Genomic DNA, 57,671 nt, shown 5'->3' on the forward strand with positions numbered 1-57,671 from the left:
TGATCGACCTGAAGAAAAAGTCGATCACCATGGGTAAAGGATGTTAAAAAGTGTTCACCATGTCCCCGAACACCTGTCTACCATGTCCCCGGACTGTACAGGGAGAGGGCCGGGGTGAGGGCACCAGCGCGCAGAATCCGAATCAACTCTGCGGCAAATACACACTACCTTGCTTACCATACGCACTCATCACCGATTTCTGCATCGATGACTGGCCCACCAGCTGCGTCAATTCGTCCATGCGCAACTGCAGCAGACGTTTCACTTCGCTCTCATTATCGAGAATATGGCGTAACACCGGACGCAGCTGCTCTTGCAGCTGGCGCGACGGTGCTGCGGCTTCGGTTGTTTGCGCCAGTCTTTGCACCGCACTGACATAGTCCACTTCCTTGGTAATCAAATCATCCCATTCGCCTTCTGCTGCCAAGCGCAGCATTCCATGGCTGAGATCGAGTAACTGTTGGTAAACGGTGACGAGTTGCGGTGCAATATTCATTAAACGGCGTCCTGAAGGTGTTGGGATTGTACGACTTCTTTCCAGGCATCAGAGATATTGCGCAGAAGACCTTCAACTTCCTCCACTGCGCCCACATCATTGTGCAGATTGGCACTTACCAAGCGACGGATCATATAGTCATACAGAGAAAGCAGGTTATCGGATAACTCGTCACCCGCATTTTCCACTAACCCTTGTTTCAAACCGCCATCGATAATATTGATCGCTTTGGATAGGGATATCCCGCGGCCTTCAATGTTACCTTCTTGCATAAACAAGCGCGCGCGAACAATAGCGCTCAGCGCACCGTCGAAAAGCATCACCACGAGTTGGTTTTGGCTGGCGCTCATTACAGCGCTTTCGACGCCCAACCGCGCGTAGGTGCTGGCACCTGACTGGCTGTACATTACGTTGCTCCTTAACTACTGCTGCTACTGCTGCTTGTCGAGGAAAACTGCTGCGTCAGATAAGATGATGTGGCATTCAGCTGCGACATCAACGTATCGAGTTGAGTAAATTGTGTTTTATAACGTGCCATTGTGGCTTCAATGGTCGCTTGCATCTTGGTGTAGCGATCGGCCAACTCATCTATTTGAGTGTTGAAACCGTCGGTGGCGGTTTTAATAATGCCTTCTTTGCCAACGCTAGTGCTCAGCATGGTGCTCAAAGTACTGCTCAGTTGTGTACCAAGGCCGGTCTTTTCACCATCACCCACAAAGAATTGAGAAACAGATTGGGCGTTGCTGGTCAATGCATCTGTCAATTTAGTGTCATCAATCACCAAATTACCGGTGACACCTGATGCGGATACAGAGGGATCGATGGTAATGCCCATCTGCGCCAGAATGGCAAAGCTGCCGCCGCTCTGTGCTTCGGTCAACAGGCTGCTCAAACGGTTCGACACCGTGCGCACTGTGTTATCACCGAGCAATGCACCATTTGACGTAGATTGGTCTGCACCTGAATCTACCGCGGTGTATTTTGTAACGCTGCCAACGACCGATCTCACTTTGTTATAAGCGGTGACAAAGTTTGTGATGGCACTTTTAACGGAATCTACAGATTTATCAACAACTAACGTTTCACTACTGGATGAGGCTGACTTCAGCGTGAAAGTCACTCCTTCTAATGCATCTGAAATCGTATTACTGGCGCTTTCAATATCAATACCATTCACGCTCAATTTGGCATTCTGCGAGGCGGTTTGCACTGACATCGCATTGCTGCTGGCCGTGCTGTCATAGCCAATCGCCGCTTGCAAAGTATCGTCGCCGGTGACCGTCAACGTAATGTCATTATCCGTGCCGGTTTCTTTTGAATTCAGCAGCAGACGATAGTTACCGTCACTGCCTTTAATGGTAGTGGCAGAGACGTTAGCACCGCTATTGTTAATGGCCTTCACCACGCTACTGAGCGAGGTTTCGCTGTCTGACAACGTAATGTTGACCGGATCACCGCTACCTTGTGAAATCGTGATAGTGCGTGATGTGCCGGTTGTGCTGCCCAGCTTAGAAGCATCGGTAATCGGCTGTGAAATCAGCGTCTGCGCTACGGCAATCTGGCTAACCTTAATGCTATAGCTACCGGCGACTGCACTGCTTGCTGTCGTCGCGCTGAAAGCGGTATTGCTGCTGGTGACGGCGGTCGCGTTGAAAGTATCAACACTTTTTAATTTATCAGTCGCAGTTTGCAGTGAAGCCAATGCGCTTTGTAGCTGACCAATCGCGGTAATCTTGCTTTGATACTTGGTTTGTTGCGTAGTGATTGTTGTAAGTTTTGAGTTTTCAGCCGTTTCTAAACTGTCATACAAATCACTGAGGTTCAGACCTGAACCCACACCCAGATTGCTAATCGAAGCCATGACACGTTCCTCGAACGATTAAATGTTCTGGTTTTATCGGCAAGTCGAAATAGAAGTTTACCTTTATTTGAATTTCCTAATGGGCAGAGTTGACGCGTGATTTATTCCTGTTTCTGACGATAGCGTTAGCCACTGAAGGCTGATGTGTAGATCTATAAAAGGAAGTGATAATAAAGAAGGCAGCGAAGAAAAAAACGTGATTGAGCGATGATGAGTTATCATCGATGAAATGAAAGGTCGAGGATGTTTTTATTTAAACTATTGAATAGTATTGAGTATTTATTATTTTGTATTTTTTTCTAAAGCCTGTGAAAACCGTGCCGATACCCTTTTTGACTGCGAGATGCGCCAAGCGTGTTTCAACTAACTAAACCTCTTTAAAGGACTGTTATCATGGCCGTTATCAATACCAACATTTCTTCACTGGTTACTCAAAACAACCTGAACAAATCTCAGTCCCAGCTGAGCACCGCTATTGAGCGCCTGTCTTCTGGTCTGCGTATCAACAGTGCGAAAGACGATGCTGCAGGTCAGGCAATCGCTAACCGTATGTCTTCTCAGGTTAAAGGTCTGACTCAGGCTTCACGTAACGCCAACGACGGTATCTCTCTGGCGCAGACCACTGAAGGCGCACTGAACGAGATCAACACCAACTTACAACGTATCCGTGAACTGACTGTTCAGGCGAACAACGGTACTAACTCCGGTGATGACTTGGTTTCAATCAACAACGAGATCGTTGACCGCGTTAAAGAAATCAACCGTGTATCTGCACAGACTAGCTTCAACGGCATCAAAGTTCTGACCACTGACGTTACCAAAAATATCCAGGTTGGCGCACAGGATGACGAAACTATCGGCATCTCACTGAAGAAAATCGATTCTACTACCCTGTTCACCGGTGTTGCTGGCCTGTCTGGTATCACTGAAGGCTCTGCAGGTGCTTCTTCTGGCGTTGGTATCTTGGCAACTTACACTGCTGCAACCGGTACTACTGCGACCGTTGCAACTGTTGAAACTAAGCTGCTGGCTGCAATCGACAAAGCGATTTCTAACGTTGACTCACTGCGTTCTTCACTGGGTGCGAGCCAGAACCGTTTCGAATCAACAGTTAACAACCTGAACAACACAGTAACCAACATCACTGCTGCGAAGAGCCGTATCGAAGACGCTGACTACGCGACCGAAGTATCGAACATGAGCCGTGCGCAGATTCTGCAGCAGGCGGGTACTTCAGTACTGTCTAAATCTAACCAGGTTCCACAGAACGTGTTGTCACTGCTGCAGTAAGTCTAACCAGACAATCCGCTTAATTAGCATAAAAAATAACGGGTATTACACCCGTTATTTTTTTTTGCATTTTTTACACTGGCTAGCATCGTGGGCGTAATGTGAATTCATGTTTATGCCTTACAGCCAAACCAACTTAGGTAAGTAGGCGGAAATGAAAAAAAAGAGCTCTGATTCAACGCTTCCACTGCAAATGAAAACAGATCAAGTACTAGCGGCACATTTACGACGCGCTCTCGAGTTGTTAGAGAGACACCCGATTGATGCGTTAAATATTATCGTTCCGTTACAGGATAAATACAGCGATCATCCTTTGATGTGGGTGGTGCTTGCTCGAGTATATGAACAATTAGGTAAATTTGTTGAAGCTGCTGAGACTGTAGAAAAAGCCTTAGTCCTGAATCCTCTTTTAAGTGAAGCACTTTATGTAAAGGCGAATGGGCTGTATAAAAAAGAACGTTTCGAAGAAGCCCAACTGTTCCTTGAAAACATCGTTCCTAAATTAAAAAAAACAGAATCACGCCCATTGCGAACATTACTCGCCACTGTACTGCAAAAATTGAAAAAATATGAAAAAGCAATTGAAGCCTATACATTATTGACGGACGAGGATCCGGATAACTGGCAGAACTGGAACAATCTCGGCATGATTTATCAAGATTTAGCGCAGTTTGATAAGATGGATCGTTCCTACTCACAAGCTTCCAAACTTTCAGGAAAAAATCCTTCACCACATTTTAATCATATTGTGGGATTACATTATCACCCAGAAGCGACACCTGAGAGAATTCTCGCCTTATGCCAGCAGTGGCAAACACGTTTTAAGCCTTCGCACAAAGTGAACCGCCAACAATCGGCTATTAAAATAGCTAATAAAAAATTGCGTATAGGCATGATCTCTGAAGGTTTCCGTTCGCATCCAGTCGGTAATATGATCACGTTAGGTTTGTCTCATATTCCGGAAGAACAGATGGAAATTTATGCCTATAGCACGAATTTTCATGAAGATCACATTACACATCGAATTCAACGCATTGCTAAAAAGTGGCAGGTGATTGAAGGCCTTTCGGACAACGCGGTAAATGACCTTATCCGTGATGACCAGATTGATATTTTGTTCGATCTCTGTGGCTATAACTCGAATAGCCGCATGTTGACCTTCCAGCAGCAACCTGCACCCATCCAAATTAAATGGGTTGGTGGATTAATTAGTAGCACCGGATTAGAGGGCATGGATTATTTGCTCAGCGATCATGTTGAAACCCCGGAAGGTACTGACAGCCTGTATACAGAGAAACTGATTCGCTTGCCAGGCGATTATATTTGTTACGACCCACCGCACTATTTACCGCCAGTGAGTGAAGGTCCGGTAAACAAGAACGGCTATATTACTTTTGGTTGCTTTAATAACGCGGCAAAAGTTAATGACCAATTGTTGGCGCAATGGGCAGCATTAATGCAGTGCGTGCCAGAATCTCGTCTTTTCTTGAAGAGTTTCAACTTTAAAAATGAATTACTGTGTGAACGTGTGCGTAGCACACTCGCGCAGCACGGTATCACCTCTGATCGCATAATGCTGGAAGGTTCCTCACCGCATAAAGAGCTGCTAGAGAGCTATAACCGCGTAGATATCGCCCTCGATCCTTGGCCATATTCCGGTGGCTTAACCACTTGCGAAGCGATGGCGATGGGCGTGCCGGTAGTAACGCTGCCAGGCCCAACATTTGCGGGTCGCCACTCGGCATCACACTTGGTCCATGCCGGTATGCCTGAATTGGTGGCGGATAGCTGGGAACAATACATTGATATCGCCGTGGGCCTCACTAATGACCTCAACAGCCTTGGCGTGATCCGTCAACATCTGCGCGATATTTTGCTCTCTTCGCCAGTGTGTGATGGTAAACAATTTGCCGGACATTTCTCTGATGCGATGCGTGCGGTTTGGCAGCGCTATTGCGAAGGCAAAGCGCCGGAAGCTTTGAGCTTGAGCGAAGAAAGTGCGCCATTCTTCCTCGACGATCGCCAGCCGGTCATGCTGCAACATCCATCGCAGCAAGATGTCGCGCAGCAGCAGGTCAAAGTAAAAGACTTTGAGTTCAAACTGTCCGGTAAAGTCTTAATGATGGATTACGGCGGTTGTCTGGCTCGCAGCAGCAAGTTTATCAATCTCACCTCAATGGAAGCGATTCATGCGGTGATCATGGACCCGCTGGCGGCGGTAGAAGACAAGCACTTCCCACTGCGCAAGAAAGATATCCAGCATATCAAGGCGCACTTGCTGAGTGATGGTGAAGAGCATCCGTTCTACATGTGTCTGGACGCGCGCTACAGCAGTGATTTGCCTGCTCTCGCACCGGCTGCGGCCAATGATGCATGGGTTGCGCAACGCGTGTTAACCGAAGTGAAATTCCCGTCTTCCAAGCTGGATGAGATTCATGGCTTGGATCGTCTGGAGTGGTTCTCTGTTGATAACAGCTTCAACCTGAAACAGACCTTTGCTCAAGGCCAGCGCGTATTGCAAAGCTGCCTGTTTATCAATGTGCAATATCGCTTTGAAAATACGCATATGGGTCAACTTAGCTTCAGTGATTTGACTGCCACGCTGGGTGAACTTGGCTTCCAGTTCCATGCCTTTGCTCAAGTGGAATATGCCGCGCCAGTGATCATTAATGATGAGCTGACATTGCCGTCCTCAGCGATGGTCGCGGCACAGCTGCTGTTTATGCCAAACGAAAATCGCCTGCGTGCTTTGAGTTTCGAACAGCGCGAAAAGCTGGCATTCATTTTGCACGCGGGTTACCAAATGCGTGATGCGGCTTATAAGGTGTTGCAGGTGAGTTCACCAGAACGTGCAGAGGCTTACATCGCCAATGAGTTGGATGAAACCACAGTGCCAACAACCACGGCTGCGCAGTTGAAAAACATCATTCCTGAAATGCCGCGTATGTCAGCGGCGGAAACGGAATTGTTCGAACGCTATGTGAAGCAGTCAACGCGCTACTACGAGTTTGGCAGCGGCGGCTCAACCAAACTGGCAACGCGTAACGGTATTGAAGTGTTTGGCGTCGAAAGTGATAAGTTCTGGGTCGATACGCTGCATAAAGAAGCCGGACCTCTGTGCAACGTTGATTACGTTGATATCGGACCGACTAAAGAATGGGGTTATCCGGTGGATAATTCACATCAGGACAAGTTCCCGCTGTATAGCGAAGCGATTAACCAGCACGCACAAGGCTTTGATTTCATCCTGGTTGATGGCCGCTTCCGCGTGGCTTGTACCCTGAATGCGATCAAACATTCACTGGCGACACAAATTGATGCGCAGAATACGCTGATCTTCATCCATGATTTCTGGAGCCGTAGCGATTATCACGCGGTGCTTGAATTCCTGGAGACGGTCGAGAAAGCGGAAGATGCAGGCGTGTTCAAAATCAAGTCCGGCATTGATCCGGTGTATATGGAACGCATGTTGCAACGCTATAAATACATTCCAGCGTAATGATGCGGTAGCGGCGCGATTTATCGCGTAATAAATTGCGCCGCTACAACGCACCTAATACAGCCATCGTGAACTCTGATGGACAGAAATGCTCTGCCCGTAAGCAAAGCGTCCGAGCCAGGATGGCGAGGGCGATCGGCATGGATGCCGGATTTCTTTGCGATCGGGCAGGGCATTTCTGGACTCTGCACAGTCTCGGCAGCAACCTGATGAGATGCAAGATTTCATCCGGTACTAATTCAAATCCGCCATACCCATCCAACCCCAATTTTGACCAGTACCTTACATCCTCGAAAAAGTAACAGCACTGTTACAGTCCACCTCAAATCTGCCGATAACTCCCCTCAGAATCATTCCAATTTTTGAACCACATTTTTCCGTTTCTGGGGTGTCTATGCGCTTCAATTATGACTTGTTACCGGGTGAGCTACTGACCTTCGAAGAGATTGCCCTGCGCTACACGCAGCAGCATCCCGACGAGAAAGAGCTTACCGCACGCGGGTTGCTGAGCCCGTCGACCAGCTTTCGCAATTTGGTGATCCGCGCGCTGTTCGCGCAGGAGGAGATCAACAGCCCGATCGAGGATCTGCTGTTTGTCTCGGACGACAACGAGCGCAAAAACTATCTGCGTCGCTTTGAGCATTACCTGAAAAACCAGCAGGCGTTTCTCTACTTCCGGCGCAACGACGAAGCGCGCAAAGAAGGGCGCTGGAAAGTGGTCGGCGAAACCCAGGTGTTTGCCATGCTCGATCCCAATTCGGCAGCGGCGCAGAATCTGCTCAACAGCCGGGGCTTTAAGCTGGTGCTGATGCGGCAGACCGAAGAGGATGAGTATTGGCAGCTGTTCGATGCGCAGGCGCATCCGTGCTTCCCGCTGTCGCGTAAAATCCAGTTTCTGGTGGTGTTGAGCACGCCGCAATACAAAGTGCCGAGCGGCGTGATGCCCGGCACCGAAGTCGGACGCCGCGTAAAAGCCAAAGTGCTGCAGCGCTCCAGCCAGGCGGAGTTCACCTCGGCGGTAAAAGCGCGCTACGGCGCCTGCATTATCACCGGCACGCAGCTGACCGAACGTCACAGCTGGCCGTGGGTGGAAGCGTGCTACATAGATACGCAAGAGAACGAAGAGGGCTTTCTGGCGGATAACAGCGCCGATAACGGCTTATTCCTGCGTAGCGACCTGCAGCGGCTGTTTATCAACAAAATGATAAGCATCAACGCGGAAACCGGTCAGGTGCTGTTTAATCCTGCGCTGGAAACTGAAGCGTTGATTACCCCTTTTTATCAGGCACTTGAGGGCAAAGTTTGCGCATTATGGGACGCGGTGCCGCCTGGCACGCGGGAAAGACTGCGTAATTTGCGCTAACGCCCGCGCGGATGGCGGTGCGATCCACCGCCATCCATAACAAATTTGAAATAACCTCGCTTTTGCCCGCCTATTCTGCCAATCAAAACCCCTACAGAATTGGATAATCATGCCGATAACTTTACTAACGCAGGGTAGTCAACGTGAACGATCTCTATACCGCCGATGGCGTGATGGATAAACATTCGCTCTGGCAGCGCTACGTTCCTCTGGTGCGACATGAAGCGCTGCGCCTGCAGGTTCGTTTGCCAGCCAGCGTTGAGCTTGACGATCTGCTGCAGGCCGGTGGCATTGGCTTATTAAATGCCGTGGAGCGCTACGATGCGCTACAGGGCACCGCCTTTACTACCTACGCCGTGCAGCGTATCCGGGGAGCAATGCTGGATGAGCTGCGCAGTCGCGACTGGGCACCACGCAGCGTACGCAGAAATGCGCGCGAAGTGGCAGGTGCCATGCATCAGGTAGAACAAGCGTTGGGGCGCTCGGCTACTGAGCAGGAAGTGGCTGAGCGACTGAATGTTTCGCTGGAGGAGTATCGGCAGATTCTGCTCGATACCAACAACAGCCAACTCTTCTCCTACGACGAGTATCGGGAAGAACACGGCGACAGTGCGGAGCTGGTGACGGAGGGGCATGAGGAAGCCAACCCGCTTCATCAGTTGTTGGAAGGAAACCTACGTGACCGCGTGATTGAAGCGATTGAGGCCTTGCCTGAACGTGAAAAACTCGTGCTCACACTGTACTACCAGGAAGAACTGAACCTGAAGGAGATTGGCGCGGTGCTGGAAGTGGGGGAATCCCGCGTCAGTCAACTGCACAGTCAGGCGATCAAACGCCTGCGTGCCCGATTATCGGGGGCGCGCTAACAGTCTCAGTTCCTGGCGATCGAAAAAAACAATAAAACCGGGGACTCAGCAATGGGAGCCAAAGTTAAAGCCAGACCGTTAAGTCGCTATCTTAAAGACTATAAGCACAGCCAAAGCAATTGTTCACACTGTGGCAAAGTTTTAGATCGTATGGCGTTAGTCTTTCGCGGCCAGATCATCAATAAAGAGGCCATCGCACGCATGGACCAAATGATTGACGATCAGGTGTGGATGAAACTCCAGCCAGAATTGACCGCCTTGTGTCGTTTCTGCAGCGATATATTTTGTAATACCCATCCGAATTACTTCGACATTATGGCGTTTAAGCAATACCTGTTTGAGCAGACCGAGATGAGCCACAGTACCATACGTGAGTATGTGGTACGTTTGCGTCGGCTTGATGACATGCTGAAGGCGAAAAATTTCCCGGCCGATCGTTTACGGGGCAATAGCTGGCATGAATGTCTGGAGAACGATCTGCCTGATGCGGGCAATAACAATTACCGCATCGCACTGCGCAAATATGACCAGTTTTTAGGCTGGCAGCAGGGCTGAGGGAGATCCCACCCTTGTTGTTGTCGAGCATGACAGCAACAAGGGCAGCACGCGGTGAATTCCGGGTGCGACTTTTCTCATCTTCTGCAACACTGTATGGATAACTGCACATTGCCCGAATGGAGGCTGCATTGTCCTTACATCTTCTGCACCAGTTCCCCCGTCTTGAATTACTCGGTGCACCAACGCCGCTTGAGCATTTGCCCCGGCTTTCTGACTATCTTGGTCGCGATATCTTTATTAAGCGCGATGACTTCACGCCGGTTGCCCTCGGCGGTAACAAACTGCGTAAACTTGAATTCCTGGCTGCGGATGCGCTGCGCGAAGGCGCGGATGTGCTGCTGACGGCGGGCGCCATTCAATCTAACCATGTGCGTCAAACCGCAGCGGTAGCGGCGAAGCTCGGCCTGAAGTGCGTGGCGCTGCTGGAAAACCCGATTGGCACCGCGTCAGAAAACTACCTCAGCAACGGCAATCGCCTCATGCTCGATTTGATGGATGTGGAAATCGTCATGGTTGATGCGCTGCACAATCCCACTGAACAGCTGGCCGCTCAGGCCGAACACCTCGAAGCGCAGGGATTTCGTCCGTATATTGTGCCGGTTGGCGGTTCCAACGCGCTCGGTGCGCTCGGCTACGTTGAGTGTGCGCAGGAGATTGCGCATCAAAGCGAAGGCGTGGTGGATTTTGCCGCGGTGGTGGTCGCTTCCGGCAGCGCCGGCACGCACGCGGGCCTGGCGGTGGGTCTGGAACAGCTGCTGCCCGAAACCGAGCTAGTTGGCGTTACCGTGTCCCGCAAGGTTGAGGCGCAGTTGCCGGTGGTGGAGCGCATTCGCAGCGCGCTGGCTGAGCAGCTCGAAGTGCAGGCCAAAGCGCCGATCACCTTGTGGGATGATTACTTCGCGCCGCGTTACGGCGAGCCAAACGATGAGGGCATGGCGGCGGTGAAACTGCTGGCGCGCCTGGAAGGCATCATGCTCGATCCGGTCTACACCGGCAAAGCGATGGCGGGATTAATTGATGGCATTGCGCAAAATCGCTTCCGTCGTGAAGGTCCGTTGCTGTTCGTGCATACCGGGGGATCGCCGGCGTTATTTGCTTATCACCCTTCGGTCTGAGACAGAACGTAAAAACGGTTTATAATCCAGCGGTTATTCAAACGGTCGCCGTCGATGGCGGCCTGACAAAGCACACAACAACACATCACAATAAATGGGGTAAACATGACTTTCTCTCCAATTCGTCGCCAAATGGTGATGGGCATGATGGCGGTCGCGCTGGTCGCGGGCGTTAACGTTAAATCCTTCGCCGCAGAAGATTTGCTGGCAAAAGTAAAGAGTAAAGGCGAGCTGCGCGTCGGTCTGGAAGGCACTTATCCGCCGTTCAGCTTCCAGGACGAAAAAGGCCAGTTGACCGGCTTCGAAGTGGAGTTCGCGCAGGCGCTGGCTCAACACCTTGGCGTGAAAGCCGATCTGCGTCCGACCAAATGGGACGGCATGCTGGCGTCGCTGGATTCCAAACGCATTGACGTGGTGATCAATCAGGTCACCATTTCCCCTGAGCGCAAGAAAAAGTATGACTTCTCTACGCCGTACACCATTTCTGGCGTGCAGGCGCTGACGCTGAAGAAAAACGCAGCAACTGTCACCAAGCCAGACGATCTGGCCGGCAAGAAAGTCGGCGTCGGTCTCGGCTCTAACTACGAACAGTGGCTGAAGGATAATGTGCCGAAAGCCGATGTGCGTACCTATGATGATGACCCAACCAAGTATCAGGATCTGCGTTCAGGCCGTTTAGACGCCATTCTGGTTGATCGCCTGGCGGCGCTGGATCTGGTGAAGAAAACCGGCGACACCATGGCGGTAGCGGGCCCGGCCTTCTCCCGTCTGGAATCGGGCGTGGCGCTGCGTAAAGGCAACGACGATCTGCTGAAAGCGATCGACTCCGCCATTGCGGACATGCAGAAAGATGGCTCGCTGAGCAAACTGTCTGAAAAATGGTTCGGCGCGGACGTCACTAAATAATGCAGGAAAGCTTACAACTGGTGCTGGATTCAGCACCATTTTTACTGAAAGGCGCGCTGTTCACGCTGCAGCTGAGTATCGGCGGGATGTTCTTCGGCCTGATACTCGGCTTCGTGCTGGCGCTGATGCGCCTGTCACACTTCTGGCCGATCAACTGGCTGGCACGCATCTACGTGTCGATTTTCCGTGGCACGCCGCTCATCGCCCAACTGTTTATGATCTATTACGGTCTGCCGCAGTTTGGTATCGAGCTGGATCCGATTCCCTCGGCGATGATTGGTCTGTCGCTGAATACCGCCGCTTACGCCTCTGAATCGCTGCGTGGTGCGATTGCCGCAATTGAACGCGGGCAGTGGGAAGCCGCAGCCAGCATCGGCATGACGCCGTGGCAAACGTTGCGTCGCGTGATCCTGCCGCAGGCCGCGCGCACCGCGCTGCCGCCGCTGGGCAACAGCTTTATCAGCCTGGTGAAAGATACTTCACTGGCCGCCACCATTCAGGTGCCGGAGCTGTTCCGTCAGGCGCAGCTGATCACCTCACGGACGCTAGAAGTGTTCACCATGTACCTGGCGGCCTCGCTGATTTACTGGGTGATGGCGACCGTGCTGTCGGCATTGCAAAATCGCCTGGAAGCGCATGTGAATCGACAGGATCGGGAGGGTAAATGAGTGCAATTGAAGTCCGTCAGCTGGTGAAGCAGTTTCACGGCCAGACGGTGCTGCACGGCATCGATCTCGACGTGGCACCAGGCGAAGTGGTGGCCATTATCGGGCCAAGCGGCTCCGGTAAAACCACGCTGCTGCGCAGTATCAATTTGCTGGAAGTGCCGGAAAGCGGACGTATCAAAGTTGGCGATATTGCCATTGATGCGGCGCTCGGCCTCAACAAGCAGAAGCAGCTGGTGCGCCAGTTGCGTCAGCAGGTTGGCTTTGTGTTCCAGAACTTCAATCTGTTCCCGCACCGCTCGGTGCTGGAGAACATCATTGAAGGGCCGGTGATCGTCAAGGGCGAGCCGAAGGCGGAAGCCATCGCGCGTGCGCGCAGTTTGCTGGAGAAAGTGGGATTGCACGGCAAGGAAGAGAGTTTTCCACGTCGTCTCTCCGGCGGACAGCAGCAGCGTGTGGCGATTGCCCGCGCGCTGGCGATGCGTCCGGAAGTGATTCTGTTTGATGAGCCGACCTCGGCGCTTGATCCTGAGCTGGTGGGCGAGGTGCTCAACACCATTCGCGCGCTGGCGCAGGAGAAACGCACCATGGTGATCGTCACCCATGAGATGAGCTTTGCGCGCGACGTCGCGGATCGCGCCATCTTTATGGATCAGGGACGCATCGTGGAGCAGGGCGCTGCAAAAGCGCTGTTCAGCAATCCGCAGCAGGCACGTACCCGGCAATTTCTCGACAAGTTTCTTAACCAATAATCTCCAGCGTCGCCTGATAAGGGCGACGTTTTTCTTATCTGTCCCGGTATTTTTCTTCTCAGTATTTTCCTAAATTCAATTCGCCTGACTTTAATAACCTTATGAATTTTAACGTTTAAATTTCACCAGTATCCTACGCGACTTAGGGTGGTTTCTTATTAGGAAAGTCCCGATTGAGACATCTTTGTAAATATAAATAATTCTTTACAAATTCATGGCGCAATTAGGACATAGCAATGACAACTGCCAGGAAAGAGGTCCTGTGGATCAACACGCTCAAAGGGGGCTGCATTTTGATGGTGGTATTACACCACTCCATCATCACCACGTTCGCGCCTTCGCTGCATCATCTCACGGCTGGGCTGCTGCCAGCGCACTGGTGGGTGGCGTTTAACACCTATCTGTCGCCGCTGCGCATGCCGGCCTTCTTTTTTGTCTCAGGTTTGCTGGCTGCCAGTTCAATCACCAAAAAGAGCTGGAAAGAGGTGTTCACCAAAAAGTTCAGCAACATCGTCTATCTCTACCTGCTGTGGGGCGTCATTCAGTGGCTGAGCATTCACTACATCTCCACCCATCTCGGGGAACGGCTCTCCAGTACTAAAAACGCCGCCTATGCGGACACGCCGTTTGAGTTCGTTAAGCTGCTGATGACCTCGATGACGAGCCTCTGGTATCTCTACGCGCTGGCCGGATTCTTCATGTTCACCAAGCTGTTCCACAAACAGAAGATGGCCTTGATGGCGCTGGCGATCGTCGCGACTTACGCCGCGCAGTTTAGCCTGATTCCCGGCTGGGGACCCGCCAGCGTGGCGCAGAACTATCTCTATTTCCTGCTCGGCGTGTTCTTCAGCCAGGCGTTGATCGAGTTGAGCGAACTGAAGCGTCAGCACTGGTTGATGCTGGGCGGCATTGCGCTCATTGGCCTGCTGCACCATGTCGGCGGCATCTATAAAAATCCGTTCTACAGCTTGCTGACCATCGTGTTTGGCATTGTGCTATGCCGCTTGCTCAATGAACATTTCAATATGGCGTGGCTCAACTGGATTGGCCGTAACACGCTGCAAATCTACGTGCTGCACCGTATCTTTATTGAGCTGCTGGGGCTGAGTGCGATTGTGCTGGCGGTGCATTATGGTTGGTTTGACCATACCGTCTTTAGCTGGGCATGGGCGCTACTGATGCCAATTATCGGCGTTGCGTTGTGTACCAGTATTTCGTTGTTGGTGTGGACGCTGCTCAACCGTGGTCCGGGCCGCATGCTGTTTCTCTATCCGCGCCTGCTGCGCAAACCTGCGCTCGAAAGCAAAAGCGCACCGCTGCAATAACTTTGTTGATCACGCGCCGCACATTCCGTAGCGGCGCAATTCATTGTGCTATAAATCACGACGCTACGGAATGCGCGGTAATAAATCGCTTAGCACAACGCTAATATTCCTGCTTATCCATTTGCCACATTAAATAAACCCACATTTAGGATTTGAATTTAATCTGGCATAAGAAAGGGGGGATTGTTCTTAAATTCCCTGCGCGACAACGATCACACTTATTTTACTTAATCCTCTTTTAGTGACTCAAATTAAGACAAATTTCCTTAGCCTGCTCAGGGTTCTATTTTTGTCTGGATGTGTAAAGTATTGTTATATCAGGACCACAAAAAAACATTTAGGACTTTCGCTACATCATGCCCGCCCCGCCTGTTGAATAATCGTTTAATAATCATAAATGCTACAACGCTTATTTCCTCATCCTTCTTCTTTAAGACCTACACAGCAACAGCAGCGGGAGTCATCATATGAATAACGCCAGGAAAGAAGATATCGCATGGATAAATACCCTCAAGGGAGCCTGCATATTACTGGTGGTGTTGTATCACACCGTATTACCTGGATTCGAAGGCACGGTGAAATTATTGACGGCAGGTTGGATCCCGGCAGAAATATGGGTGCAGTTTAATACCGTATTATCGCCGCTGCGTATGCCGGCGTTTTTCTTTGTTTCAGGCTTATTAGCCACTAACGGTATTTTAAATCGGCCGTGGAAGCAGGTGTTTACCAGTCGCATCACCAACCTGTTTTATCTCTATATTTTGTGGGGCTTTATTCAGTGGTGGTCGATTGTCGGCATCTCAACCGAGATCACCGGGCAGCGTATTTCACAGAACCTCAACGCGGCGTATGCCGGTTCGCTGCTGGAGTTCTTAAAGCTGACATTCCTTGCCATGAGCACCTCGTGGTATCTCTACGGCCTGGCGCTCTATTTCCTGTGCGCCAAGATCTTTAAACAGCAGAAAGTGGCGTTGCTGGTGGTGGCGATTGCGCTCAACTATCTGGCGGTGGAGAAAATTATTCCGTACTGGGGACCCCAAAGCGTAGCGCAGTATTTCCTGTTCTTCCTGCTGGGGGCGTTCTGGAGCCCGATGATGCTGCGTCTCAGTGAATGGCGTCGTGACAACATTGTGCCGTGGGCAATATTGGCGGCGGTCTCGGGTCTGCATATCATCTTTGGTCTGGATAAGAGCCTGTTCCTGTGCATCCTTGCGGTGCTGGGTAGCGTGGCGGCGTGTCGCTGGCTGAACGCGCGTTTCAAAATGAGTTATTTGAATTGGGTTGGGCGCAACACGCTGCAAATTTACGTGATTCACCGCATCTTCATTGAGTTCTTCGGTATGTCGGCGATTCTGTTCGCCCAGCGCCATCACCTGTTTGAGCAAGCATGGTTCTCCATTCTGTGGGCCTGTTTCTATCCGCTGGCGATTGTTGGCATCTGTTCGCTGTGTTCGGTGGCGGTGTGGCAGGTGACTAATCGTGGATTGGGGCAGTCGCTGTTTGTGTTTCCAACGCTGATCGGGTTGAAGCGGAATAAGTCTGCGGCCTGAAAATTCACGCGATGAATCGCGCCGCTACCAAATCATGCACTGACTGTAGCGGCGCACTTTATTGCGCGTCTTAACCGATGGTCATCAAACTCGCATTACCGCCCGCAGCGGCGGTATTGACGCTCAGTGAACGCTCAATGAGCAAACGCTCCAGCAGCAGATTGGTTTCGCCGCGCGCGAAGCCCTGCACCGAGACAATCGCGCCATCGCGTGCCGCGACCTGCTCACACAGGCTGCGCAGCTGATCGGCATCACCGTGATAAATCACCGCATCAAACTCCGCCGCCAGCGCATCCTTCACCAGCTTGACGTGCGCTTGCACTGCAGCAGGCAAAGACGTACGCAGCGCACGATGCAGCTCATCATCCTGCCAGATGGCCTGACTGCCGACGCTGGTTACCGCCGCCAGTTGCGTCAGCGCGTCTTCTGCGTTATCGGCGATGCACAGCACATGTTCGCGCGGCAGCAGGGTGAAGGTATTGCGCTCGCCGGTTGGGCCCGGCAGCAGACGCACCGTACCGGCCTGCGCCAGCTCGTCGTAACGCTGACACAGCGCCAGCAGCTCAGGCTTATCCTGCGCCCACTGCTGCAATGCCTGATGCGCACGCATCAGCTCGGCACGCACCGTGCTATCCACCGGGCGCTCGGCATCCTGACGATCAAAGGTGATACGCAGCGCGCCATCTGGACGGTTGGCCAGCAGGCGATAGAGATAGAGCGGACCACCGGCTTTTGGACCGGTGCCCGACAAGCCTTCGCCGCCGAACGGCTGCACGCCGACGACCGCACCCACCATATTGCGGTTTACATACAGGTTGCCGACTTTAGCGCTCGCCGTAACCTGCGCGATGGTTTCATCGATGCGCGTATGCACGCCGAGCGTCAGGCCGTAACCCGACGCGTTAATCTGCTCAACCAGCTGCGGCAAGTTATTGCGCGAGAAACGCACCACGTGCAGCACTGGTCCAAACACCTCTTTATCCAGATCGCTTACCTGATCCAGCTCGATCAGCGTCGGCTTGATAAAGGTGCCGCTGTTCCACTCTTTGCTGTCCTGCGGATTCTCCTGCGCCGCCTGATAGACGTTGAAGCCCTTATTGCGCAGCGCCTGAATGTGACGTTCGATGTTGGCTTTCGCTTCGGCATCGATTACCGGACCAATGTCGGTCGAGAGACGTTCCGGGTTGCCCATGCGGCACTCGGCCATCGCACCGCGCAGCATTTTCAGCGTGTGATCGGCCACATCGTCCTGCACGCACAGCAGACGCAGCGCCGAGCAGCGTTGACCGGCACTATCAAAGGCCGAAGCCACGATATCCACCACCACCTGTTCGGTCAGCGCTGAGGAATCCACGATCATCGCGTTCATGCCGCCGGTTTCGGCAATCAGCGGCGTCGGACGGCCCTGAGGATCGAGACGACCGGCCAGATTACGCTGCAGCAATGTCGCCACCGCGGTTGAACCGGTGAACATCACACCGCGCACGCGCTCGTCGCCGGTCAGTTGCGCACCCACGGTTTCGCCCTGGCCCGGCAGCAGTTGCAGCACGCCAGCCGGTACGCCGGCATCCAGCAGGATGTGCACCGCCTGCGCGGCAATCAGCGGCGTTTGCTCCGCCGGTTTTGCCAGCACGCTGTTACCCGCCGCCAGCGCTGCGGCAACTTGTCCGGTAAAGATCGCCAGCGGGAAATTCCACGGGCTAATGCACACCACCGGACCAAGCGGACGATGGGTTTCGTTATCGAAATCGTCGCGCACCATGCCCGCGTAGTAGTAGAGGAAATCAACCGCTTCACGCACTTCGGCGATGGCGTTGTTGTAGGTTTTACCGGCTTCACGCACCAGCAGGCCAATCAGCTGCTGCATCTGGCCTTCCATTGCTTCGGCGGCACGCTCCAGAATCGCGGCACGCTCCTGCGGTGGCGTCGCGAACCAGATTGGACCGGCATTGACTGCCGCATCCAGTGCAGCCGAGACTTCGGCTTCGGTAGCTTCACGCACGCTGCCCACCACATCTGTTGGTGCAGAAGGGTTAATCACCGGGCGGCTGACGCCTTCGCCTAATTCACCTTCTACCAGCGGCTGGGCGATCCACGGCTGGCTGGCGCTGTTGAGCAGGGCACTGGAGAGCGACGCCAGACGATGTTCGTTGGCCATATCCAGACCGGCGGAGTTAGCGCGCTTGGCGCCATACAGATCGCGCGGCAGCGGGATTTTCGGATGCGGTAAACCAATCGCGCCTTCCGCAATGCCCATTTTCTCCACGGCGGCAACCGGATCGGCGACCAGCTCATCCAGTGGCAAGGTGTTATCAGCGATGCGGTTAACGAAGGAGGTATTGGCACCGTTCTCCAGCAGACGACGCACCAGATACGCCAGCAGCGTTTCGTGGGTACCGACCGGCGCATAAATACGACACGGTCGGTTCAGTTTGCCATCGGCCACTTTACCGACAACCTGCTCATACAGCGGTTCACCCATGCCGTGCAGGCACTGGAATTCGTACTGGCCTGGATAATAGTTATTGCCCGCCAGCTGGTAGATCGCCGCCAGCGTGTGCGCGTTGTGGGTAGCAAACTGCGGATAGATCAGGTTCGGCACCGCCAGCAGTTTGCGCGCGCATGCCAGATAAGAGATATCGGTGTACACCTTGCGGGTATAGACCGGATAGCCTTCCAGACCTTCAATCTGCGCGCGTTTGATTTCGCTGTCCCAATACGCGCCTTTCACCAGGCGAATCATCAGACGGCGACGGCTGCGCTGCGCCAAATCAATCAGCGAATCAATCACGAACGGACAGCGCTTCTGATACGCCTGAATCACAAAGCCGATGCCGTTCCAGCCTTCCAGCTCCGGTTCAAAGCAAAGTTTTTCCAGCAGATCGAGCGACAGCTCAAGGCGATCGGCTTCTTCCGCATCGATGTTAATACCGATGTCATACGTGCGCGCCAGCAGCGTCAGGGATTTAAGGATCGGGTAGAGTTCGTCCATCACGCGCTCATACTGCGCGCGGCTGTAGCGCGGATGCAGCGCTGACAGTTTGATGGAGATGCCCGGACCTTCATAAATACCGCGACCGTTCGACGCTTTGCCGATGGCGTGAATCGCCTGCTGGTAAGAAACCAAATAGGCTTTGGCATCGCTGGCGGTCAGCGCCGCTTCGCCCAGCATGTCGTATGAGTAACGGAACCCTTTCTCTTCCAGTTTGCGCGCATTCGCCAGCGCTTCGGCGATGGTTTCACCCGTAACAAACTGCTCGCCCATCAGGCGCATCGCCATGTCCACGCCTTTACGGATCAGCGGTTCGCCGCTTTTACCGATGATGCGATTGAGCGAGCGCGACAGATTAGCCTCGTTATGGGTAGAGACCAGACGGCCGGTAAACAGCAAGCCCCAGGTGGCGGCGTTAACAAACATCGACGGGCTGCGGCCAAGATGCGATTGCCAGTTGCCATTGCTGATTTTGTCGCGGATTAACGCATCACGCGTCGGCTTATCCGGAATACGCAGCAGTGCTTCCGCCAGACACATCAGCGCCACGCCTTCCTGCGAAGAGAGCGAGAACTCCTGCAGCAAGCTTTGCACCATGCCGGCGCGGCCGGTTGCACCTTTCTGGTGCCGCAACTTATCGGCAAGGCTGTAAGCCAGCTGATGGGTTTTCTCGGCCAGCGGGGCAGGGAGACGCGCTTGTTCCAGCAGCATTGGCACCGCATCCGTTTCCGGACGACGCCATGCGGCGGTGATCGCTGAGCGGCTGACTGACTGCGGTAAAATATGTTCGGCGAAGTCGAGGAAAGGCTGCAGCGCCTCGTCGGGCACGCTTTCATCACCGGCGGCATCAATCAGCAACTGCGGAATTTCCGGCACGGATTCACCGGCTTCCAGCTGCTCCAGATAATTAAAAATGGCCTGCTTGATCAGCCAGTGTGATGTGCGGTCAAGCTTCTGCGCCGCCAGTTTAATGCGATCGCGGGTGGCTTCATCCAGCTTCACCCCCATGGTAGTCGTTCCCATGATGTCCTCGTCCTCAAAAGTAGTGATTCAACGCTTGCGTGGCAGCAATATCACCTATGTTGCAACTTTGTGCAACCAAGTTAAATGTGACCTCGGTTGCACGCTTTGAACCGCCGAAAGTGTTAAAATCGATAAATGCGGCATGAAAATTGCTGCAAGAAACTCGCCAATGTTGCAACCGCCAGCAACAAGACGGTTCCTGAACCCGATGAGGTGCAACTCAAACTGTGAGCAGGCGCAACCTGCTGGCATTAAAAAAGCGAAGGAAGGTGAAACCGGTGTAACAGCTGTGTTAAATGCATTGTGCGCGCCGACCCTTTGCGGCAGGATACCGCGCCTTAAGAGAAATCGCTTTCTCTGGATGCGGTGAAACCAGGCTGCTGTCCCGTTCCGACAGCGCTGATCAAAAAGATTTCTCTTGATGGATCAAATAATAAGTGGAGAGACTCATGAGTGTAAGTACACCGATGTTGGTGACCTTTGTAGTGTATATCCTTGGGATGGTGCTGATAGGTTTCATCGCCTGGCGATCAACCAAAAGCTTCGACGACTATATTCTCGGCGGGCGCAGTTTAGGGAGCGTCGTGACCGCGCTCTCTGCGGGTGCTTCCGATATGAGCGGCTGGTTATTGATGGGCCTGCCGGGCGCCATTTTCCTGTCCGGGATCTCCGAAAGTTGGATCGCCATCGGCCTGATTATCGGCGCCTGGCTGAACTGGCGCATTGTGGCGGGCCGTCTGCGTGTGCAGACCGAGCATCACGATAATGCCTTAACCCTGCCAGACTTCTTCTCCAGCCGTTTCGAAGATAACAGCAAACTGCTGCGCGTTATCTCGGCGGTGGTGATTCTGATCTTCTTCACTATCTATTGTGCGTCTGGCGTGGTTGCCGGTGCGCGTCTGTTTGAAAGTACCTTTGGTATGGATTACCAGACCGCGCTGTGGGCAGGTGCCGCTGCCACCATTCTCTACACGCTGGTGGGCGGTTTCCTTGCGGTGAGCTGGACCGATACCGTGCAGGCCAGCCTAATGATTTTTGCGCTGATTCTCACGCCAGTTATCGTGATTGTCGCCGTCGGCGGGCTGGATGATTCACTGGCGGTGATCAGGGCGAAGAGCCTTGAAAACCTCGATATGCTGAAAGGGCTGAACTTTGTCGCGGTGATTTCGCTGCTCGGTTGGGGACTTGGCTACTTTGGGCAGCCGCATATTCTGGCGCGCTTTATGGCGGCCGATTCGCATCACACCATCCGCAGCGCGCGTCGTATCGGTATGATTTGGATGATCCTGTGCCTGGGTGGCGCGGTGGCGGTGGGCTTCTTTGGTATCGCCTACTTCGAGAACCATCCCGATCAGGCGGCGGGCGTAAGCCAGAACGGCGAGCGTATCTTTATCGAACTGGCGCGTATTCTGTTCAATCCGTGGATTGCCGGTATCTTGCTCTCAGCGATTCTCGCCGCGGTGATGTCGACCTTAAGCTGCCAGCTGCTGGTGTGCTCCAGCGCCCTGACCGAGGATCTCTATAAAGGCTTCCTGCGTAAAAACGCCAGCCAGAAAGAGCTGGTGTGGGTAGGGCGCTTGATGGTGCTGGTGATTGCCTTGATTGCAATCGCGTTGGCTGCCAACCCGGAAAACCGCGTGTTAGGTCTGGTGAGCTATGCGTGGGCTGGCTTCGGTGCCGCCTTTGGTCCGGTGGTGCTGTTCGGCGTGTGCTGGAAACGCATGACGCGCAACGGCGCGTTGGCCGGTATGGTGATTGGCGCGCTAACCGTACTGCTGTGGAAAGATTATGGCTACGCCGAGCTGTATGAAATCATCCCAGGCTTCGCGTTCGCCAGTATCGCGATTGTGGTATTTAGCTTGCTGGGTCGCGGCCCATCAGAAGCGGCACAGCAGCGCTTTGCTGCCGCCGAAGCCCAATACCACAGCAAGTAACCTCTATCGCCATTGATGGCGACGTGTTTGATGAACCCCCGGGTGCGCAGGAGTGCGCACCCTCTAAAACCCGCTCCCCCATCCGCAAAACAAAATTAATTTCCTGCAGTGACTTGTATTTCTCTCTTCAGTAATGATAATCACTATCGTTCGCACTTTACGTTTTTTTACCTAAGGTTTACCCTTCTTAAAATTCAAGAGGTTGGTGATGTTCGTTCCCTTTCTCATTATGCTGCGCGAAGGTCTGGAAGCAGCGCTCATCGTCAGCCTGATTGCCAGCTATCTCAAACGCACCCAGCGCACCCAATGGTTTCCCGCCATGTGGGCCGGCGTATTTATCGCTGCCGCGCTCTGCTTAGCGTTGGGCATCTTTATTAATGAAACTACCGGTGAGTTTCCTCAGAAACAGCAGGAGCTGTTCGAAGGCATTGTCGCGGTGATTGCCGTGGTGATCCTGACGTCGATGGTGTTCTGGATGCGCAAAGTTTCGCGCAATATCAAAGCCACGCTGGAAAAATCGGTCGATCAGGCGTTGCAGAAGCAGGGCAGCAGCGGCTTCCCGCTGGTGCTGATGGTGTTTCTGGCGGTGGCGCGTGAAGGGCTGGAATCGGTGTTCTTCCTGCTGGCCGCGTTCACGCAAGATGTGGGTTATGCGCCGCCGCTCGGCGCGGTGCTCGGCCTTGCAACCGCCGTGGCGCTGGGCTTTTTGCTCTATTACGGCGGCATTCGCCTGGACCTGGCGCACTTTTTCCGCTGGACCAGTTTGTTCATTCTGTTTGTCGCAGCGGGGTTGTCCGCCGGCGCCATTCGCGCCTTCCATGAGGCCGGTTTGTGGAATCACTTCCAGGATGTAGCGTTTGATATGAGCAACACGCTCTCAACGCACTCGGTGTTCGGCACGCTTTTGGAAGGGATTTTAGGTTACCAGGAAACGCCAAGCGTAAGCGAAGTGGCGGTGTGGCTTGCCTATCTCATCCCGGCGCTGCTGCTGTTTTTCTTCCCGGCCCGGCCTGCAGTGAACGCGGCACGTACCACACGCTGAAATTTAATCAGGCGCGATTGCGCGCCTGTTCTTCCATGTAACAGGGATATCACTATGACGATTCGCTTCCGCCGCAAGGCGCTGTTGGTTGCTATGCTGGCGCTTTCCGGTGCGGCTACTGCTGCCGTCCCGCAAGTCACGGTCACCGTGACGGACAAACAATGTGAGCCGATGTCGCTCAACGTGCAGGCCGGTAAAACCCAGTTCATCATCAAAAACAACAGCCAGAAAGCGCTGGAGTGGGAGATCCTGAAAGGGGTGATGGTGGTGGAAGAGCGTGAAAACATCGCGCCTGGCTTCAGCCAGAAACTCACCGCCAATCTGGAGGCGGGCGAATATGACATGACCTGCGGCCTGCTCAGCAACCCGAAAGGCAAGCTGGTGGTGAGCGGCGATGCGAAGCAAGCGGCAAACGGTAAACCGGATGTGCTGGAGCTGGTTGGCCCGATCGCCGACTACAAAGTCTACGTGATGAATGAAGTGAAAGAGCTGGTAGCGGGCACCAAAGCGTTTACCGATGCGGTGAAAGCCGGCGACATCGAGAAAGCCAAAGCGCTATTCGCACCTACGCGCGTGCATTACGAGCGTATTGAACCTATTGCTGAGCTGTTCTCCGATCTGGATGGCAGCATTGATGCGCGTGAAGATGACTTCGAGAAGAAAAATGAAGATCCGAAATTCACCGGTTTCCACCGCCTGGAAAAAATCCTGTTCGCCGATAACACCACCAAAGGTGCCGAAGAGTTCGCCAGCAAGCTAAATCAGGATGTGCTCGATCTGCAAACCCGCATCAGCGAACTGGCGTTCCCACCGGCGAAGGTGGTTGGCGGCGCAGCCGGTCTGATTGAAGAAGTGGCCTCCAGCAAGATCTCTGGTGAAGAGGATCGTTACAGCCGTACCGATCTCTCCGACTTCCAGGCCAACATCGATGGCGCGCAGAAAATCGTTGATCTACTGCGTCCGCTGCTGCAGAAAAACAACCCGCAGCTGCTGGCGAAAGTGGATGCTAACTTCAGGAAAGTCGACGGCATTCTTAGCAAATATCGCACCAAAGATGGCTTTGAATCGTACGAAAAACTGACCACCGCTGACCGTAACGCGCTGAAAGGCCCGATTACCACGCTGGCGGAAGATCTCTCACTGCTGCGTGGAACCTTGGGTCTCGACTGATCATGAGTGATAAAAATGACGCGGCGCAGCCGTCGCGTCGTCGATTATTGCAGGGATTAGGCATGTTGGGTGGCGCAGCCGCCCTCGGCGGCGGTTGTCCGTTCCACACCGCAGCCGCCGATAGCTTCTCTCCCGGCACGGTTGCACCCAACTCGCGCCAGCAGGCGCAACCTTTTTACGGCGCCCATCAGGCCGGTATCGTCACGCCGCAGCAGGCATCCATGATGCTGGTGGCGTTTGATGTGCTGGCGAGCGACAAAGCCGAGCTTGAACGTCTGTTTCGCTTGCTAACCGATCGCTTCGCTTTTCTCACGCAAGGTGGACCGGCGCCGGCGGTCACCAATCCGCAGCTGCCGCCGATGGATTCGGGAATTCTCGGTGCCGATATCGCGCCCGACAATCTCACCATGACGTTATCGGTCGGCACCTCGCTGTTTGATGAGCGCTTCGGCTTAAGCAAACACAAGCCTGCGCAGCTGCAAACCATGACGCGTTTTCCCAACGATTCGCTGGATGCGGAGCAGTGCCATGGCGACCTGCTGCTCCAGATTTGCGCTAACACCCAGGATACGGTGATCCACGCGCTGCGCGACATCATTAAACGCACACCCGATCTGCTGGCGGTGCGCTGGCGTCGCGACGGTTTTATTGCCGACCACGCGGCGCGCAGCAACGGCAAAGAAACGCCGATCAACCTGCTGGGCTTCAAAGATGGTACCGCCAATCCCGATACGCATAATCCGGCATTGATGGATCAACTCTTGTGGGTCACGCACGAACAGCAGGAACCGGCGTGGACGCACGGCGGCAGTTATCAGGCGGTGCGTATCATCCGTTTTCACGTAGAAATGTGGGACCGTACGCCGCTCGGCGAGCAGCAAACCATCTTTGGTCGTGAGAAGTTATCAGGCGCGCCGCTGGGTATGAAAAACGAGCATGACGTACCGGATTACAGCAAAGATCCCGATGGCGATTTGATTGCGCTGGATGCGCATATTCGTCTTGCTAATCCACGCACGCCGGAAACCGACAGCAGCTTGATGCTGCGGCGAGGTTACAGCTATTCCAGCGGTATAACCGGCTCAGGTCAGCTGGATATGGGTTTATTGTTTGTTTGCTACCAGCATGATTTAACCAGGGGATTTATTACCGTACAGCAGCGTCTCAATGGCGAAGCGCTGGAAGAATATATTCGCCCGATTGGCGGCGGATACTTTTTCGCGCTGCCGGGCGTGGCGGATAAAAACCATTATCTCGGGCAACCTTTATTGCAGGCCTGATTAATAAATGTGCAGCGCCTGCGGTGGTTATCGCTTCGCAGGCGCATTTGTTAAGTATTCCTTAAACTTTACGCTGGAAGTAATCACTTCCGAATGTTCTTAAAAAGTTATGTTACCCGTTAATAAATCATCTATATGATAAACATGAGAAATTTAATTTAAGGTAAAAGACTTTAGGCTTCGCTTATCTTTTTTTCTTTACTGCTACGTAAAAATAATGTTGCAAACCACCGCAAATATGATGCACTTTATTCATAAGCGTTGTCAGTTGTGTGGCTAAGCCACTGGAGTTCGCGCATGATTCGTCTCTCTTTGGGACAGTTAAATAGTTTCACCACACGCAGTCCACTGCGGGGGATTTCTTCCCTCCAACGTAACCTCGCTACTTTTCAAACATCGTCCTTGTTCAATCTCATTTTCTTTACCGGTGCGCGCCTGCGTCTCGGCGCTGATGCACACCATTCTCACTGGCTCGACACGGCTTACAAGGAAGCCAACTAAACCTCTAAAGCGTTCAAGTCATCGCCGCGGGTGATCCGCCGCGATAAATGAAACCAACTGTAAGGTGCCACTATGGGAAGACAGAAAGCAGTGATCAAAGCACGTCGTGAAGCAAGACGCGTTATTCGTAGCGACTCTCGCAGTCACCGTCAGCGTGAAGAAGAATCGGTCACTTCGCTGGTGCAAATGGGTGGGTTGGATTCGATTGGTATGGCACGTGATGCACGTGACCGCGGGCCGATTGAAGCCAGAAATGAAGCTCAGGCACACTATCTCCATGCCATAGAAACGAAACAGCTTATTTTCGCCACCGGTGAAGCTGGCTGCGGAAAAACCTGGATTAGCGCAGCCAAAGCGGCTGAGGCCCTGATCAATAAGGATATCGAAAGGATTATCGTAACGCGCCCGGTTCTGCAGGCGGATGAAGATCTCGGTTTCCTCCCCGGAGATATTTCCGAGAAATTCGCGCCTTATTTTCGACCGGTCTATGACGTTCTGGTTAAACGTCTCGGCGCTTCCTTTATGCAATACTGCCTGCGGCCCGAAATTGCCAAGGTAGAGATCGCGCCCTTCGCCTACATGCGTGGACGTACCTTTGAAAATGCGGTGGTGATCCTTGATGAGGCACAAAACGTCACCGCCGCACAGATGAAGATGTTCCTGACTCGCTTGGGGGAAAACGTGACGGTTATCGTCAACGGCGATATTACCCAGTGCGACCTGCCATCCCACGCCAGGTCTGGCCTTGCCGATGCGTTAGCGCGCTTCGAAGAGGATGAGATGATCGGCGTGGTGCGTTTCGGCAAAGAGGATTGCGTCCGTTCAGCGCTGTGCCAACGCACGCTGCACGCTTACAGTTAACCGTTTGATTGAGAATGTAGCTTAAGTAAAACCCGGCGCGCGCCGGGTTTTTTTATTGTGTCCCCCCTCGGCTCGACACCATCCCCCTGCGGTAACAATTAGCGCCACTGTATTATTGATACCTGTAAAAGTATTTTTGGTGATAAATGGCACTCCCGGTCAAAAATAATTTTAAGAACAATCCTAGTCACTTTATCAGGGTTCATCAGGGGCTTAACTCAAATCATAAGAAATTTCCTATATAAATCAGACCGCAAAGATCATCTCGCTTTATTGCCTTCCTAAAATTCCAGCTATATATTCGCGCGGTAACACACAGGGAAAGTGTGCCTACGCGTGCTTTCCGCGCCATTTTTACAAGGAGTAAACATGAGCAACTCTTACCAGAATGAAATCCCTAAAGCCCGTATCAACCTCAAGCTTGACCTGCACACCGGTGGAGCGGCGAAGAAAACCGAGCTCCCTCTCAAGCTGCTGGTGACCGGCGATTTCAGTAACGGCGCGGAAGACCGCCCGCTGTCTGAACGCGAAAAAATCAACGTCAACAAAAACAACTTCAACAGCGTGCTGGCCGATATCGCGCCAGCGGTGTCATTTGCCGTGCCGAACACCCTGGCCGGTGACGGCAGCGAAGAGAACGTTCAGCTTAACTTCCGCGACATGAAAGACTTCGAGCCGGAGCAGGTTGCCCGCCAAATCCCTCAGCTGCGCGCCATGCTGGCGATGCGCAATCTGCTGCGCGACCTTAAATCCAACCTGCTGGATAACGTCACTTTCCGCAAAGAGCTGGAAGCCATCCTGAAAGATTCGGCACTCAGCGATGAACTGCGCAGCGAGCTGTCTGCGTTAGCCACCGATCAAGCCTGATCATCCCCGTAACGGACTATAGAGAGAGAATGCTGATGTCAGTTCAGAATGAAACCTATGCCAATGGTGCAACCACCGTGCTGGATCGCCCAGCTGCGGGCGGCGTCTACGCGTCGCTGTTTGAAAAAATCAACCTCAACCCGGTGTCAGAGCTGAGTGATCTCAACGTCTGGCAGGATAATCAGGCGATGTCTGATGCCACCGCCGACGAGCGCGTCACCGCTGCGATGCAGGTGTTCCTGACGCGTCTGAAAATCAGCGGTGCGAAAGTCGAAAAGCTGGATAAAAACCTGCTGGATCACCATATCGCCGAGCTGGACCGCCAGATCAGCCGCCAGCTCGATGCGGTGATGCACCACGACGAATTCCAGAAAGTGGAGTCGGCGTGGCGCGGCCTGAAGTCGCTGGTGGATAAAACTGACTTCCGCCAGAACGTGAAAATTGAAGTGCTCGACGTATCGAAAGACGATCTGCGTCAGGATTTCGAAGATGCGCCAGAAATCATCCAGAGCGGCCTCTATCTGCAAACCTACGTCGCCGAATACGACACGCCGGGCGGCGAGCCGATTGGCGCGGTGATTTCTGCCTATGAGTTTGATGCCTCGGCGCAGGATGTGGCGCTGCTGCGCAACCTGTCGAAAGTCGCGGCGTCAGCACACATGCCGTTTATCGGTTCGGTCGGCCCGCAGTTTTTCCTCAAAGAGTCGATGGAAGAAGTGGCGGCGATCAAAGACATCGGCAACTACTTTGACCGCGCTGAGTACATCAAGTGGAAGTCATTCCGCGACACCGATGACTCACGCTACATCGGCCTGACCATGCCGCGCGTTCTCGGTCGTCTGCCGTACGGCCCGGACACCGTGCCGGTGCGCAGCTTCAACTACATCGAAGAAGTGAAAGGTCCGGATCACGACAAATACCTGTGGACCAACGCCTCGTTCGCCTTCGCCGCCAACATGGTGCAGAGCTTCATCAGTAACGGCTGGTGTGTGCAAATTCGCGGCCCGCAGGCCGGCGGCGCAGTGCAGGATCTGCCGATCCACTTGTACGATTTGGGCACCGGCAACCAGGTGAAAATCCCGTCTGAAGTGATGATCCCGGAAACCCGCGAATTCGAGTTCGCCAACCTCGGCTTTATCCCGCTGTCGTACTACAAGAACCGCGATTACGCCTGCTTCTTCTCGGCTAACTCGACGCAGAAACCGGCGCTGTATGACACCGCTGATGCGACGGCTAACAGCCGCATCAACGCGCGTCTGCCTTACATCTTCCTGCTGTCACGCATCGCGCACTACCTGAAGCTTATTCAGCGCGAAAACATCGGCACCACCAAAGACCGCCGCCTGCTGGAGCTGGAGCTGAATACCTGGGTGCGCACGCTGGTGACCGAGATGACCGATCCGGGCGACGAGTTGCAATCCTCGCACCCGCTGCGCGATGCGAAGGTGCTTGTTGAAGATATCGAGGACAACCCGGGCTTCTTCCGCGTTAAGCTGTTCGCCATCCCGCACTTCCAGGTGGAAGGCATGGACGTGAACCTGTCGCTGGTGTCGCAGATGCCGAAAGCTAAAGCGTAAGGCGGAACTCAGGGATGAAAACAGAACAACCACTCTGGGGCCGGGGTACCATGATCTCGCCCCAGCACTTTCAGCAGCAGTCCGCCTGGCAGGCGTGGCACAGCGAGTGCATCGCGCGCATGGGGCTTAATCAGCCGTGGGGCGTATTTCAGGTTGAGTTTGAGCCGGATGCGCTGAAGCTTGGGCGGCTTAAGCCGCGTCATCTGCACCTGCGTTTTCGTGATGGCACGCTGATCGATACCCACAACGCCGATCCGCTGCCACCGACGTTGACGCTTGAGGCGGAGCATAAGGAAGTGACGGTTGTTCTGGCGCTGCCGCAGCTGTACGCCAACGGCGGCAACTGCCTGCAGGAAAGCGACGTGGCGGAGCGTCCGGTGCGATTCCGCCAGCGCTGGCGCGATATCCGCAACCTGTTCGGGGACGATACCCGGCAGGTTGCGGTATTGCAGCCTGAACTGACTCTACGTTATGCACATCAGGACAACAGCGACTGGCTGACCTGTCCGGTGGCGCGTCTGCAGCAGGATGCGCAGGGCGGCTGGGCGCTGGACAGCCAGTTCCTGCCGCCACTCCTGACTCTGCAATCCAGCCCGTGGCTGATGACGGCACTTGAACAACTGGTGACGCAGCTGCGTGCACGGCTGGTGCGTCTGATGGCGATGCGCCGCGAAAGCAACCAGCGCATGGCCGATTTTGCCGTTGCCGACGTATCGCTGTTCTGGCTGCTCAACGCGCTAAACAGCGCCGAGCCACTGCTGGCCGATTTTCAGCGTCATCCGCAAAGCCCGCCGGAACGGCTTTATCCCGAACTGGCGCGCTTGGCGGGTAGTCTACTGACGTTCTCGCTGGAACATCAGGTGAGCGCCATTCCGGTGTATCGCCATGAAAATTTGAATGAAGTGTTCCCTCCGCTGTTCAGCCTGCTCGGCACGCTGCTGGAAGCCAGCCTGCCGTCGCGCATGGTGGTAATCGACATGACGCACGACAGCCGTCTGCGTCAGTGGCAGGCGCGCCTCAACGATCCACGCCTGCGCGAGGAAGCCGATTTCTACCTGTCGGTGCGCTCGCCGCTGCCGGTGGCGCAGCTGCAGGAGCAGTTCCCGCGCCAGTGCAAAGTCGGCAGTCCGGATGACGTGACTGCGCTGGTGAACAGCTCGCAGCTCGGCATTCCGCTCAAGCCACTTAGCCACGTTCCTGCGGCGATCCCGTTGCGACTGGAGAACCAGTATTTCTCGCTGGATCTGTCCCATCCGGCGGCACGAGCGATGCTCGAGAGCGGCAGCTGCGTGTTTTACGTCCCCGGCACGCTGGGTGACCCGGAACTGGAACTGTTTGCGGTGCTGAGATCATGAGTGCTGAAGCAAAAACTATCGATATTGATGCGCTGCTGCAGAACACCTGGCTGCAGGTGATCAGCCTGCGCCACGGCCCGCAGTTTGCCGAAGGCGAAGGGCTGGCGCTGTGGCAGCGCTGCGTGAATGACGCCGAACGCGTGCAGCTTACGCTGCGCGAGGCGGGCGTCAGCCGCGAAAGCTGTCACGACGTGCTGCTGGCGCAGTGCGCGCTGCTGGATGAGGCGGTGAAAGGGCGCGGCGTGCAAGATGATGCCTGCGTGCAGTGGTATCACATGCCGCTGCAGGGCCATTTTTTACAGACCATGGATGCGGGCGAAACCCTGTGCGACCGCATGCAGCAGGTGCTGGCGCAGCCGGAAGCCGATGAAATGGTGCTGACCTGTTTTCACCGCGTGATGATGCTGGGCTTTCTCGGCGGATATACCTCCATTGATGCACCCGCGCGCCAGCAATTGGTGAGCGCGCTGACTAAGCGCGTACCACCTTTCACGCGTGCGGCGGATGCGCCGTTGTTATCGCTGGCAAGCGGTGGGTTGCGCACGGGCTGGTTAAGCAGCTGGCCTGCACGTATTGGCCTGACCGCGCTTCTGCTGGCCGCGCTGTGGTGGGGACTGAATTACTGGCTCGATCACCTCATCACGACGCTGCTGCCCGGAGTCAAAGGATGACGACGTTGCTTCCACGCTTGCTGGTGCTCTGGATCTGGCTGCTTGTGGCGGTGCTGTGCACGCAGTTTCTGACCTTTACACGCAGCAGCGATTCAATCGTGCTGCTGGCGATACTGCTGCTGGCTGGCACGATAACGATCAGAGTGCTGCGCCGCCGCAAGCATGTGACGATTCAGGAATGGACTGATTTGCCCGATGCAGCGTATCGGCAGCCGGTGGTGCTTTGCTGCAATGCAAGTGGCCTGTCGGACCAAGAAGCGGTACACGTGCTGCCGCACGGCTGCTTTATTCACGTTGCGGATAGCAGCGAACTCCAGCACAGCCTGCGCCAGCTGTTGCTGATGCGTCCAGACTGGGGCCGCCAGATTTCCGTCTGCCTCAGCATTAGTCCGCAGCAACAGCAGGATGCAGCGGTGCTGGAAAACGAGCTGTTTGCTCTGCGCTGGCAAATTGCGTTACTGCGCCGTGAAACCCGTCAGTCGCTGCCGTTGCTGCTTAACATCAGCGTTGCCGGTGAGATGACGCAGTGCGCTGCACCGCTTTGGCAGGTTCAGCTGGCGGGCAATCCTGCGCAAATCTGGCTGGATGACAACTCGCCGCGTGGCACCAGCGAATGGCTGCAGTCGGGTGGCAGCGTGGCGATGCAGCAGCAGGTCCTGCTCAACTCGCTGGATGCATGGGCGCGTCAACATGTGCTGCGCGTGCTGACGGAGGCGCACAGTGATGTCGCCGCCGTGATACCCGCCGCCTATGTATTGCAGCTGCAACCCGCTACGCCGGGCGCCTGCAATGACTCTCTGTGGTGCGCCTGGCTGAGGCAGCACACCACTATCCGCAGTGCCGGTACCGCAGCGAACATAGCCGTCATCCTGCCTGACTTTATCCTTCCGCTGCTTCCAGAAGGCCGTGGCCTGACGCCGCGCATCCGCGCATTGCGCACGGCGATCACGGCCTTCGCCGTTGCCGCAGTCATCGCACTCTGTGCGGTGGCCTGGAACAACCAGTCGCTAATCCATCGCATCGTATTCGACCTCGAACACTACAACCGCATTGCCATGACCGACTACGCGCCGAAGCTCGCTGCTGTGCAGGTGCTGCGCGAGGACGCGAGTCAGCTCGACAACTATGCGCGTCAGGGCGCGCCGCTGCGCCTGAGTCTGGGGCTGTATCAGGGCGGGCATCTGCATCTGCCGGTGCTGCACGCCATTAGTACCTGGATACCGGAACCTAAGCCAAAACCTGCGCCAAAGCCGAAACCACAACCCACGCTGGTACGGCTGGACGCGATGTCGCTGTTCGATTCCGGCAAATCCGATCTGAAAACAGGCTCGACCAAAGTGATGGTAAACGCGCTGGTCAACATCAAAGCGCGCGCGGGCTGGCTGATTGTTGTCGCGGGCTACACCGACGATACCGGCAATCCGGCGCTGAACCAGCGCCTGTCGCTGAAGCGCGCGGAATCCGTGCGCGACTGGATGCGCGACACCGGCGACGTGGATGAGAGCTGCTTTGCGGTGCAGGGCTTCGGCCAGAGCCGTCCGATGGCGAGCAACGACACCGCCGAAGGCCGCGCGGCCAACCGGCGCGTTGAAATCAGTCTGGTGCCGCAGGCCGACGCCTGCCAGGCAGCGGACGCAATCCCTCCGTCATCACAGGATGGTGACGGCAATCATGAAGAAAAGGAGTAACACATGGCAATTCCGGTTTATCTGTGGCTGAAGGACGACGGCGGTGCGGACATCAAGGGCTCGGTGGACGTGCAGGACCGTGAAGGCAGCATCGAAGTGGTGGCTCAGGAACACAACCTGTACATCCCGACCGACAACAACACCGGCAAGCTGACCGGCACGCGCATTCACACGCCGTTCCTGTTCACCAAGGAAATCGACTCGTCCAGTCCGTACCTCTACAAAGCGGTCACCACCGGCCAGACGCTGAAGTCTGCCGAGTTCAAGTGGTATCGCATCAGCGACGCCGGCCAGGAAGTGGAGTACTTCAACACCAAACTGGAGAACGTGAAGGTGGTGAAGGTCAATCCGGTGATGCACGACGTTAAGGACCCGTCGAAAGAGAAGCACAACCATCTGGAGCAGATTGAGCTGCGCTACGAAAAAATCACCTGGACCTATAAAGACGGCAACATCATTCATTCCGATTCGTGGAACGAACGCGCCACCGCCTGATTACGCGTCATATTTCGCGCCGCTGCTGCGTTGGCTGCGCGCGTTCGCCCCGGTCACATAGTTACCTATGCTCCCGGGGACTCGCGCACTTGCCGCCTTGCCGCGACACGAACTATTTAGCGTAATCGCCCCTCCGCTGGGCTGTTTTTGCAGCCCGGCAGATGATTTATGAATTCATCCATAGCGGGTGAAATCACAAGTCATTTCCCATCTTTCCTGCTGCCTTATGCGCTTCGGTTTACGGCGACGGGCGGTAGCGTGCCACCAGTCAGGAGAATTTTGCTATGGACAGTCAGTCAGCCGCGCTTCTGCGTCGCCTCAATCCGTTCTGCGCGCAGGCGCTCGAAGCCGCCGCGTCGCTGTGCCAGACCCGCGCTCACGCTGAAATCCAGCCGGAGCACTGGTTGCTCAAGTTGCTCGAGCAGGGCGAGGGCGACATCACGGTGATTGCCCGCCGCTATGAATGGGACATGGATGTCATCTGGCAGGATTTGCTGGCGTTTCTCGACCGCCAGCCACGCGCGGTGCGAGGGCGTCCGCAGCTTTCTTCTTCGCTGGAAGCGCTGCTGAAGCAGGCGTGGCTGATGGCCTCCGCATCTGACAACAACCCGCAAATCCGTAGTATCCATCTGCTGATGGCGCTGGCCGAACAGCCGTCGCTGGTGCGCTGCGAAGGTCTCTGGCCGCTGCTGAGCCTTCGCATGAGCCAGCTTGAGCGTTTACAGCCGATGCTGGAAGCGCAGTCCGACGAGCGTGCGGAAGCGGAGCAGCCGGAGATGCCGGTCAGTACTATCGAGCAACCAACCGCCGCAGGTGAGACCAAAGTCCCATCAACCGAAGCCCTTACGCGTTTTACCCGCGACGTCACCGCTGACGCGCGCAGCGGCAAAATCGACCCGGTATTTGGCCGCGACAACGAAATCCGTCAGATGGTGGATATCCTGTCGCGCCGCCGTAAGAACAACCCGATTCTGGTAGGCGAGCCGGGCGTGGGCAAAACCGCGCTGGTTGAAGGGCTGGCGCTGCGCATTGCCGAAGGCAACGTGCCGGACAGCCTGAAGCCGGTGAGCGTGCATACGCTGGACCTCGGCATGCTGCAGGCGGGCGCGGGCGTGAAGGGCGAGTTCGAGCAGCGCCTCAAAAACATCATCACCGAGGTACAGAATGCGCCGAACCCGGTGCTGCTGTTTATCGACGAGGCGCACACCATCATCGGCGCGGGCAACGCAGCGGGCAGCGCGGACGCGGCCAACCTGCTGAAACCGGCACTGGCGCGCGGCGAACTGCGCACCATCGCGGCGACAACGTGGAGCGAATACAAACAGTACTTTGAGAAGGACGCCGCACTGGAGCGCCGCTTCCAGATGGTGAAGGTCGACGAGCCGGACGACGACACCGCGTGCCTGATGCTGCGCGGACTCAAGTCGCGCTACGCCGACCATCACGGCGTACACATCACCGACGCGGCGGTGCGCGCCGCCGTCACGCTATCGCGCCGCTACCTTACAGGCCGCCAGCTGCCTGACAAGGCGGTTGACCTGCTCGACACCGCCGCCGCGCGCGTGCGTATGAGCCAGGACACGGTACCGGAAGCCATCACCCGCCTGCGTGCGAAGCTCGATGCGCTGAACATTGAGCAGCGCGCCATCCTCGACGACGAAGCGCTCGGCGGCGCGGTCTCGCAGGAACGCCTGACTGAAATTGCCACGCAGATTGCATCCACCGATGAAGAGCTTGAGGCGCTGGAGCAGCGCTACGCTGACGTGCAGGAACGCATGCAGCAGTTGCTCGAAGGACGCAAAGACGCCAGTCAGAAACACAACATCGCGCAGCTCCAGAGCGAACTCGGCGCATTACAACCCGAAGAGCCGCTGCTGACCGCCGACGTTGACGCGCGCATCGTGGCGGGCGTGATTGCCGACTGGACCGGCGTGCCGCTGTCGTCGCTGATGAAGGACGAGCAGGCTGAACTGTTGGCGCTGGAAACCCTGCTCGCCACCCGCGTGGTCGGGCAGGACGCGGCGCTCAGCGCCATCGCGCAGCGCCTGCGCGCCTCGAAAACCGGACTCACCTCAGAAAACGGACCGCAGGGCGTGTTCCTGCTGGTTAGCACCAGCGGCACCGGCAAAACCGAAACCGCGCTGGCGCTGGCCGACTTGCTGTACGGCGGCGAGAAATCGTTAATCACCATCAACCTTAGCGAATATCAGGAAGCACACACTGTTTCCCAGCTCAAAGGCTCGCCGCCGGGCTACGTCGGCTACGGCCAGGGCGGCATCCTCACCGAAGCGGTGCGCAAGCGCCCGTACAGCGTGGTGCTACTCGACGAGGTGGAAAAGGCGCACCGCGACGTGATTAATCTGTTTTATCAGGTGTTTGACCGTGGCTTCATGCGCGACGGCGAGGGGCGCGAAATCGACTTCCGCAACACCGTGATTCTGATGACCTCGAACCTCGGCAGCGATCAGTTGATGCAGTTACTGGACGAAACGCCAGATGCCGCCGAAGCCGAACTGCAGGAGTGCCTGCGCCCGATCCTGCGCGACCACTTCCAGCCCGCGCTGCTGGCGCGCTTCCAGACGGTGATTTACCGCCCGCTGGCGCGTGAGGCGATGCGGATCATCGTGGAGGTGAAGCTCAGCCAGGTCAGCCAGCGGCTGCAACGGCATTACGGCATCCGCACCACTATCGGCGATGGTTTGTATGAAATGCTCACCGACGCCTGTCTGCTGCCGGACACCGGAGCGCGCAACGTCGACAGCCTGCTGAATCAGCAGATCCTGCCGGTGCTGAGCCAGGTGATTTTGCAGCACCGCGCCAGCGGCACCTTAAGCGACAGCCTGACGATGGATACCAATGATGAAGGTGAAGTGACCTTTACGTTCTGAATGATCGACGGTTCCTGCCTGCGGCATTTAAAAGGATTTAATCATGACAGATACGACCATTACCCTGTTCAGCCACAGCCATCACCGGCTGAAGATCACTGACAGCGCCTCACCGCTCGACGTGCTGAGCTTCGAAGGCACAGAAGCGCTGAGCGCGCCCTTCAGCTGGAAAATTATCTTCACCAGTACCGACAAGCACATCAGCCGCGAAGCGATGCTGATGAAAACCGCGTCGCTGACCCTGCAGCCATCATCGCAGAGCCTCGCCGACCTGCTGCGCAAGGCCGAACCGCTGCGCGTGGTGCAGGGCGTGGTGACTGGCTTTGATATGCTCGGCGTGTCCGCCGACGAAGCGCGCTACGCCATCACGCTGCAGCCGCGACTCGCGTTGCTTTCGCGCACCCGGCAGAACGCCATCTGGCAGGACATGTCGGTGCCGCAGATTGTCGAATCCATCCTGCGCGACCGTCACGGCATGCGCGGTCAGGACTTCGTGTTTGCCCTCAGCCGCGACTATCCGAAGCGCGAGCAGGTGATGCAGTTTGACGAAGACGACCTCCGCTTCGTCTCGCGCCTGCTGGCGGAGGTCGGCATCTGGTTCCGCTTCACCACCGACACGCGCCTCAACATCGACGTGGTGGAGTTTTACGACGGCCCGCAGGGCTACCAGACCGGCCTCACGCTGCCCGCCGTGCCGCCGTCTGGTCTGCACGACAGCGGCGTGGAGTCGGTGTGGGAGATGGAAAGCCGCTTCAGCGTGGTGGAGAAAACCGTCAGCACCCGCGACTACAACTACCGCGACGCCACCGCCGACATGAACGCGCAGGCCGACGTCACCGGCGGCGACGACACTACCTACGGCGAAGCCTATCACTGGGCGGATAACTACCTGCAGGCGGGCGAGGCCTACAGCGCCAGTCCCGCGACTGAAAGCGGCGCGTTCTACGCCCGGCTGCGCCACGAGCGCTACCTCAACGGCCAGACGCGGCTCAGCGCCAAATCCAGCAGCGCGGCGTTGATGCCTGGCGTGGTGGTGCGCGCCAGCGGCGGCGACAACGTGGCGGAGGTGTTTCGCAGCGGCGTGGTTATCACCTCGCTGCTGTGCCGCGCAGCGCGCGACAGCAGCATGGAAACCGCGTTCCACGGCATCCCGGCGGAGGGCCGCTACGGTTATCGTCCGGAACCGGCACCGCGCCCGGTAATGGCGGGCACCTTACCGGCGCGCATCACCAGCACCACCACCAACGACACCTACGGCCACATAGACCGCGACGGCCGCTATCGCGTTAACATGCTGTTTGACCGTGCGGGCTGGGAAAGCGGCCATGAAAGCCTTTGGGTGCGCCAGTCGCGCCCGTTTGCCGGCGACACCTACGGCCTGCACCTGCCGCTGCTGGCGGGCACCGAGGTGGCAATTGGCTTTGAGCACGGCAACCCGGACCGTCCGTACATCGCCGGCGTGTTGCATGATTCATCGCGCGCCGACCACGTCACCATCCGCAACTACAGGCGCAACGTGCTGCGCACGCCGTCGAACAACAAGCTGCGGCTTGACGACACGCGGGGGCAGGAGCATATCAAGCTCAGCACCGAATACGGCGGTAAAAGCCAGCTTAACCTCGGTCATCTAGTGGATGGTGAGCGTCAGGCGCGCGGCGAAGGCTTCGAGCTGCGCACCGACAGCTGGGGCGCCATCCGGGCTGGCAAAGGGCTGTTTATCAGCGCCGATGGGCAAGCGGCGGCGCAGGGTAAGCAGAAGGACATGCAGGCGGCGCTGGACAACCTGAACCAGGCGCGCGAGCAGATGGCGGAGATATCCGGCGACGCGCAAAAGGCCACGGCAAACCCGGCGGACCTGCGCGCGCAGATAGCGCTGCTGGAGCAGCAGGTACAGGACCTGAAAAAATCGGTACTGCTGCTGAGCGCACCGGACGGCATGGCGCTTACCAGCGGCGGGCATCTGCAACTTTCAGCGACGCAGAATCTGGTGGCGACGGCGGGCAAAAACGCCGACGTCAACGTAATGAAAAACTTGTTTATCGGTGTGGGCAACGCGCTGAGCGTGTTCGTGCGCAGGCTGGGCATCAGGCTGATTGCCAATCAGGGGCCGGTGCAGCTGCAGGCGCAAAACGATTTGATGGAGCTGCTGGCGCGCAGGGAAATCAGCATCATCAGCACCGAAGATGAAATCAAAATCATTGCGAAAAAGAAAATCACGCTGAACGGCGGCGGGAGTTATATCACGCTGGATGCTAATTCAATTGAGTCAGCTACGGCAGGTGATTACCGCACGCAAGCGGGCCAGTATGTCCGGCTGGAACAGGCGAGCAACCCGGAAGAATTCCCAAGCCTGGCCGTAATAAAAAAAGAGCCTTCGGGCAAATTTACTTTTTCCTGACAGGGAGTCACTAAATGATCATCAGTCCACCCATTTTAAAAGCCAAATCTGCGACAGAAACGGATGCCGCATGGATTAGTCGTGTGATGGCTTCTGACGTACACCGCGGTTTTCCTGTTAGTGCAGCCGGTTCATGGCATGGCGGAATTCATATTAAACATACCGATAACAGCAGTAGCCCAGAAAAAGTTAGGGCAATTGCAGATGGCAAGGTCGTATCTTTTCGCGCACCTGCTAATGATGAAGCAAAACGTGCTGAGCCATTGAATTTGAATGGTGCGACAGACAGTGGTTATGTGTTGCTGAAGCATGAAACGGAAATTGGCAGTGGTGAAAACGGCAAGGTGGTTTTTTACTCGTTATATATGCATTTGAAATCACTCAACGCAGCTATTAAAAGTGATGCTCTAATCTATCGTAAAGATGCATTAGGAACCGCTGGCATGGTGGATGGAGAAAATGCCTTCCACTGTCAGATATTTTGTGACGATGACAATATTGAAAAATTAACAGGAAGAAATACGCAGAAACTGGATATCACTCGTGATGGTCGAACAGATGCTGTTTATGGCGATATTCATTTTTATTTGCCTATTGGGACGAAATTTTATAATAAAGCACCTGATAACAATAGTTCTGCCATCGAAGGCCTTAATGAATTACATACCAGTACGGTTCCTTTATATGTCAGTATGACTCTGGCTAAAGGAAATTGTACCATGGTGACGAGGCAGGAGGATTCTAAAAATGAAGATAAGTATAATACAGTCGGCGAAGCGCTAGTTAATGCAGATAAAGAAAATTATGAATATAATCTTTATCAAACTGCAACATCTCGCTATAAGGATAGCCCTAGTGCAGGCTATGAGTTACTTCGGTTTGGGCGTATTATTAATACTGAAAATGAAACTCTTTCTCCTGCTGATGCACCATTGTGGATGACTGTAAATTATCCTGGGGGGAACGGTGTTGTAAACCTTGCGGCAGGTGCAGTCAAAAAATTTAGTGATGCAGATCTCCCACATTGGACAGGATGGCATCTTGTTAATGATGACAAAGATTCCTTTAGTCAGTGTAATTCAGCAACAATAAAAAAACTACAAACAGAAGACATGTATTCAATTCAAAGTAGAAAACTAATTTGCCGCTTTCCGTTTGATTGGGAAAGTAGCACGATTGATATTAGATACAATTGGCTAATGACTGGTCTACCTTGGAATCAATGCACTTCGTTTAATACAACTTCTGAACAAAATGTAGGCTCACAGGAATCGAAAGATCAGGTTCTGATGAGTCAAAAAGAATACGACAAGTTCAAAAAGCATGTTGAAGCGCTTTGTTTTAATTATGGAACCTTAGGTGTAGGGTTAATCTGGCATTTCGAACCTCGTAGTTTTATTGAGCATTTCAGAAAGTGTGGGTGGATAGATCAGACCGATCTAAGTAGGATTTATTCTTCTACATCAGAAGAGGTTAGAGAAAAATATCGAAATTCTTTAAATTTAATCTTGATGAAGTATGGCATGAACACATCAATTCGGGCGGCTCATTTCCTTGGTCAGGGGGCAGTAGAAACGCAGAGTTTGAATTTGATGGTTGAGGGAACTGTGTCCTTTTCTCGTAATCCAGAACATCCTTCATTTGCTGAGGAAACTGATGGGTATTATTCAGATCCTACAGATACATATGGCTATTTCCATAATTATGAGCGTGATGGAAACGACTTGGGTAATGTCGCAAAAAGTGATTTGAGAGATTCAAGGAATAATGCATTGACAGTAAGGATTGGAAGGGATTCACGCAATAGACCAGTGTTATCGTCCCCTGAACGAAGGCTAATTGATTCAACTTTTTCAAGTGTTGGGGATGGGATGAAGTTTCGTGGAAGAGGGTTTAAACAACTAACTGGTTTGGCGAACTATACTGGTTATTGGGTTTATAGAGGCTGGTTACGCCGCTCAGATTATGATAATAGATGGTGGTTGAATCCAACTAGATTGAGAGTGCCAGTAATCGATAATCCTCAAAATATATCCACGGTTCCATACAATTGTATTGACTCAGGAGGGCAGTTTGCAGCAAAGAAAGGAATATTAAGGAAGGCTGATGCCGGGGTAGCACAAAATAATTCACGGGAAGTTAGCATGGTAATAAATCGATGGGATGAACAGTCTTTTAATCGCCGATTTCAATCGACTCAACATGCATATAAAATTTTAGGTGATAACTGAATGAAAGTGATTTTATTTTTATCTTTGTATTTATTAGTTAGCACAACTTATGGGGGAACTGAGACGAGAAAAGTTTCTTTCGAGGAGGCCATGTTAGGTATTCCTGGTCAATGGATAAATTTTGAAAGAAAAGGCTGTCTGTTAATCGGTGAGAGGTCTGTTGACACTAATGATTATCTTAAGATATGCAAATATACATCAGACAATGACAAAGTGTATTTTTCGATGAACGATGATGGAGAATGGGAGGCCGTTACTGAAGGGGCGCCTGTTTTAGCTGATGTAAATTTTACATCAAAATTTAAGGGTATGAGTGCTATCGTTTCATGCAGGATAAGAGATGATGCCGGATATCATTCCACGCAGTGTTTTCAGGCTGAGATAGATTTACCAGAAAATATTTCATATATTTTTACTGGAATAGGGAATTCATCATTTTTTGAGCAGTATAAGAAAATATATCTTTCCTTTAATGTAATAGATAAGTGATTGGGGTCAGGATTGCAATTAGAGAGTTTATTTATGCTCAGGGCTAAATGTCTAATGATTTTGGGTGTTTTGCTTTTTACAGAGTTTTGTAATGTGAAGTATTACAACTCAGTGCTAATTGATGGCTATAAAATTCATTTTGAAAAAGGAAATAAAGGGAGTGTTGATGTTGATTACACTTCAAAAGGTAATGTTTTTTGGTGTGAAATTATAGGTTGGAATGATCGTTTGTCCTCAGGCTCGGAAAATATTCCAATTACTAGTGATGGAGAAGCTATAATTATTTATCCGGGTAATAAATATCTTATGATAGATGATATTAAAAACCACAGGAATGAAAGGTTAGAATTGAAGAGTGTCAAATTCTTCGATGATGATATTTCTTCACTTGTGGATATAAACTTCGATAAGAAATTAGTTTTGGCTTTGGTGGTTATTGATGCATCACTAAATAGTTACCAGGCAATACTTTCCCATTTTAAAGGGGGCGCGAATATATTAACCGGGAAAGGTTTTTGGCAAGGAGTTGATAAAGCAGAAAATGGGGTAGATGACTTTTTCCTAATTGGAGATGATTTCTATGTTGGAAAAATATCTAAAAATGGGAAGTATGTATCACCAAATGATTTAGATTGCTCAGTTGACTCTTTTCCTGGTATATGGATTATAGAAATAAAAAAGCAGGTGATATTTAATAATGGTGAAGGGATTGAATAAAGTTGCCAAAATCTTTTCTCGAAAGGAAGTTTTTTGAAAAAACAAATGGCCTTTTAGTAAAGTTAAAATCATTCAAAGGACTATTTTTCGTATATAATTTATCGTCCAATTAATATCTGATGATCCCCTGTGGTAAGTTATATTACGAGAGTTCTTAATGTATTTTTTAATGCTTTTTCTCTATGGGCTAACACCGATTTCATATGCGAAAGAAATAAACTATTGTGGAACTATAAATTTCCATGCTGGGATTTTTGATTATTCAAAAATTCAAAAGGCATCTCGTAAAGTAGATTGTCGTGATAATCCAGTCCCAATTTATTACAAAGGTATTAAAGATTATTTCAATCTGACATCATCAGCTTATGCTACCGGCGGAGCTAGTTATTTAACTTGGGATAAAACGGATGGGAAATATCATTATGATGAAGATGAACTTAAAGACACCATTCGAGATGTTATTTATAATCCTAAATATAAATATCTCTCTCATTTAACTTTTAGCGTAAAAATAAATTATCAGTCTAGGCCTAGCGGAGCGCTTGTTATTTCAGATGTAATCTTTAAAGATATGGATGGTAAAGGTGTTATTATTATTAAAGATGCTTTCTTTTACTCGAAAGATAACTATGCAGCAGTTTATGGATCTCAGCCAATAAAATTTACAGATAAAAGTAAAATTGAGTTAATGGAAGGTGTCAATGATCTTTTAATACCATGGTTATAGATTGGGATTAGATCAATAAAAATATGATTAATGTGAATGGGTGTTACAAAAATGGAATAATGATGCGTTTATTTACTGCTTTGCTTTTTTTTGAGATATTTAACAACTCTGCCTATGCGGAACTTAGCTGCAAAATAGGAAAAGGTAGCTGCATAACAGTTTTAGGTAACTTGGCGTCGAATAATAATTCTGAAAATGAAGTGTCGCTTTATATAAATGACGAAAAAATTGCTAGCATTTCTACTACTGATGTTAATCAAGCATTTGTGTATTATGATCTTCCTTATCAGTAAAATGATAAAAGATTGATCGATATAATAATTATATCCTACGATGCCAGTGATTGCATTTATGTAGATCAGAGAGCTAATTGCCAAAATATAAATTAATAGACATGACAAATGGAGTTAAATTATCAAGTTAATTCTATCCTCCAGTGATAAATGCGAACTTAATGACAGTCAGTTGGGAGAGGGGGGTAATCATTATGACATTTGAAGATCCGTCTGTTTTTAAATATGAAAATAATACTGTTAAGCTAAATAATGGTGGGGTTAAATCTTCAGACGTTAACTTTGATAGGGATATATATATTTCAAGGTGAGTTAATCAAAATGAAGCGGGAGGCAGAGATTTGTCATTACGGAAATACGTTATTGCGATTTCATTTTTTATAACCCCATTGAAATTAAGTGCGTTTGAAGTTGAGTTGATCGAATGTGATTCGATCTTTTTTAGTAATAAATTGGTTTCTAAGAAGATAAAGTTTGACACTATAATCAATGGCTACAGCGTAAACTGTGAAGGTTCAAAAATTATGTTATGGGGAAGGCCAAAAAAATTAACGAAACTAACCCACAAGATACTGATTTTATCTTGTTAGATTTAAATAAAAATTATAAAAAATACATGATTGCTGTTAGTAGTGGTGTTTATGACATAGATTATCTTAAATCAAATGACTACGCTTACATTGGCAGCAATCAAGGCATTTTAGTAAATCTTTCGAATGGAAGGTTTAAAGAGTTTAATTCTGACTTTGATCCAACATTAGACTCAAAATTTGAGTCATGCGAAAAGAATAAATCATGGGGTTTTAATCGATATCAATAAAAAATTGGAATATTCTAATGATATTACTCTGGCTCTCATTGTTGGTGACGTTTATTTGTTAGTATGCAGACTGTAAGAATCTACGTTAAATTTAAGTGTTTGATAAAGATAAATTAATGAACATGTTTTATTAATTTTTTAACACGTTATATTCGTGTGAGTATAAAATAATATGAGATTAAATTTTTTATCAATGCTGCTGATCCCATGGGTTCCTTAAGCCGGTTCACCGGGCGGCATTACACTTTTTGTACAGCCTACAACAAATGCTAAAAACATAAAGTATGTGTTTGATGGTTACTTTAGAAATTATTATGGTGTCGATAATCCTAAAACCCCATCATGTACACCTGATGACTATGTGCCTTACATTGATATTGTATATTTGAATACAATTCCAAAAAATATTGATAATAAACTTATAGATGGTGCTATAAGTTCTGATATGTCCAGGACAGAATTGGCGAAGAAACTCAGCAATTTTCAAGATGACCGAGTGTCAGGTTTCAATGGTGCAATGATTTACGATTTGAAAGATGAGAGTGTCATAATTTATACTTTCGATCTTTCATCACCAAATGAAATTCGTAAAACTATTAAAAAAAGAAAGAATAATTTCATCCGATGATATGGGGAATGCCATTTGTAAGTCTATCGAAGGTAACATCCTTCCATCTGAACCCTGAATAATATCTTTTCATAGATTAATTAATGGATAATGCATAGAGGATTATTAACGAAGTGCTTTTATTAAGTAAGTTTATGAGGTGTTAATGAAATAATTGCAGCTGTAATCTTGTTAATATTACCTGCGTTTAACTCTGCTGCAGAGGAAAGCACTTTCAAAGTCGCCTGGACTGACAGCAATGGCAACAACGTGGTAAATCTTAATGTCAGAAATGGTCCAAAAGGAGAGGATATTGGTTCCATTTATCTTTCTGGTGAAGGGATCATAAATGATGTGCAAAGCTGGAAAGCACGCGATGCGGTAGAAGCCTGTCAGCTTGACTACGATATCACCATTTATCCCGAGACCTTTGAGTTTATTGATTTGCCGGGACATGGAGGGAAGTATTTATTATTTGCATATCGATTACTATGTGTAGGTGGAGTAGATCCCGGCGAGATTAAATATTTGGCTTATGAGGATGGAAAGAAGTACGCATTACGAGGTGAGGAAAAAATAATTACACCAGATGAGAATACTTACGGAGGTGAAGATCCTCCAAAACCTGACTATAAACTCAAAAATAACAAACCACTCCTGAATTATATGCTTAATAAATGGCCATCTTTTTCAATTCGACGTTACTAGTGATTACAGAGAACCAGCTGGCCGAGCGTTCATATGCAAAATAAAAAATACTCATTAAAAAAACTGCCACCCATATCACCTCGGCCTCAATCCATAAAATTCGCGCGCTGGCTGGCCCTGCTGGCTATTCTAATGGTCTTGAGCACAGTAACTACCCGATTATTGGGGCAATCCATCGAGAGTCACATATTGTGGTGGCTGGCTATCGGCGGTGGCATAGCGCTTTGGATAATAATATTTGGCAGCTATCTGCTTGTCTGGCTGGCAGGGAATATTATTGCTAATGGTAAGGATAACCAGCGCGAGCGGTGGCTGCTTTATGAGACCCAAAAGAGTCGTCGGGCGCTGCAAATTCTGGCGGCGGAATATCTGACCTGTCATTCACCTGATATTTATCATCCCACGCCGCTGGAAGCGATCATGGCAAATACCGGAGCCAGACGAGCACAGGATGACAGAAAAGGAACCGGCGGTGTGAACCACAGTCAGATTACTTCACAGGCATCTGATAAGCCGTATGGAGTAATGTGCCACACCATTAATCACCTGATGTCTTCCATTATTCCGCAACTTGAAAAGCTGGATACCAAGAAGACAATAAAAATAGCGCTGAATATTTCATCTTCTGTCAGCATCCGAGAAGTAAAACACGAAATCACTCATGCCTTTAACGAAGCCGAATTAACTCACCTAGTTGAATTTATTGCCGGAGAGGGTGTTGCAGTGATTAACCAGTGGTTGAATGAACGATTTACCGACGACGCGTTACTCTTGGTTATCGCCCTAAAGATTGATCCACCAGTGGTAAAAGACAGCGCGGAAGCTGGCGTGGCACTGCTGTTCGGCAACCGAATGACGCAACACACGCTGCATCCGGCGGCGCTACTGCACCGCCCCGACCGAGATATGGACAATGATCTTGCCGCGTGTCTGAAACAGGCGGCAGACAATGTCCCGCTGGAAAGTGATGTGGTGCAGCATCTTTGGATCGTCGGGGTGACGAATGAGCAATATCTTTCCACCTTCAGCGTTTTAAAAGCGTTTCCGGTTGAAGCCGTGGAAACGGAAAACGTAATTACCCCGGATATTTCAATCGGCCATGCTGGAGCCGCTGCGCCCTGGCTGGCGATAGCGGCTGCATTCCAGGCCGCATCACTGACCCATCGTCCCCAGATGATTATTACCGGGGACACTTCAACGGATGACATGTGGAGCATGGCGGTTTCGCCCGTTACGCCACCGCACGAGAGGGATACTTGAAACGATTCTTATTAAAATTAATGCCAAAATCAGCCGAGCTCTGGTTCGGGCTGATCATGCTGTTGCTCTCTACACTGGCTTTGCTGGCGTGGTTTGTGTGTTGGCAACATCCGGAAAGCGTCAGCCTTGTGAACGAAAGCACAGTTCAGCAGCGCTGGATGGCGGCTTCGCTGACTCTCGCCGTAATTTTTTTCCTGATCGCTGTCGTTGGTACCCTGCTGATGCGTCAGGTCGGAAAATCAGCCTTTGATGCACAGTTGAAGAGCGTCAACGGTGATGATGTTCCCTTACCGAAGAAAGATGCGACCTCGACGTCTCCTACGCATGCCATGCTGAGGAAGCTTAAACAGCATCTGCGCAGCCGCTATCAGTTTTTCTGGCGCGGCAAGGTTCGGGTGCTACTGGTGACCGGTGAAGAGGCGGCCGTTGAGGCGCTGGTTCCCGGCTTACAGAGCCAGCAATGGCTGGAAGGTAATCGAACCGTGCTGATTTACGGTGGCAGCCTGAGCAGCGAGCCAGATGCCGAAATACTCGCAGCATTACGCAAATTGCGCCGCAGCCGCCCACTTGATGGCATTGTTCATGTGCTGGAATCGGATGAAACGCTATCGCCAAAGCAGAGTGATGTATATCGCCTTTCGCTAGAAAAAATCAGTGCTGCATTGCGCTGGCAGGCGCCCATCTGGCTGTGGCAGCTTGGTGAATGCGCGTGGTCGCAGGACGGACGTGAACAAAACGCGCCGGGGCTGACTTTCAGCGCCAGCGCAGTTCCCGAAGACGTACGCACGCAGATAGAAAACCTCATCCCGCTGCTGCGCGAGCAGGGCATGACGCAGATTTCGCAGCAGCGCAACCATGACTGGTTGCTGCGCCTGTCTCAGCAACTCGCCGATCAAAACCAGCAATGGCAGCAGCGTCTGGCGCCGTGGTTTGCATCTCAGCGCAAAATGCCGTTGCGCGGGCTTGTATTCAGTCTGCCGGAGCGAGCGCATGCTTCAGCGAGCGTGCATCCACATACGCTAAACGATAGCGCATTGTGGCAGGGCATCAGCCAGGACAAAATGCGTGGCAGGCGCACCGGTTTGCCCTGGGAACAGACGCTGGCGTGGACGCTGATGGGGGTAATGCTGCTGTGGGGCACAGGCATGATGGTATCGTTTGGCATCAACCGTTATCAGATTGTCAGTGCTGCGGAAAAAGCACTGACGCTAGTGACGAATCCCGCCGTTAATGATCAGCAACTGATTGCCCTGCACGGCCTGCGCAACGATCTTGGCCTGCAGCAATATTGGCTGGCGCACCGCTCGCCGTGGTATCAGCGATTTGGGCTGAACCACACGCAGGAACTGCATGCCGCGTTGCTACCGTGGTATGCCGTGGCAGGCAACCGCTTAATTCGCGATCCGGCACACGCGGCACTGGAAACGAAGCTAACGCGGCTGGCCGATCTACCGCCCGCCAGCCCGCTGCGCGCCACGCTGGCACAACCAGGTTATGACCAGCTCAAGGCCTGGCTGATGATGTCGCGCCCGAACCGTTCTGAGCCCGATTTCTTTGTGCAGACCATGAAGGCCGTGCAGCCGGAGCGTAACGGTGTTTCTACGGCGTTGTGGCAGAGTCTGTCGCCGGATTTGTGGTTCTTTTACGCCGCGAATCTTCCTCAGCAACCAACGTGGGGTATCAAGCCCGATGTGGCTTTACTGGCGCAGGTTCGTCAGGTGTTGCTACAGCAGATTGGTCAACGCAACGCCGAAAGCACGCTGTATCAGAACGTGCTGCAGGCCGTGCGCCGCAACTATGCTGATGTTTCACTGGAAGATATGGCACCCGGCACCGATCCGCGTCGCCTGTTTACCAGCGATGAAACGGTGCCGGGCATGTTCACCCGCCAGGCGTGGGAAGGCGGCGTACGTCAGGAAATTGAGAAGGCGGCGAGTGCGCGGCGTGATCAGATTGACTGGGTGCTGAGTGACAGCCGCAGTGCGGTTTCACAGGATGTTTCCCCGGAAGCACTGCAGGCGCGTCTGACGCAACGCTACTTCACCGATTTCGCTGCCAGCTGGCTGAATTTTTTCAATAGCCTGCGCCTCAATGCGGCGAACAATATTGCAGACGTTACCGATCAACTGACGCTGCTCAGCGATGTGCGTCAGTCACCGCTGATTGCACTGATGAACACGGTGGCTTGGCAGGGACAGACCGGACAGAAGCGCGCCGCGCTGTCGGATACGCTGATTAACTCGGCCAAAGATCTCATCAGCCAGAAAGAGAAACCGGCGATTGATCAGCAGGTCACAGGACCTGAAGGCCCGCTGGATGCCACTTTCGGCCCACTGTTGGCGTTGATGGGCAAAAGCAGCGGCGCACAGCTGATGGCCGCTGACAGCACGCTGAGCCTGCAAACTTTCCTGACGCGAATTACCCGCGTGCGCCTGCGTTTACAACAGGTTGCGGCTGCGCCAGATCCGCAGGAGATGCTTCAAACGCTGGCGCAAACGGTGTTTCAGGGCAAAAGCGTCGATCTCACGGATACGCAGCAGTACGGCAGCCTAATGGCAGCGAGCCTTGGTGAAGAGTGGAGTGGATTTGGTCAGACATTTTTTGTCCAGCCGCTGAACCAAGCGTGGGAAACCATTTTGGAGCCTTCTGCTGTCAGCCTCAATGCACAATGGAAACGCTCGATCGTCGAAAACTGGCGCACCGCATTTGACGGACGCTATCCGTTTGCAGCCAGCAACAGTGATGCATCACTACCCATGTTGGCCGAGTTCATTCGAAAAGATGCTGGACGCATCGACAGTTTCCTTAGCGGTCGCCTCGGTGGTGTGCTGCAGAAAGAGGGCAGCCGCTGGGTGCCGGACAGTGCGCACAGTCAGGGATTAACCTTTAACCCGGCCTTCCTTAAAGCGGTGAATCAACTGCGTGAACTGGCGGATATCCTGTTCACCGACGGCACGCAGGGCATCAGTTTTGAATTGCAGGGACGTCCGACACCTGATGTGGTGAAAACCGAGTTGAAAATCGACGGGCAGACGCTGAGCTATTTCAATCAGATGGCGGAATGGCAGGCGATGCGCTGGCCAGGCGAGAACTTAAAACCCGGCACGCTGCTCACCTGGACAGGTGTGGGTAACGGAGGGCAGATTTACGGTGATTACAGCGGAACCTGGGGCTTTATACGCTGGTTAGAGCAAGGTAAGCGTCAGCGGCTGGATCGCAGCCAGTGGATGCTGAACTTTGCCACTCCGGATAAACGCAACCTGCAATGGGTGCTGCGCACGCAGATGAGCGACGGCCCGCTGGCGCTGCTGCGGCTGCGTGGATTTACGCTGCCGGACGAGATCTTCAGTGTTGATGCGGTTTCCGCCTCGCAATCGATGGCACCGCGCGAAGCGGCAATGGATGAAATACCCACAGACATGGATGGAACGGAATAATGGCGGACATTAATGTATTAATCGGCGCGTGTGGAGCCGAAGTTTCTACGCTACGGGCTGATGCTCAGCAACGCCTGAATCACTGGTCAAACTGGTTACAACCTATCGCAGCAGAAACGCCTTGCGGTGCAGATCCCTCCTATGATGACCAGTTTTTGTTGATCCGTGAAGAGGTCAACAAACTCTCCGGCATTGATACTGCGTTAATCACTTCACTGACGGAGCCGCTGCTTAATTCCATCAGCAAAGATATTCGCATCATTACCTTTTATCTCTGGGCGCGGCTGCATCAGGAAGGCGAAACCGGATTGGCTGAAGGCGTTGAATTACTGGCGGCGGCGTTGCAGCACTACGGCACTGAACTCCATCCGCAGCGTCCGCGCAGCAGACAAGCCGCACTCGCCTGGTTGGGCAGTGCGCGTGTGCTGGACAGTTTATCGCTGTGGCCGGAAGCCGATTTAGAGTGTACCCGACGTATTTGCGGTGGCTTGCTGCTGGTAAGCGAAGCATTGCAGGAGGACGAGCGTGCGACAATTCAGCCTCTGATTAACGCGCTGGAGGTCAGGCTGGCCCAAAATGGTGGCGCTGACGCGATGGTTCCACAGCATAGTGCTGAGGAATTTAATGCCGGACGCGATATTGATGCGTCATCACTCAAGCCAGTTAATTCAGGTGAAAATCTCAAAGCGCAGGCCAAAGTATTAGCGACTTATCTGCGCGAGCAACCGGACGGATGGTTAGCCGCGCATCATCTGATGAAGAGTGTGCGCTGGGACACTATGACGCAGCTTCCTGCATTAGGTGCTGGCGGCAATACCCGCCTGCTGACACCAAAACCCGAGCATCGCGCACATTTAAAACGTCTTTATCTGCAACAAAGCTGGCTTGAACTGATTGAGCTGACGGACTCGCTGTTCAGCCAGGCAACTAATCATCTGTGGCTCGATTTGCAATGGTATGCGTGGGAAGCACTGACCCGCAGTAATAAAGAAAGCAGTCTGGCGACCATTATCGAACAGGATCTCAACGCGCTGCTGCTGCGTTTACCAGGGCTGGAAACGCTGACCTTCGCCGACGGCACACCGTTTGCTGATGACGTCACACTCAACTGGATCGCTCAGCGTGTCACTGGCGGCGGAGCTTATCATGAGCCAGAAACGATGGTTAACGGCAGTCAGCCGGAAAGCGATGTGCTGTCACTGGAAGCTGAAGCACTGGAAAAAGCGGATGCGGAAGGTGTGGATGCGGCGTTGTATTGGCTGCAATTGCGGCCGGGTGTCAGTAGCGTGCGCGATCAATGGTTGTTGCGCCTGTTAATGGCTCGGGTATGCGAACAGTTTGGCCGCAACGATATGGCGCTGCATTTGCTGGGTGAATTAAATGCGCAGGCTGAAGGATTAATATTACCGCAGTGGTCACCTGACTTAATGTTCGAAGTGCGTGCGCGCAGGCTCAAACTGCTGCGAGTGAAAGCCGCCCGGGGCGAGAGCGACAGAGTTCGGCTGCAACCAGAAATGGACGCGCTGCTCTCGGGATTGATCACTATCGATCCTGCCCGTGCCGCCGTGTTGTGCGGTTAAGCCACAACAACTATTCAGGGAGTGAAACATGGCAAAAGGTTTTTATTTAGTTCAGGGGGATAAAACCACCTGCGGCGGACGAATCATTGAGGGCGCAACTGACCATACAATATTTGGCAAGGCGGCTGCGCGTGAAAAAGATCGGGTTCTTTGCGGCAAACATCCCGGCACCTTTCTTATTGCCGGTGGAATCGTTAATGACACCATTCATGGCCGCCGTATGGCCGGTACTTTGGACAGCGAAAGCACTTGCCCTTGTAAGGCGAAGTTTATTCCATCGATGCTTCAGGATACTTATGAGAAGGCGAGTGGCGGCTCTGCAACGACCAGTGAATCATCTGCTTCAAATCCTGTAGCGCGACCATTGCCGGCTTATTTAACGGGTGAAAAAGCACCTTCTGGATTTGTGCCTGATTATCCAGCATTAATAAATACTCAACAAGTACCTAATGTTCAGCTCAGAAACATGCTCAAGAGTAGTAGTAAGGATGTAATGCTATTGACTCTTGATGAGGTTTACGAAGTTCTTTCTTCTTGGGGGACATATAAGACTGGGTGGGTCGAAATTACTCAAACCAAACCTGGTCAAATTGTTGTCAATTATGGGCTGGGGATTAAAGATGCAATAACCACAACTATGCTGATTGTTGACTTGAAACTTTATAAAATTAGCTCAAGTGTTTATGTTAATAAGAATGGAACGGAGTTGATTAAGCTAACAGGTTACGCAGGCATTAGGAAGATTCTAAATGCACCTGTCTATGCTCTAAAAAATCCTAAAGTAGTTAGTTTGGGTATTGGAAAATTTGGCGTAAGAAACTCTATAGTTAAAGGGACTGTAATAACCTTTTACTTTGCTCTGGCATATCGAACTATTGATTTTGTAATGAACGACAGTACTAGTCTCGGTGAATTTATAGGACCTCTAGCGACTGATGTGGTAAAAATAGGCATAACATCAGCAGTTAGCTGGGGGGCTGGATCCTTAATGACAATGACACCAGTTGTTATTGGTCCACTTGTGGTAATAGTACTTGTAGGGCTTGGTGTTAGCTATTCACTTAATGTGCTGGACGAACACTATAAAATCACAGATAAAGTTGTTGAGCTAATTGAAAGTGCTCAACAAGAGTTTGTTGAAAAAGCACGTGAGTTAGAAGAAGGTGTTTTAGATTTAGGAGCGATGTATTTAGATGGGATGTTACAGCGCGGAAGAGAATTTTTAATTCATGAAACTAAAAAGTATTTGAGGCAATCTTTAAGAGACATTATACCAGTGGAGTATTAATTATGTTTTCATTGCAGCAGCGAGCTTTTGCTTTTGTAGGTTTTTTGTTTTTTTTATTAATGTCCATAGGGTTGTCCTTCATAGGCTTGAGTCAGTTTAAAATGTATTTAACATATCCGGATCCTCTTACATTTTCAATCTGGACAGTATTTGCAATTTGTTTTGTATTCTTCTTTTCACCATTGTTGATGATGTTGATTCCTGTTGTTTTCTTTGGAAAACAGGTGAGTGTTTATTATGCTAAGAAGCTATTTACTATCATGATGGTTTTTTTGAGTATAACCGTTTTTTTAATGATTACTTTCTCATCGTGGTATAAGAATTCATTAAGTGAAAAAGGTTATTCAGAATGTATTAATTCATCATCCGGCTGGATGCCTGGTACAGGAACGAAGTATGCTAAATATGAGGTGTTCTGTTATAAAAAAGCAGGTTGAATTTAAATTTTCTTTACCCCTTCCTGAGGAAATGTCATTAATTTGTAATAATATTTTAAGGTTAGAACGTCGATGGATGCTGTAAGGCTAAAGGCTATGTGTGCATTTTTATTTTTTTTCATAATGGCTATTGCAGATTTCTACTTTTCATTTCAATCTGTCACTAATTATTTAATACTTCCACCGACAGTGGTTTATTCTTGGATTGGATGTTTTTCTTTTCTGTTTTCTATTACTTTAATAAGTGTTTCTCTAGCTCCTGGTTATGTTGCTATCTACGGTGTCGGCATGCCAGACATTGCTATGAAATATCTAGGGAGAGTGATTGTTATTACATTCGTTTTTGCTTTGGTTGGCGCATTTATTTTTTCTGCATGGTATAAATCTGAGCTTGAAGATAAAGGCTATAAAAAATGTGTTGGGATCCCCAGCGGATGGATGCCCGGAACTGCTGAGAGATATACGCTTGATGAAAGTATTTGCAAGTTGAGTAATGAGGGAAATGATGTATCTTGATTTTACAAAATAATATCGTCAAATAAATTCTTGTTGAAAATTAATGTTTAAAAATGTATGGGCGTCTCATAAAAGAAGCATTTGGTTCTAAAGTGAAAGAGAAGATAAGGCCGCTCAGCGCTATTATAGTCGATCTTGTAATGAGTTTTGCATGCGTTTACTTGGTATGTGTAATTTTTATTGAATATTTTGCATTTGCGGATGTTATTGTATTCTCTTGGTTATCAGTTTCACTTGTTATTCTCCCATTCGTAATGATTTTCCCTATAAGTTATTTTTCGTTGTTTCTTTTGAAAGGAGAGAGTAAAGCTTTTAAAATCATTGAAGGTTACATGGGATGTTTTAAATGGCTTTGCATAATTTTGGTTTCTGCAAGCATTATATTTATATTTTTTTATAAAATAGAGATGAAAGAAAAAGGATATCTAATCTGCAAAGGAATTCCTTCAGGATGGATGCCAGGGACTGCAACAAAGTACGTAAAATCTAAAGAACTTTGTTACATGAGAAAGGATTAATTCTCGGTGTATAGTTTCTCATTGGCTGTACGCGTGATGCTTCTGACATGGAGCGTAATTTTGTGGATTTTATCGTTGTTGGCCTCTTATATCGGTTATATTTCAACAAAAGAATATTTGGCATTCCCTGATGTAATGACATACTCGACGGGGATTATTTCTCTAACTTTATCCGCATTTATAATGTTGCCATTTTGCTTGTCAGGTATTTATTGCTTTTTAAAAGGGCAGCGGATGAATGATAAATATCAAAGGGCTGCAAAGATAATAATTCTTTCTGGAGTTTTTATATCAATTATTTATGGCTTTTCTTTTAAAGTTTTCTTTGTTAGCAAAGTAAATGATAAGGGTTATTATAGTTGCACCGGCATACCAACAGGATGGATGCCAGGAATGGCCACGAAATATGTAATTAATAAAGACTTGTGCAATAAAAATAAATGATTGTTAATGATGTCTGATATGATAAATGCAAAGTATAAATTTTTAGTCTCAGTAATCTTCTGGTTAATATTGTCTTTCGGTTCTTGCTGGGGGGCTTTAGTATCATTTAATAACTATTTTTCATTTGCAGTACGTATTGTCTTCTCTCCCTATGCGTTATCATTGCCGCTGATACCAATATTTTTATTCTTCCCTTGCATTTATTGGTTTATGGTTATTCGTTATGGGGAGAGATTAGCTATAAAAAATGCAAGGTAATTAATAAACTATTTATATATTTATTGGTTGGTTATGTTTTTTTTGCTGTTGTATTTATTGTTTTCTATAAGAATCACCTCATAAGTCAAGGCTATTTTATTTGCTCAGGGAATCCCAGAGGGTGGACTATTGGTATGGCTACTGAATATGTAAGATCACTCTCGAATTGTATTAAGTAGAAATATCAACATACATCTTTTAGTTACTATCGACTAATTCCAACTATTGGGTGTATGAGAGTTAAAAGTGAATTACTGGTTGAAAAAGTAAGTTGGTTATCGAGCATAAAATTCGAATTTATTTAAGATATGCAATTAATGATATTATCCCAGAGAGTTATTAAAATGAAAGAAAAAACAAGGGGGATAAAACCACCTGCGGCGGACGAATCATTGAGTGCGCAACTGACCATACAATATTTGGCAAGGCGGCTGCGCGTGAAAAAGATCGGGTTCTTTGCGGCAAACTATGCGAAAAATCTCACGGCCGAATATATACTTGATGCTTTACACAACGCTCCCAGTAAATTAATTAAAGTTTCAAAGCAGAAGCACTGGTGCTGGAATAGTAAAAATCCTGAACATATAAATGAGCCGAAATGAAGAAGACCATATCAATTGTTTTTGTGTTAACCATTTTATTATTTATTTACATGATGAGTGCAAAGCCTAATGTAATCGTTAAAAATAATACTGTAAAGCCAATTTATGTTCTTTCTGGTGAAAGCCGATATGGAGTTGAACCAGATCCCGCTAAAATAGATGGAATTATTAAGGCCAGGCCTGATGTTATTATGCCTGGAGAGGTAATGAAGATCTCCCCTTCGTTTAGTTCATTAATGAAAGATGATTCAGTAATTGACCTTGGTTGGAACATAGGTGCCCGATATGAACATGCGGCTTCAGGTGGTGGCGGATGGAATTTTCTTCTATCAGACGAAGAGGGGGCCTGCTCCATATCGGTTGTAGTTAATGAAGGTTACAATAATGATTCATTTGATGAAAAAAACGATGGTTTTTGTTATAAAAAAATGAAGTCATTCAGGTATAAATATCAGAAAAATTGAGATTAACTTCAATGCTCACTATCGTGTGTCTTTAGTTAATGCCTATAATTAATTTCCCGCTTATAGGGAATTAAATACATTGTTTGATACTTAATTAAGATAATTATGGACGATTTAACCCTGCGTTATTACGATGCTGAAATGCGCTACCTGCAGGAAGCGGGCGAAGAGTTCGCCCGCGCCCATCCTGAACAGGCAGCGATGCTCAATCTCGACAAAGCCGGCGCCCGCGATCCCTACGTTGAACGATTGTTCGAAGGCTTTGCCTTTATGGTCGGGCGACTGCGCGAAAAACTTGATGATGACCTGCCGGAACTCACCGAAGGGCTGGTCAGCCTGCTGTGGCCACACTATCTGCGCACCATTCCGTCGATGTCGGTGGTGGAGTTCACGCCCGACTGGCGTGAGATGAAAGAGCCAATGCGGCTGGCACGCGGCTTTGAAGTAATCTCACGTCCGGTAGGGGAAAAAGGCACGCGCTGTCGCTACACCACCACGCGCGACGTGCAGGTGCTGCCGCTGGCGCTGGAGTCGGCAAAATTAACCACCGATGCCGCCGGACGCTCAGTTGTTCGCCTGCGTTTCAACGGCGGCGCGCTGGCCGACTGGAGCCGTATCGACGTCAGCCGCATTCCGCTCTATCTCAACGCTGATGCGCCGCTGGCCTGTGCGCTGCATGAAGCATTGACGCTTAACGTCGCCAGCATCGCACTGCGTTTGCCGGGTGAAACCGACAGCCGCCGCTTTGACGGGCACTTCAGCGCACAGGGCTTCAGCGAGGAAGATCGTCTGTGGCCGGGCGATGAGGGCAGCTTCAGCGGCTATCAGCTGCTGCTGGAATACTTCACCTTCCGCGAGAAGTTTATGGCGGTGAATCTGCGCGGGCTGGAACAGATTGCACTGCCCGCGTCGCTGCCATGGTTTGAAATCGACGTAGTGCTGGCCGAGCGCTGGGAGCACGATTTTCAGTTCAGTGAAAAACATCTGCGCCTTAACGCCGTGCCGGTGATTAACCTGTTTGCGATGGAATCCGATCCGCTGATGATCAACGGATTGCAGACCGAATATATGCTGCGCCCGATGCGCGTGCAGGACGGCCATACCGAAATCTACTCGGTGGATTCGGTGATTTCCTCGAAAGGGCTGCCGTACGTGCCGTTCAGCAGCTTCCGCCACAAAGGCGGCATGCTGCGTCACGAAGCGCCGGAACATTACTATCACACGCGCGTGCGGCGCGGGCCGTCCGGGCTGCATGAAACCTGGATGATCCTCGGCGGCGAAGCCTTT

Annotated in this window: 47 protein-coding genes and 1 pseudogene (1 of these 48 running past the window's edge); 44 read left to right on the forward strand and 4 right to left on the reverse strand. The window is 51.6% G+C overall.

What is annotated here, in order from left to right:
* Positions 1-142: 142 nt before the first annotated feature.
* The 3 genes from fliT to fliD are packed head-to-tail and all read right to left on the reverse strand — an operon-like array spanning position 143 to position 2,357.
* Positions 143-496 carry a flagella biosynthesis regulatory protein FliT gene (gene fliT, locus ACFQW4_RS07880; RefSeq protein ID WP_377724722.1) on the reverse strand — a complete coding sequence of 118 codons (354 nt, stop codon included), beginning with the start codon at positions 494-496 and terminating at the stop codon, positions 143-145.
* Positions 496-903, reverse strand: a complete 408-nt coding sequence (gene fliS / locus ACFQW4_RS07885) for a flagellar export chaperone FliS (RefSeq protein ID WP_377724724.1) — start codon at positions 901-903, stop codon at positions 496-498. The genes fliT and fliS overlap by 1 nt, the downstream gene beginning before the upstream one ends.
* An 11-nt stretch (positions 904-914) precedes the next feature.
* Complete coding sequence (fliD, locus tag ACFQW4_RS07890; protein WP_377724726.1) at positions 915-2,357, reverse strand: flagellar filament capping protein FliD; 1,443 nt, start codon at positions 2,355-2,357, stop codon at positions 915-917.
* 393 nt (positions 2,358-2,750) lie between these two features.
* On the opposite strand from fliD, the gene ACFQW4_RS07895 reads away from it, so the two are divergent.
* The 11 genes from ACFQW4_RS07895 to ACFQW4_RS07945 all read left to right on the forward strand — a co-directional run bounded on the left by ACFQW4_RS07895 (position 2,751) and on the right by ACFQW4_RS07945 (position 16,246).
* Entirely contained in the window at positions 2,751-3,647 is an 897-nt protein-coding gene (locus ACFQW4_RS07895; RefSeq protein ID WP_377724728.1) for a flagellin, read from the forward strand.
* A gap of 154 nt (positions 3,648-3,801) precedes the next feature.
* On the forward strand, positions 3,802-7,146 hold the full coding sequence (locus ACFQW4_RS07900) for a hypothetical protein (RefSeq protein WP_377724730.1): 3,345 nt from the start codon (positions 3,802-3,804) through the stop codon (positions 7,144-7,146).
* A 394-nt stretch (positions 7,147-7,540) separates the two neighbouring features.
* Complete coding sequence (locus ACFQW4_RS07905) at positions 7,541-8,509, forward strand: HNH endonuclease signature motif containing protein (protein WP_101764045.1); 969 nt, start codon at positions 7,541-7,543, stop codon at positions 8,507-8,509.
* Between the two features lie 143 nt (positions 8,510-8,652).
* Positions 8,653-9,375, forward strand: a complete 723-nt coding sequence (locus tag ACFQW4_RS07910) for an RNA polymerase sigma factor FliA (RefSeq protein ID WP_007891379.1) — start codon at positions 8,653-8,655, stop codon at positions 9,373-9,375.
* A 51-nt stretch (positions 9,376-9,426) separates the two neighbouring features.
* Positions 9,427-9,930: a flagella biosynthesis regulatory protein FliZ gene (gene fliZ, locus ACFQW4_RS07915; RefSeq protein WP_007891377.1), complete on the forward strand. Its 504-nt coding sequence runs from the start codon at positions 9,427-9,429 to the stop codon at positions 9,928-9,930.
* A 131-nt stretch (positions 9,931-10,061) separates the two neighbouring features.
* Positions 10,062-11,048 (forward strand): D-cysteine desulfhydrase, encoded by a 987-nt coding sequence (locus tag ACFQW4_RS07920; protein WP_377724733.1) that lies wholly within the window; start codon positions 10,062-10,064, stop codon positions 11,046-11,048.
* 105 nt (positions 11,049-11,153) lie between these two features.
* Positions 11,154-11,954 (forward strand): cystine ABC transporter substrate-binding protein, encoded by an 801-nt coding sequence (gene tcyJ / locus ACFQW4_RS07925; RefSeq protein ID WP_101764047.1) that lies wholly within the window; start codon positions 11,154-11,156, stop codon positions 11,952-11,954.
* Positions 11,954-12,622, forward strand: coding sequence for a cystine ABC transporter permease (gene tcyL, locus ACFQW4_RS07930; RefSeq protein ID WP_064739084.1), 669 nt, complete (start codon positions 11,954-11,956; stop codon positions 12,620-12,622). Before tcyJ ends, tcyL begins: the two co-directional genes overlap by 1 nt.
* Positions 12,619-13,371, forward strand: a complete 753-nt coding sequence (gene tcyN / locus ACFQW4_RS07935) for an L-cystine ABC transporter ATP-binding protein TcyN (protein WP_064739083.1) — start codon at positions 12,619-12,621, stop codon at positions 13,369-13,371. The genes tcyL and tcyN overlap by 4 nt, the downstream gene beginning before the upstream one ends.
* A gap of 236 nt (positions 13,372-13,607) precedes the next feature.
* On the forward strand, positions 13,608-14,696 hold the full coding sequence (locus ACFQW4_RS07940; RefSeq protein WP_377724735.1) for an acyltransferase family protein: 1,089 nt from the start codon (positions 13,608-13,610) through the stop codon (positions 14,694-14,696).
* A 467-nt stretch (positions 14,697-15,163) separates the two neighbouring features.
* Positions 15,164-16,246, forward strand: a complete 1,083-nt coding sequence (locus ACFQW4_RS07945; protein ID WP_101764049.1) for an acyltransferase family protein — start codon at positions 15,164-15,166, stop codon at positions 16,244-16,246.
* A gap of 70 nt (positions 16,247-16,316) precedes the next feature.
* On the opposite strand, the gene putA is transcribed toward ACFQW4_RS07945, so the two are convergent.
* The gene (gene putA, locus ACFQW4_RS07950) at positions 16,317-20,261 is read right to left on the reverse strand and encodes a trifunctional transcriptional regulator/proline dehydrogenase/L-glutamate gamma-semialdehyde dehydrogenase (protein ID WP_377724738.1); all 3,945 of its coding nucleotides are present in this window, start codon (positions 20,259-20,261) and stop codon (positions 16,317-16,319) included.
* Positions 20,262-20,710: 449 nt separating this feature from the next.
* Between putA and putP the strand changes: the two genes are divergently transcribed.
* The 33 genes and pseudogenes from putP to tssF form a co-directional block, all read left to right on the forward strand.
* A complete protein-coding gene (gene putP, locus ACFQW4_RS07955) occupies positions 20,711-22,195 on the forward strand; it encodes a sodium/proline symporter PutP (protein ID WP_110866398.1) in 1,485 nt (494 codons plus the stop codon).
* A 208-nt stretch (positions 22,196-22,403) separates the two neighbouring features.
* Positions 22,404-23,237: an iron uptake transporter permease EfeU gene (gene efeU, locus ACFQW4_RS07960; protein ID WP_377724741.1), complete on the forward strand. Its 834-nt coding sequence runs from the start codon at positions 22,404-22,406 to the stop codon at positions 23,235-23,237.
* A 54-nt stretch (positions 23,238-23,291) separates the two neighbouring features.
* Positions 23,292-24,407: an iron uptake system protein EfeO gene (gene efeO, locus ACFQW4_RS07965; protein ID WP_377724743.1), complete on the forward strand. Its 1,116-nt coding sequence runs from the start codon at positions 23,292-23,294 to the stop codon at positions 24,405-24,407.
* Between the two features lie 2 nt (positions 24,408-24,409).
* Entirely contained in the window at positions 24,410-25,687 is a 1,278-nt protein-coding gene (gene efeB, locus ACFQW4_RS07970; protein ID WP_280171806.1) for an iron uptake transporter deferrochelatase/peroxidase subunit, read from the forward strand.
* Between the two features lie 297 nt (positions 25,688-25,984).
* Complete coding sequence (locus tag ACFQW4_RS07975) at positions 25,985-26,188, forward strand: hypothetical protein (RefSeq protein ID WP_377724746.1); 204 nt, start codon at positions 25,985-25,987, stop codon at positions 26,186-26,188.
* Between the two features lie 72 nt (positions 26,189-26,260).
* Positions 26,261-27,049 carry a phosphate starvation-inducible protein PhoH gene (gene phoH / locus ACFQW4_RS07980; protein WP_101764056.1) on the forward strand — a complete coding sequence of 263 codons (789 nt, stop codon included), beginning with the start codon at positions 26,261-26,263 and terminating at the stop codon, positions 27,047-27,049.
* Positions 27,050-27,418: 369 nt separating this feature from the next.
* Positions 27,419-27,916: a type VI secretion system contractile sheath small subunit gene (tssB, locus tag ACFQW4_RS07985; protein ID WP_110866393.1), complete on the forward strand. Its 498-nt coding sequence runs from the start codon at positions 27,419-27,421 to the stop codon at positions 27,914-27,916.
* A 29-nt stretch (positions 27,917-27,945) separates the two neighbouring features.
* Positions 27,946-29,493, forward strand: a complete 1,548-nt coding sequence (gene tssC / locus ACFQW4_RS07990) for a type VI secretion system contractile sheath large subunit (RefSeq protein WP_377724749.1) — start codon at positions 27,946-27,948, stop codon at positions 29,491-29,493.
* A gap of 14 nt (positions 29,494-29,507) precedes the next feature.
* Positions 29,508-30,848, forward strand: a complete 1,341-nt coding sequence (gene tssK / locus ACFQW4_RS07995) for a type VI secretion system baseplate subunit TssK (RefSeq protein ID WP_350260827.1) — start codon at positions 29,508-29,510, stop codon at positions 30,846-30,848.
* Positions 30,845-31,519 (forward strand): type VI secretion system protein TssL, short form, encoded by a 675-nt coding sequence (gene tssL / locus ACFQW4_RS08000; RefSeq protein WP_350260826.1) that lies wholly within the window; start codon positions 30,845-30,847, stop codon positions 31,517-31,519. Before tssK ends, tssL begins: the two co-directional genes overlap by 4 nt.
* A complete protein-coding gene (locus ACFQW4_RS08005) occupies positions 31,516-33,207 on the forward strand; it encodes an OmpA family protein (RefSeq protein ID WP_377724752.1) in 1,692 nt (563 codons plus the stop codon). Before tssL ends, ACFQW4_RS08005 begins: the two co-directional genes overlap by 4 nt.
* A 3-nt stretch (positions 33,208-33,210) precedes the next feature.
* On the forward strand, positions 33,211-33,702 hold the full coding sequence (gene hcp / locus ACFQW4_RS08010; protein WP_008105313.1) for a type VI secretion system effector Hcp: 492 nt from the start codon (positions 33,211-33,213) through the stop codon (positions 33,700-33,702).
* Positions 33,703-33,986: 284 nt separating this feature from the next.
* Entirely contained in the window at positions 33,987-36,590 is a 2,604-nt protein-coding gene (gene tssH / locus ACFQW4_RS08015) for a type VI secretion system ATPase TssH (RefSeq protein ID WP_377724755.1), read from the forward strand.
* 43 nt (positions 36,591-36,633) lie between these two features.
* Positions 36,634-38,988 (forward strand): type VI secretion system tip protein VgrG, encoded by a 2,355-nt coding sequence (locus tag ACFQW4_RS08020; RefSeq protein WP_350260823.1) that lies wholly within the window; start codon positions 36,634-36,636, stop codon positions 38,986-38,988.
* A 14-nt stretch (positions 38,989-39,002) separates the two neighbouring features.
* Positions 39,003-41,219 carry a hydroxyethylthiazole kinase gene (locus ACFQW4_RS08025; RefSeq protein WP_350260822.1) on the forward strand — a complete coding sequence of 739 codons (2,217 nt, stop codon included), beginning with the start codon at positions 39,003-39,005 and terminating at the stop codon, positions 41,217-41,219.
* Entirely contained in the window at positions 41,220-41,708 is a 489-nt protein-coding gene (locus tag ACFQW4_RS08030; RefSeq protein WP_350260821.1) for a hypothetical protein, read from the forward strand.
* A gap of 54 nt (positions 41,709-41,762) precedes the next feature.
* Entirely contained in the window at positions 41,763-42,425 is a 663-nt protein-coding gene (locus ACFQW4_RS08035; protein WP_350260820.1) for a hypothetical protein, read from the forward strand.
* Between the two features lie 157 nt (positions 42,426-42,582).
* Entirely contained in the window at positions 42,583-43,152 is a 570-nt protein-coding gene (locus ACFQW4_RS08040) for a hypothetical protein (protein WP_350260819.1), read from the forward strand.
* Positions 43,153-43,211: 59 nt separating this feature from the next.
* Positions 43,212-43,445: a hypothetical protein gene (locus ACFQW4_RS08045; RefSeq protein WP_377724759.1), complete on the forward strand. Its 234-nt coding sequence runs from the start codon at positions 43,212-43,214 to the stop codon at positions 43,443-43,445.
* A 529-nt stretch (positions 43,446-43,974) separates the two neighbouring features.
* Positions 43,975-44,265 carry a hypothetical protein gene (locus ACFQW4_RS08050; RefSeq protein WP_350260817.1) on the forward strand — a complete coding sequence of 97 codons (291 nt, stop codon included), beginning with the start codon at positions 43,975-43,977 and terminating at the stop codon, positions 44,263-44,265.
* A 286-nt stretch (positions 44,266-44,551) separates the two neighbouring features.
* Positions 44,552-44,893, forward strand: coding sequence for a hypothetical protein (locus ACFQW4_RS08055; RefSeq protein WP_350260816.1), 342 nt, complete (start codon positions 44,552-44,554; stop codon positions 44,891-44,893).
* Between the two features lie 168 nt (positions 44,894-45,061).
* A complete protein-coding gene (locus ACFQW4_RS08060) occupies positions 45,062-45,580 on the forward strand; it encodes a M949_RS01915 family surface polysaccharide biosynthesis protein (RefSeq protein WP_377724761.1) in 519 nt (172 codons plus the stop codon).
* Between the two features lie 33 nt (positions 45,581-45,613).
* Complete coding sequence (locus ACFQW4_RS08065; protein ID WP_377724763.1) at positions 45,614-46,840, forward strand: hypothetical protein; 1,227 nt, start codon at positions 45,614-45,616, stop codon at positions 46,838-46,840.
* Positions 46,837-50,277, forward strand: coding sequence for an ImcF-related family protein (locus tag ACFQW4_RS08070; protein ID WP_377724765.1), 3,441 nt, complete (start codon positions 46,837-46,839; stop codon positions 50,275-50,277). Before ACFQW4_RS08065 ends, ACFQW4_RS08070 begins: the two co-directional genes overlap by 4 nt.
* Positions 50,277-51,857, forward strand: a complete 1,581-nt coding sequence (gene tssA, locus ACFQW4_RS08075; RefSeq protein WP_377724767.1) for a type VI secretion system protein TssA — start codon at positions 50,277-50,279, stop codon at positions 51,855-51,857. Before ACFQW4_RS08070 ends, tssA begins: the two co-directional genes overlap by 1 nt.
* A 28-nt stretch (positions 51,858-51,885) precedes the next feature.
* On the forward strand, positions 51,886-53,145 hold the full coding sequence (locus ACFQW4_RS08080) for a PAAR domain-containing protein (protein ID WP_377724769.1): 1,260 nt from the start codon (positions 51,886-51,888) through the stop codon (positions 53,143-53,145).
* Positions 53,146-53,147: 2 nt separating this feature from the next.
* Positions 53,148-53,582, forward strand: a complete 435-nt coding sequence (locus ACFQW4_RS08085; protein WP_377724771.1) for a hypothetical protein — start codon at positions 53,148-53,150, stop codon at positions 53,580-53,582.
* Between the two features lie 72 nt (positions 53,583-53,654).
* Complete coding sequence (locus ACFQW4_RS08090) at positions 53,655-54,098, forward strand: hypothetical protein (RefSeq protein ID WP_377724773.1); 444 nt, start codon at positions 53,655-53,657, stop codon at positions 54,096-54,098.
* Positions 54,099-54,151: 53 nt separating this feature from the next.
* Positions 54,152-54,616: a DUF1240 domain-containing protein gene (locus tag ACFQW4_RS08095; RefSeq protein WP_377724775.1), complete on the forward strand. Its 465-nt coding sequence runs from the start codon at positions 54,152-54,154 to the stop codon at positions 54,614-54,616.
* A 60-nt stretch (positions 54,617-54,676) separates the two neighbouring features.
* Positions 54,677-55,060, forward strand: a complete 384-nt coding sequence (locus ACFQW4_RS08100; RefSeq protein WP_377724777.1) for a hypothetical protein — start codon at positions 54,677-54,679, stop codon at positions 55,058-55,060.
* Between the two features lie 646 nt (positions 55,061-55,706).
* Positions 55,707-55,784, forward strand: a pseudogene (locus tag ACFQW4_RS08105) (hypothetical protein); the annotation flags it as partial.
* A gap of 132 nt (positions 55,785-55,916) precedes the next feature.
* Positions 55,917-56,384 carry a hypothetical protein gene (locus tag ACFQW4_RS08110; protein ID WP_377724779.1) on the forward strand — a complete coding sequence of 156 codons (468 nt, stop codon included), beginning with the start codon at positions 55,917-55,919 and terminating at the stop codon, positions 56,382-56,384.
* A 105-nt stretch (positions 56,385-56,489) separates the two neighbouring features.
* On the forward strand, positions 56,490-57,671 hold the 5' portion of the coding sequence (gene tssF, locus ACFQW4_RS08115) for a type VI secretion system baseplate subunit TssF (protein WP_350260805.1). 573 nt of this gene lie beyond the right edge of the window; the window shows 1,182 of its 1,755 coding nt (coding positions 1-1,182); the start codon lies at positions 56,490-56,492; the stop codon falls past the right edge of the window.

It is taken from the genome of Pantoea sp. GCM10028869, assembly GCF_042666835.1.
GTDB lineage: Bacteria > Pseudomonadota > Gammaproteobacteria > Enterobacterales > Enterobacteriaceae > Pantoea > Pantoea leporis.

What these genes read in the sequence shown, in the direction of transcription:
- fliT (WP_377724722.1), bottom strand. Translation starts at nt 496, where the DNA reads ATGAATATTGCACCGCAACTCGTCACCGTTTACCAACAGTTACTCGAT.
- fliS (WP_377724724.1), bottom strand. Translation starts at nt 903, where the DNA reads ATGTACAGCCAGTCAGGTGCCAGCACCTACGCGCGGTTGGGCGTCGAA.
- fliD (WP_377724726.1), bottom strand. Translation starts at nt 2,357, where the DNA reads ATGGCTTCGATTAGCAATCTGGGTGTGGGTTCAGGTCTGAACCTCAGT.
- ACFQW4_RS07895 (WP_377724728.1), top strand. Translation starts at nt 2,751, where the DNA reads ATGGCCGTTATCAATACCAACATTTCTTCACTGGTTACTCAAAACAAC.
- ACFQW4_RS07900 (WP_377724730.1), top strand. Translation starts at nt 3,802, where the DNA reads ATGAAAAAAAAGAGCTCTGATTCAACGCTTCCACTGCAAATGAAAACA.
- ACFQW4_RS07905 (WP_101764045.1), top strand. Translation starts at nt 7,541, where the DNA reads ATGCGCTTCAATTATGACTTGTTACCGGGTGAGCTACTGACCTTCGAA.
- fliZ (WP_007891377.1), top strand. Translation starts at nt 9,427, where the DNA reads ATGGGAGCCAAAGTTAAAGCCAGACCGTTAAGTCGCTATCTTAAAGAC.
- tcyJ (WP_101764047.1), top strand. Translation starts at nt 11,154, where the DNA reads ATGACTTTCTCTCCAATTCGTCGCCAAATGGTGATGGGCATGATGGCG.
- tcyL (WP_064739084.1), top strand. Translation starts at nt 11,954, where the DNA reads ATGCAGGAAAGCTTACAACTGGTGCTGGATTCAGCACCATTTTTACTG.
- tcyN (WP_064739083.1), top strand. Translation starts at nt 12,619, where the DNA reads ATGAGTGCAATTGAAGTCCGTCAGCTGGTGAAGCAGTTTCACGGCCAG.
- ACFQW4_RS07940 (WP_377724735.1), top strand. Translation starts at nt 13,608, where the DNA reads ATGACAACTGCCAGGAAAGAGGTCCTGTGGATCAACACGCTCAAAGGG.
- ACFQW4_RS07945 (WP_101764049.1), top strand. Translation starts at nt 15,164, where the DNA reads ATGAATAACGCCAGGAAAGAAGATATCGCATGGATAAATACCCTCAAG.
- putA (WP_377724738.1), bottom strand. Translation starts at nt 20,261, where the DNA reads ATGGGAACGACTACCATGGGGGTGAAGCTGGATGAAGCCACCCGCGAT.
- putP (WP_110866398.1), top strand. Translation starts at nt 20,711, where the DNA reads ATGAGTGTAAGTACACCGATGTTGGTGACCTTTGTAGTGTATATCCTT.
- efeU (WP_377724741.1), top strand. Translation starts at nt 22,404, where the DNA reads ATGTTCGTTCCCTTTCTCATTATGCTGCGCGAAGGTCTGGAAGCAGCG.
- efeO (WP_377724743.1), top strand. Translation starts at nt 23,292, where the DNA reads ATGACGATTCGCTTCCGCCGCAAGGCGCTGTTGGTTGCTATGCTGGCG.
- efeB (WP_280171806.1), top strand. Translation starts at nt 24,410, where the DNA reads ATGAGTGATAAAAATGACGCGGCGCAGCCGTCGCGTCGTCGATTATTG.
- ACFQW4_RS07975 (WP_377724746.1), top strand. Translation starts at nt 25,985, where the DNA reads ATGATTCGTCTCTCTTTGGGACAGTTAAATAGTTTCACCACACGCAGT.
- phoH (WP_101764056.1), top strand. Translation starts at nt 26,261, where the DNA reads ATGGGAAGACAGAAAGCAGTGATCAAAGCACGTCGTGAAGCAAGACGC.
- tssB (WP_110866393.1), top strand. Translation starts at nt 27,419, where the DNA reads ATGAGCAACTCTTACCAGAATGAAATCCCTAAAGCCCGTATCAACCTC.
- tssC (WP_377724749.1), top strand. Translation starts at nt 27,946, where the DNA reads ATGCTGATGTCAGTTCAGAATGAAACCTATGCCAATGGTGCAACCACC.
- tssK (WP_350260827.1), top strand. Translation starts at nt 29,508, where the DNA reads ATGAAAACAGAACAACCACTCTGGGGCCGGGGTACCATGATCTCGCCC.
- tssL (WP_350260826.1), top strand. Translation starts at nt 30,845, where the DNA reads ATGAGTGCTGAAGCAAAAACTATCGATATTGATGCGCTGCTGCAGAAC.
- ACFQW4_RS08005 (WP_377724752.1), top strand. Translation starts at nt 31,516, where the DNA reads ATGACGACGTTGCTTCCACGCTTGCTGGTGCTCTGGATCTGGCTGCTT.
- hcp (WP_008105313.1), top strand. Translation starts at nt 33,211, where the DNA reads ATGGCAATTCCGGTTTATCTGTGGCTGAAGGACGACGGCGGTGCGGAC.
- tssH (WP_377724755.1), top strand. Translation starts at nt 33,987, where the DNA reads ATGGACAGTCAGTCAGCCGCGCTTCTGCGTCGCCTCAATCCGTTCTGC.
- ACFQW4_RS08020 (WP_350260823.1), top strand. Translation starts at nt 36,634, where the DNA reads ATGACAGATACGACCATTACCCTGTTCAGCCACAGCCATCACCGGCTG.
- ACFQW4_RS08025 (WP_350260822.1), top strand. Translation starts at nt 39,003, where the DNA reads ATGATCATCAGTCCACCCATTTTAAAAGCCAAATCTGCGACAGAAACG.
- ACFQW4_RS08030 (WP_350260821.1), top strand. Translation starts at nt 41,220, where the DNA reads ATGAAAGTGATTTTATTTTTATCTTTGTATTTATTAGTTAGCACAACT.
- ACFQW4_RS08035 (WP_350260820.1), top strand. Translation starts at nt 41,763, where the DNA reads ATGATTTTGGGTGTTTTGCTTTTTACAGAGTTTTGTAATGTGAAGTAT.
- ACFQW4_RS08040 (WP_350260819.1), top strand. Translation starts at nt 42,583, where the DNA reads ATGTATTTTTTAATGCTTTTTCTCTATGGGCTAACACCGATTTCATAT.
- ACFQW4_RS08045 (WP_377724759.1), top strand. Translation starts at nt 43,212, where the DNA reads ATGATGCGTTTATTTACTGCTTTGCTTTTTTTTGAGATATTTAACAAC.
- ACFQW4_RS08050 (WP_350260817.1), top strand. Translation starts at nt 43,975, where the DNA reads ATGGGGAAGGCCAAAAAAATTAACGAAACTAACCCACAAGATACTGAT.
- ACFQW4_RS08065 (WP_377724763.1), top strand. Translation starts at nt 45,614, where the DNA reads ATGCAAAATAAAAAATACTCATTAAAAAAACTGCCACCCATATCACCT.
- tssA (WP_377724767.1), top strand. Translation starts at nt 50,277, where the DNA reads ATGGCGGACATTAATGTATTAATCGGCGCGTGTGGAGCCGAAGTTTCT.
- ACFQW4_RS08080 (WP_377724769.1), top strand. Translation starts at nt 51,886, where the DNA reads ATGGCAAAAGGTTTTTATTTAGTTCAGGGGGATAAAACCACCTGCGGC.
- ACFQW4_RS08085 (WP_377724771.1), top strand. Translation starts at nt 53,148, where the DNA reads ATGTTTTCATTGCAGCAGCGAGCTTTTGCTTTTGTAGGTTTTTTGTTT.
- ACFQW4_RS08090 (WP_377724773.1), top strand. Translation starts at nt 53,655, where the DNA reads ATGGATGCTGTAAGGCTAAAGGCTATGTGTGCATTTTTATTTTTTTTC.
- ACFQW4_RS08095 (WP_377724775.1), top strand. Translation starts at nt 54,152, where the DNA reads ATGTATGGGCGTCTCATAAAAGAAGCATTTGGTTCTAAAGTGAAAGAG.
- ACFQW4_RS08110 (WP_377724779.1), top strand. Translation starts at nt 55,917, where the DNA reads ATGAAGAAGACCATATCAATTGTTTTTGTGTTAACCATTTTATTATTT.